This is a genomic window from Bacillus sp. JJ664 (genome assembly GCF_036962205.1).
In the GTDB taxonomy this organism is placed as follows: Bacteria; Bacillota; Bacilli; order Bacillales; family Bacillaceae_G; genus Gottfriedia.
The window spans coordinates 1-42,855 of record NZ_JBALMS010000002.1 but is presented as its reverse complement, the minus strand read 5'-3'; the positions used below and the strand labels follow the sequence as shown (position 1 = coordinate 42,855).

The following is a 42,855-nucleotide window of genomic DNA, read 5'->3' as shown; positions in this document are numbered from 1 at the left end:
AAATTTATTTTTATGGCAAAGTTTGAATCTCAAAATTGGAAATTAAAATGCTTTTGACGTCGTAACAACGATATATTCGACTCATCTGCAAATTGCCTACGTTTAAGTCACTCACAACTATGTGGAACCCCCCAACTCAATTGAACTGAGACATACTTCTTTACATTCTCATTTAAACTGCTTTTAGATTAGTTTATATAGAAGTTGAATGAATCTTAAGGTAGATTACTCCTATTGCATTTAAAGGGCAACTAAGCCCCAATAAAGCCCAAATGCGGCTGGAGTGATATTAACTTTTTTCTTTTATCAGAGTTATTTAGTTTGTTTTTATATCACCTTCCAAGAAGTTGAATGGAACCGACTCCTATGCGAGCTGAGGGAAGCTGAGACCCCAAAGGAGCGTTCAAACGTAGTCATGCTTAAACAATGACGTCCTGTCGTAACGCATGCATGACCAGCATCGTGTGGGCCCAGGAGGCTTAGCGCACGCCCATGGAAAGCGAGCACCTGAAGTGGAATTCAACATTTTTCTTACTCAGAGCCATATTTATTAGAGAACACAAAAGACACTTAACAATTGTTAAGTGTCTTTTCTTCATGATGCCTTCTTATCTTGATAATCGTAAATAGGTACCTTCGCTTCATCAAGCATCCATTCAATATGAACCCCATATCCACTAGTAGAATCGTTTACAAAGACATGTGTAACCGCTCCAATCACTTTACCATTCTGGATAATAGGTGAACCACTCATGCCCTGAACAATACCACCAGTTTCCTTCAACAAACGCTTATCTGTTACTTTTAAAATAATTCCCTTAGTAGAAGGAAACTTTTGTTGAATACTACTTACAATCTCTATGTCAAATTGCTCAACTTTATTGTCATGAATCACTGTAAGTATTTTAGCCGGTCCTTTTTTCACTTCATTTGATAAAGCAATTGGTAATGGCTCAGACATTACACCATTTTCTATCTTATCTTTCACCTTACCAAATATACCAAAAGGACTATTTGAAGTAATGTTTCCAATCGTTCCTCGGTCCATAGCGAAATGAGCAATTTTTTCACCTGGAGCTCCGTCAGAACCTTTTTCAATAGACGTTACAGTTGAATAAACGATATGACCGTCTTCAACTTCAATTGCTTTTCTTGTATCACTATCAGAGATTACATGACCTAAAGCACCATATTTCAATGAATTTGGTTCGATGAATGTCATTGTCCCAATTCCTGACGCAGAATCTCTAATATATAAGCCGATTCGATAATTATTTTGACCATTATCACGAATTGGCTTTAAAAGCTTTGTGTAATATTTCCCTTCACGTTTTACAACGATTTTAATCGGTTTACCATTTTTACCTGCTTTTTGAATAAAAGGTAAAACATCAGACATTTTTTCTATTTGTTTGCCATTCATTTTAATGATCATATCTCCAACTTTAATTCCTGCAATTTCTCCTGGAGATTTTTGTCCCTCACTTGTATTCACTAAGTGATGACCTACAACTAAAACACCAACTGAGTTAAGCTTTACTCCTATTGATTGGCCTCCTGGTATTACTCTTAAATTATTTAATACTTTCACATCTACTTTTTTAATTGGAATATCATTTATTCCAAGGGCAACATCAATTAGTTCATCATGTTGATTTTTACTTTTGATTGTAGATGAGAATACATTTTTTTGATTTATATTAAACGCGCCAATACCAACTATGAATAAAAGGAGAAGAATTTTAATTATTCGTTGAACATTTACATTTTTCACAATCGAATCACTCTCCTAGTGCCAGATTTTTTGTTTCTAATTCGTGGCTGTATAGTTAATGTTAGCTTTATAAAAGCAAATTATAATTGTAAAAATATGATATAAATCTTAAGGTATAATGTTGTATTAGTATGTTTCAATTCACATTATCCAATTACTAAATTATCAATATTTCCCACAAAAAAAGAGAATATTTAATGTATAGAAAAAAATGTTCTAACATTAAATATTCCCTTATTAAATTGACTGAGATTGGTACTTCGTAGAGGTTGCTTGCTCGATCAATTCTTTCGCATGTTGAATCGTTACGTCTGTGATTTCAACACCGGCAATCATCCTCGCGATTTCATTGATTTTCTGTTCATTTTGAAGAGGTGTCACTGAAGTTTTTGTACGATTTCCATCAATGAGCTTCGCAATAAACAAATGAGTATCAGCCATAGAAGCTACTTGTGGTAGATGGGTAATACATAGTACTTGTGAATTAACAGAAACCTTGTGAATTTTTTCAGCAATCGCTTGTGCCACCCTACCACTCACACCAGTATCTACTTCATCAAATATGATGGAAGTAATTCCTTGATGCTTTGTGAAAATACTCTTTAGTGCAAGGAACATTCTTGATAATTCCCCACCACTTGCCACTTTAGCTAATGGCTTTAAAGGTTCACCTGGATTCGTAGAAATATAAAATTCTACAGTATCAAAACCGTGTTTTGTAAATTTAACATGTTGATTATTAAAGTATGGATCTGTACTTGAGCCTTCTTCAAATGAAAATACAATTTCAAATGTCGTTTTCTCCATATAGAGCTCTTTTAATTCTTTATGTATATCAGAAGTTAATTGGTTAGCAAGTTCTTTACGTTTCTCAGAAAGCTTCAACCCAACGTCAATTAGACTTTGAGTAGCATTTTGTAGATCCTTTTCTAATTTTTCAATATGCAAATCTTTATGCTGGATTTTATCAAGTTCTTGTTCAATTCCTTCAGCATATTTCAAAATATCAGTAACAGTAGCGCCATATTTCTTTTTCAGCATTGATATTTCATTTAAACGGTTTTCTATCTCATTCAAGCGATTAGGATCGTATTCCATTTCTTCTATCGAATCTCTTAAACGATATGAAATATCCTCCAATAAATAATAGCTACTACTAATGCCTTCATGCATCTCTTTTATATTTTGATCAATCGAAGCAACTGACTCTAATGAATACATACTAGATCGAACAGAATCTAAACCAGAACCATCCTGAGATAAGCTTTGATATGCTTCTACTAATGATTTATATATACGTTCAAAATTGGCTATTTTAAGTCTTTCTTCTGTTAGCTGCTCATCTTCATTTTCTATTAGATTTGCATTTTGAATTTCAGTTAATTGAAATTGAATTAAATCTAATCGATGGGCCATTTGCTGTTCATTCTCAGTTAGTTGCTTTAATTGCTTCTTTAAAGAAGAATAGTGATTAAAAACTTCCTGATAAGTTTCAATCAACGGCATTAAACCTTTCCCATCGTACTGCTGTAGCATTGCAAGATGATGCTCTTGATTCATCAAGTCTTGACTTTCGTGTTGCCCGTGTATATCAACCAGTAATCCACCAATTTCTTTTAAAATTGTAGTTGTGACTAATTTTCCATTTATTCGGCAAATGCTCTTACCGGAGGCAGTAATATCCCTTTTTAAGATTAACATCTCATCTTCAATATCAAAGCCATGCTCTTTACATCTTATATAAATTGGATGGTTTTCATCTTCAATATGGAATAAACCTTCAATTTCGGCTTTTTCAGTATCGTATCTTACGAATTCAGCAGAACCCCTGCCGCCAAGTAATAAGCCGATTGCATCAATGATGATTGATTTCCCTGCACCAGTTTCTCCACTTAAAACAGTTAATCCTTTTTCAAATGAAATAGAAACTTCCTCAATGATTGCAAAGTTTTTAATAATCAGTTCTGATAACAATGAGTTTCTCTCCTCTTATAAAACCTTCACCTTTTAATGTCTAATTTTTAAGATTAATCTCTCTAGAGGCGTTAGACAAGTAACTAAAATCAGTTTTTAGCTTACATTATCTAATCCTCAGTAGAGTGATATGTGAAGCTTTATTGCAACATGTCAATAAATTTACCTTGTAAAATTTCTGCATCTTCAGGTGAACGACAAATGATTAATATTGTGTCGTCTCCACAAATTGTTCCCATAATATCTGGCCAATCAAGATGATCAATTAAAGCTCCAACTGCATTTGCGTTACCAGGTAAAGTTTTCATAACGATTAAATGACTTGAACTATCAATTTTAATAAACGAATCAATTAAAAGTCTTTTTAACTTTTGTAATGGGTTAAAACGCTGATCTGCTGGTAAACTATATTTATAACGACCATCAGATAAAGGAACTTTCACTAAATGTAATTCTTTTATATCACGAGAAATCGTAGCTTGCGTTACTTTGAAGCCCAAATCTCGTAATGCTTGTACTAGTTCATCTTGTGTTTCGACTTCATTTTTTGCGATGATTTCACGTATTTTAATATGACGTTGACCTTTATTCATAATACACCTCTTTGCAAATTACGACAAATATCTTACATATGTAAGATTATCTTAACTAATCTAATGTATATTGTATACAGTTTTTTAACCGTTTTCACAAAAACGATTTTTCTATAGTATTGAAAACAATATTGTTTCTTACTCATAAAAGGAAAAAGGAACCTTCTATGGTTCCTTACAGACTGACCCCAAACGCTCGTTTTCTTTGTCATTCGCCAACTTGCGGTGCTCATTACGGTCTACTCGTCAGGTTTCACGACTAGAAAGAAACTTTTTTCAGGCAGTCTGAATCTTCAAGTTTTAATACTTTGTCTACAAACTGAAAGGAACCTATTACGGTTCCTTTTTGTTATTTCACCTTTTTCAACTCAGAATGTGCTTCTTTCACAATTTCCTTTGTTGTATAAGTTAATTCATTTTCTCCAAGTTCCTTTGAACCTTCCCAATGAAGATGAATTAAAAATTCAATGTTTCCATCTCCACCTGTTATAGGTGAAAAAGTTAGAGCTTTCACATCATATCCTTGGCGTAACGAAAAATCAATCATCATATCGATTACGTCTTCGTGTACTTTAGGCTCTCTTACAATTCCTTTTTTACCAACTTGTTCTCTACCGGCCTCAAATTGTGGCTTTATTAGTGCAACTACATCACCCGAAGCGACTAATAATGTTTTTAAAACAGGTAAGATTAAGCGTAGAGATATAAACGAAACGTCAATAGACGCAAATTGCGGTAGGCCAGCAATTAGATCTTCCGGCTTCACATAACGGAAATTAGTTCGTTCCATTACAATTACACGTTCATCTTGTCTTAACTTCCAAGCAAGCTGGTTATAACCTACATCAAGTGCATATGATTTTTTTGCACCATTCTGGAGCGCGCAATCAGTAAAACCTCCAGTAGAGGATCCAATATCTATCATAATTTTATCTTCTACAGTGACATTAAACGTTTTTAATGCTTTTTCTAATTTATAACCACCTCGACTAACATATGGCATTACGTCACCTTTAATTTGAAGAGGTAACTCAATATCAATCTTCTCGCCCGGTTTATCCAGTCTTTGTTCATTCGTATAAACAAGACCTGCCATAATTGCACGTTTTGCTTTTTCACGTGTTTCAATCAATCCGCGTTCTACTAAAAGTACGTCAATACGTTCCTTTTTTGCCATGTTTATTACATCCTCTTATTTATTACATACCATTTCACGAATTTTCTTAACTGATTCTTCCATCGTTAAATGAATTTCATCTAACAATTTATCTACATCACCATGTTCAACATATAAATCAGGAATCCCAATTCGATCAACACGTACATTTTGATAGCTATGATCACTTGCGAATTCTAGAACAGCACTTCCGAAGCCACCTTGTAACATCGCTTCTTCTATTGTTAATATCGGTTTGCCGTTTTTGAATATATCATTTAACATCGCAGTATCCATTGGCTTAATAAATCTTGCATTTACAACTTTTACTGAGATATTTTCCTTCTCTAGTTTTTCAGCTGCATCTAATGCCATTTTAATTGTGGTACCAAATGTTAAAATGACTGCATCAGATCCTTCTCTTAACACTTCCCAAGAACCAATTGGAATTTCTTTTAACTGATCATCCATTGGTACACCAATACCATTTCCTCTTGGAAAACGAAGTGCAATAGGGCCATCATCATACTTAATTGCAGTATTAACCATATGTTGTCCTTCATTTTCATCCTTAGGCATCATTAATACTAAATTAGGAATATGACGTAAAAAGGCGATATCAAATACCCCTTGATGAGTCTCCCCATCCGCTCCTACTAGACCAGCACGATCTATACCAATAAAAACATTTAAATTTTGTCTACAAATATCATGTAGTACTTGGTCATATGCTCTTTGTAGGAAGGTTGAATAAATTGCAAGAAACGGCTTCATGCCTTGAGTTGCAAGTCCCGCTGCAACCGTTGCAGCATGTTGTTCGGCAATTCCCACATCAAATATACGGTCAGGTAACTGCGCCTGGAAATTCTCTAATTTTGAGCCGACTGGCATTGCTGGCGTTATAGCAACAATTCTTTCATCTTTTAAAGCTAATTTTAATACTGTGTCACTGACAAGCTTACTCCATGCAGGTGGCGCTTTATCAGGTTTGATGATTTTACCAGACTCAACTTTGTAAGGACCCGTTCCATGCCAAGTTCCAATATCATCACTCTCTGCTGGCTTATAACCTTTTCCTTTTTTCGTTAAAACATGAACTAATACTGGACCCTTCGTTTTCTTAGCATACTCAAGTGTCTCAAATAAGTCTTCGTAATTATGACCATCTACTGGTCCAAAGTAAGTAAAGCCCATTTCCTCGAAGAACATCCCTTGAGTTACTAAGTATTTAAGGCTATCTTTTAACTTTTTAGAAGTACTTGATAACTTATCACCTATACCAGGAATTTTTTTAATAACTCCTTCAAGTTCACCTTTTGCCCAACGATATTTCCCTGTCGTTCTAAGACGACCTAAAATACTATGTAAAGCACCCACATTCGGCGCAATAGACATTTCATTATCGTTTAGAATAACGATCACATCTTTTTGTTCATGTCCTATATGGTTCATTGCTTCTAAAGCCATACCACCAGTCAGGGCACCATCACCAATAATTGGAACAATATATTCCTTCGTCTTCTTTATATCTCTTGCAATCGCCATACCCATTGCTGCAGATAACGAAGTAGAACTATGGCCAGTTTCCCAAACGTCATGCTCACTCTCAATTCGCTTTGGAAATCCACAAAGTCCTTTAAATTGTCTTAAAGTAGAGAATTCATTCGCTCTACCTGTTAGAATTTTATGTACATAGGATTGATGTCCAACATCCCATAAGAACTTATCCTGTGGCGAATCAAACACTTTATGTAAGGCAATAGTCAACTCAACTACACCTAAATTTGGTGCAATATGCCCACCTGTTTCTGATAACTGCTGTATAAGAAATTTACGGATTTCTTCACTTAATAGTTCTAATTCCTCAATCGATTTATTTTTTAAAAAACTTGGATTTTCAATCGTCGTAAGATCCATCTTGGATCACTCACCTTCCTAGATGTTAAATCTATTCTAATAAAAATTAATGGTTATTTAATACTTTCTCTAAAATGATTTTACCATACTTGCAATTAAACGCTAAGTCTTGAGTACTAACTCTTAACAGCATGTATCATAATACCATTTAGTTTAAGCTCATAAATAACAATCGTAAATGATGAATTCATTTCTTTCAACTTCACAACGTATGGCTAATCTTATTACTTGTCCACGCTATACAATTAAATTGAAATAGATAAATGTTAATCTATAATGAAACTTCATACACTTTCATAAAAAGAAAACCGCTAGCACATTTGTGTTAACGGCTTACATTTCTGTATATTATATTAACAACATTGCGATTAAAGTAGTTACATTATACATAAATGTTTAAATCTATTCAATGATATCCAAAAGAACTTGTACAATTAGCAGTTTAAAAACTACGATTTTCTACAAAATCACAGATAGAAAGTAATAGATCTTCTTTTATTCCGCAAGCTTTAATATGTTGTTTTGCTTCAAATATGAATGTATGAAGTCGGTTTTTGGCACCTTCAACTGTATATAATTTCACATAAGTTGTCTTATCATTTTCGACGTCACTACCTACCGGCTTTCCTAAAACTTCTTCATCACCGATTACATCTAATATATCGTCTTGAATTTGAAATGCTATGCCTAATTTATATGCGAATTGAGTTAAATGTGATAATTGTTCAGCTGTTGAATTAGCTAAAATGGCACCAGCGATAACAGGATACATAAGCATTTTCCCAGTTTTTCTTTCGTGAATATATTGCAATTCCTCTCCAGTTAATTGCTTACTTTCACCAGCCATATCATCTACTTGCCCTGCAACCATCCCTTCAGGACCTGCTGCGATTGCTAATTCACTAATCAATCGAATTTTAACTTGATCTGATACATTAGGATCATTCATTTCCGTAATCAGTTGGAAAGCATAAGTAAGTAGACCGTCACCTGCTAATACAGCTAAATCCTCACCAAACACTTTATGATTTGTAGGTTTTCCTCTACGAAAATCATCATCATCCATGCAAGGTAGATCATCATGAATTAATGAATACGTATGTATCATTTCAAGAGCACATGCAGGTTTGATACCAATTTCCGCATTTTTACCAAATGCATCTAACGTTGCAAATAATAACAAAGGTCGAATTCGTTTACCACCAGCTTGAAGTGAATATGTCATCGATTCTTTTAATCTTTCTGGTGCTTTTAATTTCTGAACCGATTCAACCATTGATTCACTTACTAATTTACTGGAGTATTCCATAAATTCTTTAAAAGTACTCATGCTTATTCCTCCTCAACAGTAAAAGGAGCTTCTTCACCTTGATCATTTAAAATTGAAGTCATTTGTTTCTCAACTTTTGTAAGCTTTTCTTTACAAATTTGAGAAAGATTAATACCTTCTTGGAAGTATTCGATAGCTTTTTCTAGCGGTACGTCACCTTGTTCTAGCTTCTGAACAATTGTTTCAATCTCTTTTATTGCATCTTCAAAAGATAAATCTTTTTGTTCCATTTTTTATCACTGCTCCTTTACCTCAAGTACTTCACAGCTTAATTTTCCATCTGTCATTTGCAACTCGAACTGATCTCCGTTTTTCACTTGCTTTACAGATTTAACTAGTTCTTCATTTTCCTTGTATGCTAATGAATATCCTCTTGCCATAACTTTTAAAGGGCTAAGAGCATCTAATGTATGTATAACCTTTTCCATCATAAATTGCTTATGTGTAATCAGTCGATTAAATTCTTTTTGTAAGCTCGTATGTAATTGTTCGTGTTTTTGTTTTTCAAGCTTTACCCTATTGCTCGGATGATGGATTAAAAGTGAAGAAGTTAATTCTTTAAATTGAATCGATTTTCCTTTTACAATTTCATTCATCGACTGTTCTAGTTTTTCTAGTGTTCGATCAAACTGTTCTTGTTTTGGATTTAATAAAGAATTTGGATATCTAAATACATATGAATCCTGAATTGTAGTTAATTGCAATTTCTTTTTATCGAATATTGAATTCATCGCTTTATTTAATCTTGCTTCTCGGACTGCAAACTGTTCAAGGATTTCTCGTTGACTTAAAGATACTAACTCAGCTGCAGCTGTTGGTGTTGGCGCACGCAAATCGGCTACATAATCAGCTATTGTTGTATCTGTTTCATGACCAACTGCAGAAATAATCGGTACTTTCGATTGGAAGATTGCTCTTGCTACTTTTTCATTATTAAACGCCCAAAGTTCTTCTATTGAACCACCACCACGCCCAACAATTAAAACATCAATATTGTTTAATTTATTGGCAATTTCAATAGATTTTACAACAGACGCAGGAGCTCCATCACCTTGCACAAGTGTAGGAATAACAATTATTTTTCCAATAGGATATCTTCTTTGGATTGTCGTAATGATATCTCTTACTGCCGCTCCAGTCGGAGAAGTGGCAACCCCGATTACACTAGGAAAAGAAGGAATCTTTTTCTTAAATTTCTGATCAAAGAGTCCTTCTTCTAATAATTTTTTCTTTAGTTGTTCGAATGCAACAAAAAGTCCACCTACACCGTCCGGTTGCATGTCTCGAATATATATTTGATAACTACCAGACTGAGGGTATACAGTGATCTCTCCTTGGACAATAACCTGCATACCGTCAGTTGGTTGAAAAGCAATTGTTGAATTATAGGATTGGAACATGACTGCAGCAATTCTAGCTCCGTCATCTTTTAAAGTAAAATAAAAATGTCCACTCGAAGAATGACGTTTAAAGTTTGAAATTTCCCCACGAAGCATGATATTTTGTAAATTTCGGTCCGCTTGAAATTTAGCTTTTAAATATTTAGTTAATGCGGTAACTGTAACTGGCAACTTTTCCGTCATGCCGATCCCTCTTTCATTCTTGTGGAGCAATCTTTAAAGCTTTACACCTAAATTGCTTTTATTTTCAATTTGTGATGCTGCCTTTAAAGTATTGTGAAGTAGCATAGTAATCGTCATTGGCCCAACTCCACCTGGAACTGGCGTTATATGACCTGCGATACTTTTCACATTTTCAAAATCTACATCTCCACATAATTTTCCATTTTCGTCTCTGTTCATACCAACATCGATTACAATGGCACCTTCTTTTACATATTCAGCTGTGATTAATTTTGCAACCCCAATTGCAACGATTAGTATGTCAGCTTGTTTCGTAATTTGTTTTAATTCAGTTGTACGTGAATGTGTATAAGTAACAGTTGCATTTTCATTTAAGAATAATTGACCAACTGGTTTTCCAACTATATTACTACGTCCAATGACAACAACGTGTTTTCCACTAATTGGAATATTTGTATTTTCAATTAATTTTAATATACCAAAAGGAGTACATGGTAGTAATGAATCTTGATTTGTCATCATACGCCCGATATTGATCGGATGAAATCCATCAACATCTTTTAATGGTGAAATTGTTTCAATTACTTTCTTCTCAGAAATATGTGCAGGTAAAGGCAATTGAACTAGAATACCATGAATTTTATCATCGTCATTTAATTTTCTAACAACCGATAATAATTCATCTTCTGAAACAGTCTCTGCTAATTCGATTACTTCTGAATACATACCTAATTCATTACAAGCTTTATGCTTTGAATTAACGTAAGTTCTTGATGCTGAATTATCTCCAACTAACACAACAGCCAGTCCTGGAATTACTCCTTGGTTTTTTAGTTCTGTAACCCCAAGTTTTAATCCCTCACGAATTGATAATGAAATTTCTTTACCATTAATTAATGCTGCTACCATTTTCATTTCCCCCTATGCATGTAAACACTTTATCTATTTAGAATTTTGATAATACCGCATTGATAAATTTACTTGAGTCATCGTCTCCGTAAATTTTGGCAATTTCGATTGCTTCATTAATTGTTACACTTTTTGGAACATCTTCTAAAAAGTCAATCTCAACTAGTGCAATTCGAAGTATATTACGATCGACATTCCCTAAACGATCGATTGTCCAGCTTTCAATATTTGAAGATAATTTATTGTCAATCTCATCTTTGTGTTCTACAAAGTTTGAAACGATTGACGCTAAAAATACGTCTTCTTTTTCTTCAGCTTCTTCTAAAACATGCTGTAATGCATCTGAAGCATCCGCCTCACTTAAATCCATTGTAAATAATGTTTGTAATGCAAGTTCTCTTGCTTTTCTACGTTTCATCAAAATAATAAACTCCTTTAAGCTAAATTCACAATTCGTTGCATAGGTAATAACGAATTCTAATTTTTATATAGTAACACGTTATTTTACCATTTTTTTTAATAAGTTCCAACGATGTATATTAACTAATTTTTTATTATTATTAACGTATTTAAGCTAAGTCCATACTTTTTAAAGTATTTTCTACATTTTAACTTAAAATCGAAAAAAATAATAGTTTAATGTATGTGTTTTTTATTATTTTTTTAAGTTTTTTTACGTTGTATATAATTTTATCGACCAAAACACGAACATTGTATTTTGCATCGAATAAAAAAAGAGTTCCATACGAATATGGAACTCTTTTTAAACGGAATTTATTAAAGCTCGATTGGAGCTTCCTGCTCTAATTTTGTATCAAATTGAACACCAACTACATGTACATTCACTTCTGATAACTCTAATCCAGTCATTGTTAATAATGCTTGACGTATGTTATCTTGAACATTACCTGCAACTGTTGGTATTGACTTACCGAATTTCACTAAAATGTAAACATCAATTTTAATTCGTTCTTCTGATAAATCAACGCGAACACCTTTACCATGATATTTCTTACCAATAATTTCAGAAATACCAGATGCAAGATTACCACGCATGCTAGATACGCCTTCTACTTCTGCAGCTGCAATACCAGCAATTACCTCAATTACCTCAGGTGCTATTTCTACTCGACCAAGAGTCGCGCTACCCATTTCTAACATTTGATTTTCATTCATGTAGATCCCTCCACTTTATCCTTTCGTCACAAGCGCATGTTCCTCAAGGAATTTAGTATTATACTTCCCTTTTACGAAGATTTCATTTTGCAGTAATTTTAAATGGAAAGGAATTGTTGTATAAATTCCCTCTACTACAAATTCTTCCAGTGCTCTTATCATTATAGCAATTGCTTCGTCTCTTGTCTTGCCATGAACGATAACTTTTGCAATCATTGAGTCATAATATGGCGGAATTGTGTAACCGTTATATACTGCAGAATCAACGCGAACATTAGGACCACCTGGTGGTAAATACGAAATAATTTTACCTGGAGAAGGCATAAAGTTTTTATCAGGATTTTCAGCGTTAATACGACACTCGATCGACCAACCATTTAAATTAACGTCTGCTTGAGTCGTTTTTAATGGATGACCTTTTGCAATTAATAATTGTTGTTTAATCAAGTCTATTCCTGAAATAAATTCTGTTACAGGGTGTTCAACCTGAATACGAGTATTCATTTCCATGAAATAGAAGTTTTTAGTATGTGGCTCATAAATGAACTCAACAGTACCCGCACCCCAGTAATTAACTGCTTCAGCTGCACGAACAGCAGCTAGCCCCATTTTAGCACGAGTTTCCTCATCTAAAACAGGTGATGGAGCTTCTTCTACCAATTTTTGCAAACGACGTTGAATTGTACAATCGCGTTCACCTAAATGAATTGTATTGCCATGTTCATCTGCTAAAACTTGAATTTCAACATGTCTAAAGTCTTCGATATATTTTTCAAGGTACACTCCAGGATTACCAAAAGCTGTTTGAGCTTCTTGTTGAGTAATCTGAATACCTTTTTCTAAATCCTTCTCATCTCTAGCTACACGAATACCTTTACCGCCACCACCAGCTGTTGCTTTAATAATGACTGGGTATCCGATTTCTGAAGCGATTTTTTTACCGTCTTCAATACTAGCAATAATACCTTGTGAACCAGGTACAACTGGTACACCTGCTTCTTTCATCGTTTCACGAGCTACGTCTTTTGTTCCCATTTTAGAAATGGAATCAGCAGTAGGTCCGATAAACTTCACATTACACTCTGTACATAATTCTGCAAAACTAGCATTTTCCGATAAGAAACCATATCCTGGATGAATTCCTTCACAACCTGTTAATTTTGCAATGCTAATAATATTAGTCATATTTAAATAACTATCTTTTGATAATTTAGGTCCGACACAATAAGCTTCGTCAGCCATTTGAACATGCAATGCTTCTTTATCCCCTTCAGAATAAATTGCAACTGTTTCAATATTTAATTCCTTACATGCTCTTATAATACGAATCGCTATTTCCCCACGATTTGCAATTAAAACCTTCTTCATTTCTTCACCTTCTTAAGTAAAGTACTGTAACTCACTGAATGTCTATTAGTTTTTAACTAAAAATAATGGTTGGCCGTATTCAACTAATTGGCCATTTTTAGCCAATACTTCAACAATTTCCCCATCAATTTCAGCTTCGATTTCATTAAATAACTTCATTGCTTCTACGATACATACAATTGAATCACTTTTAATGCGATCGCCAACTGCTACATATTCTTTTGAATCTGGTGATGGTGATGCATAGAATGTACCAACCATTGGTGATGTAATTTTATGTAAATTACTTGTATCTTCTTTCACTACTTCTTGTGCAACAGCTTCAGCTGGTTTTTCTAAAGTTGCAACTGGAGCAGATACAACAGGCATTACTTCTTGTTGATATACTGGAGCAGCAGCTTGAGTAACAACAGTTGTTTGTCCACCTTTTTTAATTTTAACGATGGCACCATTATTTTCAAATTCAAACTCATTTATCGTTGTTTGGTCAATTAATTTAATTAATTCTCTAATTTCATGAATTTTCATTTTCATTCACCCCTTAAAAACATATAGTCTAATCTTATAACCTAATACTAAACTTTTCAACAAATTATTTTCCTTGAGCATGTCTCATTTTAATTTTAGCCATTTTCCCACCAAATTAATTATCTTATTCCTTACCATAAATAATCCGTTATAAACCCTAGATACTACATATCTATTTTAACGTACAAAAGCACTACCTACAACTTTGTAGACAGTGCTTTGAATGGTGTGATTTTTTGTTAACGAGTTTTTGTTTAATTTATTTTTCTAATATTTTACCCTGCTCTTTGCAGGCTATATGTCAAGTCCCCCTAAAGATAGAAGTTGAGTTTGGCTTCGCATGATGCTTGTCGGAGCTGAACAGTCGCCTCCACTTTTCTTTCTGTCTAGTTCCGGCTCCTAGCTCCTCGAGGTCATAAGTCAATCCCACGTAAAGGTTAAAAAGCAACCTTTACACGGGATTGCCTTATGCTTGTCGGAGCTGAACAGTCGCCTCCACTTTTCTTTCTGTCTAGTTCCAAGCGTTTGCCCCTCGAGTCATAAGCCAAACCCCATTAAAGGTAAAAAGCACCTTTATTGGTTTTTGTCTTATGCTTGTCGGGGCAGAGCGAACGCCTTCCACTTTTCTTTCTTACTTCGTTTGGAATGTTACGATTACTAGTTTTTCTCCTAGTACGCTTCTTGCCATTTGGATGATTTCGTTTGCTGCTGCTTTGCTATGTTTTTTTGTTGATTTTACTGATACATTTACTTCGTTGCTGTCAGCGCGTACAAGTGCATCTTTGTAACCTGATTCTTTGATCATTGTTTCAACGTCTGCTTCTAGTGCTGTTAATGTTTGAATTTCTTTTAAGCTTGTAAATGCTTGGCTTTTTTCTTCGGCAGATGCTGTAGCTGAGTCAATTGTTGTTTGAAGTTCTTCTTTTAATTGAGCTCTTTTATCTTCTTGTTCCATACGTTGTTTTAAGAATACTTCATTTGTAGCATCTTCTTTAGATGACGTTTCTTTTCCATCATCTTTTTTGTTTGTATCAGTTGATGGTGTAGAATCTAAAGAGTTATTACTAGTCATATTCATAATTCCTGCTGTTTTCATTTGATCAGGTGTTGTAACATAATATACAGATAATACCACTACTAAACTTAACATTGTTAATAACCAAATCGTTTGTCTTTTCATTTTCATTTTACCTTCTTCCTGTTATTTTTTGGGTAGTACAGCGACACGGTGGCTTGGTACATCGAGTAAACGTGTGACAGCTTCTCGTATCATATTTTTTACAGCAAGATTCTCAGCACCTTTAGCGATAATAAGAACCCCTTTTATATTTGGCATTTCTGTTTGCACAATAACTGGAATTTCTTTTTCACCATCATTTATGATGACGACTTGCGTATCATGGGATTCATCTATAATATTCCGTTTCCCACCTTGCTTGTCTATTTCTTCCGTTTGTTGTGTACGGTCATTTCTGTTAAATTGGTATACATTTTTTTCGCTGCCGTCTACATTCACTTCAACTGTTACTTTGCTAACGCCAGCCATTTGATTTAAAGTTTCTGTTAACTGTTGTTCATATTTATTTTCAAAATCATTTATACTTCCTGATGATTTTTCACCACCGAGTTTAAGAGTTTCAACAGCTTCATCGTTATTTTTGGGACTTCCACTTGTTTCAGTAGAAATTGGTGAAAGCATCGAATTGGTTTTACCAGTTGAATTTGCAAATAGACTACTTGCGATCATCCAACAAACTCCAAGTCCGAGTAGTGCTAGTACATATTTCCTCGTCAGTTTAAATGGACTATGCTCTTTGTCAGAAGAGGTATTTTCATCTTTGTTTCCTTTTAAAAAGTCTGCTAGTTTTATTGGTGGTATTTTCTTTTTCATTTGCCATTACTCTCCTCCTTCCATCTTAACTTCGATTTGCTTGTCCTCAAGTTGCCATCTATCTGCTAAAAAACTCTGTAGTTCTTGCTGTTTAATTTTTTCGCTGTCTGATTGGATCGGCTCAGTTGTATTAACACTTACTTCTTGAACAGGTTCTACATTGCTTGTCTCATCTTTTTTGGCGCTTACAAAAACTGTTACCTTTGATAAATCTTCGGCAGTTTTAATTGTTGTTACGCCTTCTTTTACTTCTAATTCAACATTTGTAATAACCTGTTCGAATTCCTGAGTAATGTTTTCTTCAACTTCTTTTTTCATTTGGACAGCCATTTGTTTTAATATATATGCACGTTCTGTTGCTTGTATTTCATTTTTCTTATTATTTATTTCATTTTTTATTTCACCACTTGCTTCATAAGTTGTTGACTGGTATCCCGCAAGCACTTCTTTAATATTCACTTTAAATAATTGGAAAATTGGTTGAAGCATCATGACAATTAATAATAAACTTGCCACAAAACGAACGTATTTTGCTAAACCAGTATTCGGAATTAACATCATGATAATGGTTGCAATTAAGATATAGACGATTATGTTTGATACCCATTGAATAAAGAAATCCATCTTCACACCTACCTAAACATAACGACAATATTTCCTGCCGCAATGATTAATGTCATACTTAAGAAAAACATTAATGATACAATCGCTAAACAAACAAACAAGTAGATGACACTCTTCCCAATCACATCAATCGTATTAATGATTGCTTTACTGCCTACTGGTTGAAGGATAGCAGCTGAAAATTTATAAATAAGTGCCAAGACTAATATTTTCAATGCCGGAAATACAATGATTGCAAGCATCGTGACTAATCCGACGATCCCAACAGTATTCTTTAATAAAAGTGAAGCACTGATAACAGTATCTGTTACATCTGCAAACACCTTTCCGACTACTGGAATAAAATTACTTGTCACAAATTTTGCAGTTTTGATCGCTACACCATCAGTTACTGCAGTTGTCATACCTTGTACACTTAGTACACCAAGGAAAATTGTTAAAAAAACACCAAGAACACCTACTGCTATATTTCTAATTAATGCTGCTAGTTTTGTAACTTGGAGTTCATCATTGATAATACTGACAATACTTAGAATCGTTGAAACGAGAATAAGAGGTAATACGAAATAGGTTACTAGCAATCCACTTGTATGCATTAAAAAGATAAGAATCGGATGAAAGAACCCTACGGAGATCACACCACCTGATGTGGCAATTAATGCTAATAAAATGGGAATTAATGCTCTTAAAAAGTTAATCATCATTGTGATTGCTTCTTGAGTTGCTTGTGTGGCAACATAAAAGCTATTTAATGCAAATACGACAAGAACTAAAAACACAACACTATCAGCGATTTTGCTAATCGAACTTTTTTCAAATGCATTTTGCAATGATTGTAGCAGTGAGCTAAAAATGACAAGCATGATCAGTATTCCAAGTATTTTCCCATTACTTAATAGCTCAAAAAATAAATATTTACCAAAGGCGATAAACCATTCTTGAATTGAAAACTTCTTTTCCCCTTTAATAAATTCAATAAAATCTCCTTTTTGACTTTCCGGAAGAAACCCACCATATTTTGTTACAACTTCATCCCAGTACTGCTGTACTTCATCAATACCGAGTTTTTTAATTTGTTCATTGACAATTTCAGCAGGTGGAGGAGCAGCTTGTACATTTTTTGGGATAAAAAAAAGGAGAAAAAGGAAAAGAAGAAAAAATTGAATCTTATACTTCATAAAGTCCTCCCTTCCTCTTAATTAAGAAATTTTAGGTAAAAAACTTAAGATTGTTTCGATTAAAGCTGTTAATATTGGAACTGCTAAAACTAAAATTAGAACCTTTCCACCGAGTTCAATTTTAGAAGCAATCGCACCTTGCCCAGCATCTTTTGTTATTTGAACGCCAAATTCGGCGATATACGCAATTCCAATGATTTTCAATAACGTCTCGACATAAACGTTTTTAATACTTGCTTGATTTGCTAATTTTTGAATTTCATCTAATAAAAATTGAACTTTATCTAATAAGAATAAAAATAATACGCAGCTGATAAAAACCGTAATAGCCAAATTAAATTTGTCCATTTTAAATTGATTTAAAAGAAGTATTAAAAATGTTGCACATAACCCGATGCCAACAATCTGGATGATTTCCATTACAAACTCACTCCTAATCTAATGAAATAGAAATACATCCCTGACTTTATTAAACAAATCTCCAGCTTTCGTAATGACTTGAAAGAAAACTATGATAAAGGCTGTAATAATTGTCCATGTTGCAAATTCTTCCTGACCTGCTTTTTTTAGGACTGCATGTATAATAGCAGCGATAACGCCTATCCCAGCAATTTGAAACATTAATGCATAATTTGTAATCATCGAATTCCCTCCTTTAAATTAATAAAATAACGATTAAGATCCCACTTAATATACCTAGCATTTTTGACATTCTTTCATAACTAGATTGAGAGTCTATTGCCTCTTGCTCTTCACGTTCTAAATGTTTTAAGGCTAAGATTATTTGCTTTTGTTGTGAAATTTTGTCATGCATTCCGATTGTCTCGCCAAATTGCAAAAGAACTTGGAGATCAGATTCTTTAATTGATACTTTTTTGGCATATTCTTGTAACGAATGCTTCCATGCTTCTTTTGCAGATAAGGCACTTGTTTCAAGTTGATTCGCAAAACCGATTAAAAACATTTGAATTTGTCCATTTAATTGTTTCGCAATACGCCTACTTGCTTCTTGCAGAGGTAATTGACTGTACATAACTTCCGCTTCAAGTGATTGAAGTGCTAATTTCCATGCACGTAATTCCTTCGTTCGCTCAGAAAGTCTTCCTGCAAAATAAAAACCAAGCCATGTTGTGGAAAAAATAATAAATAATGCGCCAATCCATTTCATTTAATACACCACCTTTTGTGAAAAAAGGCTTATATTTTTTCTATTTTTTATATCAGTTACATTACCCGGTCTAGGGTGATTGGAAATTTCAATAAAACGGTCGAATGTTCCATTTTGGAATAAAGGCTGCAATGACGGTCTTTTTCGAATTTCCTCAAGAGAATAACCATGGACAGTTACGATTAATTGAACACCTGCGAAAATCGCCTCTAAAATTGCATCTACATCTTCCTTTTTACCAATCTCATCAACTAGTATGATATGTGGACTCATCGATCTAACGAGCATCATCATTCCTTCTGCCTTTGGACAAGCATCTAATACATCAATGCGTTCTCCGAATGTATATTGAGGTACACCTTTAACCGAACCTGCAATTTCAGAGCGCTCATCAACGATACCTACTTTTTGAGGCTTAATTCCCCTAACATGGTCGCCTTGACTAACTACTCTTGCAAAGTCACGTAATAATGTTGTTTTGCCAGCTTGTGGTGGTCCGATCAACATTGTATTTTTCCATCTTCCATCATATAAATACTTTACAAATGGACTTGCTATGCCTACTTTTTCTTTTGCGATTCGAAAATTATATGAACTAATATCTCGAATCATCTTTACCGTTCCATTTTCAGTCACCACTCGTCCTGCTAGTCCTACTCTGTGGCCACCTTTAATGGTGATATATCCTTTTTTCAACTCTTCTTCAATTGTATAAATAGAAAACTGACTAAGTTTACCCAGAATCTGACTGCCATCTTCCTCTGTCACAATATACGGTAAAAATGTTGAATGATTATTTGCAATTACCTCTACAGGTCTAGAGACTCTTAATCGCAATTCTTCCACTTCGTTTAAATCTGAAAAAGAAAGGATTAATTTCTCTTTCAGCATTATAGGTAATACATTGAAAACCTCATCCATAGCAGTTCACATCCTATTAATCATTTAAAAACCGCTAGTAAAATTAAGAATACCCCACAAAAAACAAGCACAAGGCGGATTGGATCTAACTCTCTAGCTACACCAATAATCCCAATCGTCATCGTAGATATGAGGATGATTGGTCCAACAGTTGCTAGAATACTATTAAGTGCTAATGCTCTTTTTATGTCATTGAAATATAGAATTGTAAATGCTGCCATCAATTCTACGCTACCACCAACCACTCTCAACAAGCCCATGCTAAGTACAGCCTTATCCATTGAATCAATCCATTGCTTCATACATTACACACCTTTTTTCAGTCTTTTTATTACTAATATGCAGAACATGTCCATTTAAGAAGATATTTCATTATTTGATTTTTCATTTATCCTTAGAGAATGCTCTCTTACAAGCCTTTTATGGAAAATGAGTTCTGAGGAAAGAAAATCCGGTAATTAAAGCGTGGCAGGTTTCTATAATGAATGGATTGATTAGTGGCTTACCGCTCGCCTCAATAATTAGGTGCATACTAGTGAGGAAATACCAGGTCGGTATAAAGTTTACGAAGACAACCTAAAGAAAATAAGACAAAAAAAAGAGAAGCATAGCGCTTCTCTTACATAATGACAAATATAAAAAATAAGATTACCATGATGATTTGTAAGATCGCTTTGGCAAGCGAGCTACTCAGAAATGATATAACAGTTGCCCATGAAGATTTCAAAGCTTCCTGAGTCGTTTTACCTTGAACTTTTTCTGTTACAAACACTGAAATAAACGGAACAATGATTAAACCAAATGGTGGAAAAATAAAGGAGCCAACAATCACAGCTAAGCAACCTACTCTTTCACCAGTCTTAGTACTTCCGTATTTTTTAAGAAAGTATTTATTGGCAATAAAATCTACTATAAATATGAAAGCAGTAAAAATTGCCATGATAATCCAAAAGAATAGACCTAGTTCCTCTCTATTAATACCGAAGTGATAAATTAAAAATCCTACCCATAGTACAGGTACTCCCGGAATAATCGGTTTGATTAACGCTATAAAAGCCAAAGCGAAACAAATAATAATCAATGTCCAAAGTAAAATTGATGTTAACATATCAACCCTCCATCAAATGTAGATGATATTTCATAATAAAAAGAGACACTTTTTTACAAGTGCCTCTACTTTTAATTCTATTTCACTAAATGTTAAATTAGTTTTTTGCACGAGAAACATAGCTTGATTCAGTCGTATTAATAATTAATACTTCACCTTCATTAATGAAGATTGGTACTTGAACAACTAAGCCAGTTTCCATTGTAGCAGGTTTTGTAACGTTTGAAGCAGTATCACCTTTGATTCCTGGTTCAGTTTCAACTACTTTTAGATCAACTGTATTAGGTAATTCAACACCTAAAATTTCACTTTCATAAGTCATGATATAAACTTCCATATTTTCTTTTAAGAACTTTAATTCACGCTCTATGTTTTGTTCTGGTAATTCAATTTGTTCATAAGATTCATTATCCATGAATACGTGTTGGTTACCACTTGCATATAAATATTGCATTTTACGATTTTGGATATGTGCTTTCGCAACTTTCTCACCAGCACGGAAAGTTTTTTCTTGTACAGATCCTGAACGTAGGTTACGAAGTTTAGAACGTACGAACGCAGCACCTTTACCTGGTTTAACGTGTTGGAAGTCAATTACTTGCCAAATGCTACCGTCAGTTTCAATTGTTAAACCTGTACGGAAATCGTTTACTGAAATCATTAAAAATCCTCCTAAAAAATGAAATGGTTCTAATTTACTTATGTACCTGAATTTGAACCATATCGCTTACCTTGAATTAATGTCTAGATTAAGCGCCATGAAACCTTAGTTCATGGGCCTCCACATTTCTATATGATAATGTATATTCTTACGTTTGTGTAGTTCTTTTTCGATTATCGTGAAAACTTATAGAATGATTAAGTTTTTAGGTGATGACATTAAGTTTTCGTTTCCACCATTTTTAACAATTAAATCATCTTCTATACGAACTCCACCAAGATTTGGAATGTAAATTCCTGGCTCACAGGTTACAATCATATTTGGCTCAAGTACTAAATCAGAACGGAATGATAATCCAGGACCTTCATGTACTTCAAGACCAATACCATGACCAGTTGAGTGTCCATAATATTCGCCATAACCTTTTTCAGTAATATAATCACGTGTTAACGCATCCGCTTCTTTACCAGTGATTCCAGCTTTAATTCCATTTACTCCACGTAATTGAGCTTCTAACACGATGTCATAGATTTTCTTTAATTCTGCATCTGGCTCGCCTACTGAAACTGTTCTTGTCATATCAGAAACATATCCTTTGTAGTATGCACCAAAATCAAGTGTTACAAAATCACCTGTTTCAATAACTTTGCTTGAAGCAACACCATGTGGTAATGCAGAGCGTGCACCTGAAGCAACAATAATATCGAATGATGATGATGTCGCTCCTAATTTACGCATATAAAATTCAAGCTCATTTGATACTTCTAATTCTGTTACACCTGGACGGATATAACCTAAAATATGATCAAATGCAGATTCAGCAATTTTAGTTGCTTCTTTAATAATTGAAATTTCAGCATCCGTTTTGATTAAACGTAAATTTTCAATAATTCCATTTACAGGTACAAGTTCTGCTCCTACTACTACTTTACGGTATGTACCATATTCAGAAAACGTCATATGATCTTGTTCAAATCCAATTTTAGCTACACCATTTTTTTCAACTTGTGATGCAACTTCGCTTGAAATTAATCCTTCGTGTTTAACGATTTCAAAGCCTTCACATTGGCTAGTTGCCTGCTCAACATAACGGAAATCCGTAATAAATAATGCCTTATCTTTTGTAATAAGTGCGACACCTGATGATCCTGTAAAATTTGTTAAATAACGACGGTTATATGTACTAGTAACTAAAAGTGCGTCCAACCCTTTTTCTACAAGAGCTTCTCTTAATTTTTTAATTTTTTCCATTTACTTTCTCTCCCCTACTAATTTGTTGTAATGCAAGTAAAGCTAAGTCATAACCGTACACACCTAATCCAACAATTTGTCCGACCGTTACAGCAGCTAATACTGATGTATGACGAAACTCTTCTCTTTTATGTATATTTGATATGTGCACTTCAATGGTTGGTACTGTAATACTTGCAATCGCATCGCGAATTGCATAACTATAGTGCGTAAATGCACCTGGATTAAAAATAATGCCATCATAAACATTGTTTGCTGCATGTAGACGATCAATAATTTGACCTTCGTGATTAGATTGGAAACAATCAATTATGTCATTACACTCACTAGCCCGACCAGATAAATGGTTTTCTATATCCTTCAGTGTTGTAGAACCATAGATTGAAACCTCTCTCTGGCCGAGCATATTTAAATTAGGTCCATTTAATAATAAAAACTTAGCCAATTTTCTTGTCTCCACCTATCATTTCAGCATATTTGCTCCAATTTAACATAATATGGAACACTCATCCTTATTTTATCATAGGCCAGACTATTTTGAATAGCCACGCAAAGAGGGTTCTTCTTCTTGAGATGCAAAAGAAACCGAATATGCAATAAAGGTTCCGTATAGAATGAATATACAAATGCTTGTTACCATCGTATCAGATGAATACTCTTTAATTGGTTTTAAATCAAAAGCGATTCTTCCAAATACAAGGAAAATAATTACCCACCATAATAATCCATAGAACACTCCAGGCAATACACCTGTAAATTTTTTACCTATAAAGAAAAAGATGAATGCAATAACGATTGATATAATACCAATACAAAAAATAGATAATAAGACCTCAATGTAAAAATTAGCCCATTTACCAAGAGGAATTTTTTCTAATACAAACGTTGGACCGATTTGTGTGAAATCAAAAAAACTTAGTACGAATGATACTGTTGACCAAAATATTCCACCGAAAAATCCAATACTTGCAATCTTATTAAAATTCATTGCACCTTTTGCAATATCCGGACTTTGCCCTTGATCTGTTACACCATTTTGGTTTTTGTCTTGATCTTGTTGTTTTTCTTCATCTTTTTCACTTTGAGCTTGAATATTTTCTTTATCCATGTATCATGACCCTTTCCATACATTGCTAATTATCTTATTGTAGTATGTCCAAGTGATATTCTTTCATGTGAATAGGATATTTGTAAGAATATTAAAAATATTAGAACTTCATTTTCGTAATTCATACTACTTATACTTGCACCAATATTGTTATTCCATTTACAATAGATTCAAATAGAAATATTTAATTAGTAAAAAATGAATTTAGGTTGGTGCAACATGAAAGAGAAAGAAAGAGCAATTTATGGGGGGCAGGCAATCGTAGAGGGTGTCATGTTTGGTGGTAAAAAACACACCGTTTCGGCAATTCGAAGAAATGATCACTCTATTCAGTATTTCGAAGAACCAATTCAAACGAATCCTACGATGCAAAAACTAAAGAAAGTTCCATTCGTACGAGGAGTTGTTGCCATTATACAAGCAAGTATTAATGGATCAAAGCATTTAAACTTTTCAACAGAACGATATGGAATTGATCCAAATGATGATGAACAAGTTGCTTTAGAACGTGAGAACCAAAAAAGTACGGTTGCTACATATATAGGAATTTCTATATTAGCAGTTTTATCTTTCTTAGTAGGGAAAGTTATTTTTACATTAGTTCCAGTTCTGTTAGCAGCTACACTTAGACCGTTTTTCGAAACTGATGTTCAGCAGGTAATTGTAGAAAGTATTATAAAATTACTTTTTTTATTAACGTATATTTATATAGTTTCCTTAACTCCTTTTATAAAAAGAGTTTTCCAATATCATGGTGCTGAGCACAAAGTGATTAATGCTTTTGAAAATAATGTATCATTAACAATCGAAGGTGTCAGATCACAGTCAAGATTACATTACCGTTGTGGTAGCAGTTTCATTTTATTTACGGTTATTGTTGGGATGTTTATTTATTTCCTAGTTCCAACGAGTCCACTTTGGTTAAGAATAGTAGACAGACTTTTATTAATACCGGTAGTCTTAGGTATTTCGTTTGAAGTTTTACAATTAACGAATAAAGTTCGTCATATTCCTGTATTAAAATGGGTTGGCTATCCAGGATTATGGCTACAATTATTAACAACTAAAGAGCCTTCAGAAGACCAAATCGAAGTTTCAATCGCTTCATTTAATCGTCTTTTGGAGATAGAAAAAAATACCAAAATATAATTGACAGAATTTTATAAAAAATATCAACTTATTGAATAAAATGTAATAAACTATAAGTAACCTATTTTTTTACAAAACGATTTAAAAATAATTCTTAACATAGGAGGTGCTTAAGTGAATCAAAAAGTGTACACATCAATATTTTACGGAATGATAGCATTAGCACTTTTTGGCTTAATTGCTGAATTGATTAATGATCCAGCAAAATTATTACAAAGAATTTTATTTATTGGATTAATTCTCCTTGTTCTTTATTTTATTTATAGAGTATTTACATCATCTAACAGTCAAAGAAGCCAACAAGACTCCTATAGAAAAGCTGCTAAACAGACTGTAAAAAAATATAATACGCAAAAAACTAGTTCAGTAAAAAAATCGTTAAATAAATCAAAGCCCACTTCAAGGAAAAGTACCTCCAGTCCTTTGCTAAGAAAACGAACAAAAGATTCTAGTCACCTGACCGTAATAGAAGGTGAAAAGGGTAAAAAGAAAGACCGTGCTTCCTATTAGGCACGGTCTTTTAGTCATTATTAGATTGTTCTTCATTCGATTTTTGGATGACCTTTAATGTTTCAATCCTACTCTTATCTTCCTCGAAGTATTGAACTAAATCACCAATTCGATCAATTGCTTCCCAGCTCATATGATGTTCCATTCCTTCGACATCTTGATAAATTAAATTTTCGTCAAGGCCGATAATTCGTAAAAATTGCTCTAGTAAAACATGGCGATAAACAAGCCTTTTCCCCATTTTCTTACCTTTTTGAGTTAAAATAAGTCCTCTATACTTTTCATAAATTAAATATTCGTCTTTATCAAGCTTTTGTACCATTTTCGTAACTGACGATGGATGTACTGATAAAGCATCAGCAATATCAGACACGCGTGCATACCCTTTATCTTCAATTAAAAGGTAAATTTGTTCAATATAATCTTCCATACTAGGTGTGGGCATGTTTTTCCTCCAGTTAAGTATTACAATTAAATAATCCGTTACAAATAAACATCAAATAAAATGATACAACACAAAATACAAAAGTGCAATTAACTCGACTTTCTCAATCTTTATATATATATATCATACTGTCATAAAAAAGAAGTGTACCAAATTAGTACACTTTTTTGCTTATGTAAAATACTGTATCTCTCCATTTGGAAAGTGATATTTAATATAAGCAGAGATCGTTTCTTCGATGGAAGCTGCTTGATCCGTTTGATACACATATTTCCCTATTCCATATTTGCCCCATTTGTATTTCCTTTTCTCTTCGTCCATCTCTAATTTTGTATTCGGATATCGTTCAAGAATGACTTTTTTTGCTGGCTTTGTGAAACGATGCTGAATCAGCTCAAATGTCATCTTTTGATTCGCTAACTCACCAAGCGCATCTTTTAACCTAATAAATAACTCCTCATAGCCCTCTTCCCAATCTTCATGCATATAAATTGGCGCGACAATAAATCCAAAAGGATATCCTGCATTTGCTACTTTTTTTGCAGCTTCAATCCTCTCATCAAATGAACCAGTGCCTGGCTCAAAATTTTTAATCACATATCTTGAATTAATACTAAATCTAAACGTTGTTTTCCCGTTATGTTTAGCATCCAATAAATGATCCACATGTGGAAATTTTGTTACGAAACGTAAGCGGCCATATTCAGTTTCTCCAATAAATTCGATTGTTTTTTTTAAAGAATGAGTCAGGTAATCAATGCCCACTATATCAGAAGTACATGCAGCCTCGAATCTTGTGATCTCCGGCTTTCTTTCATTCATATATTTTTCTGCTTGCTCAAAAATTTCTTCTAAATTTACATACACCCTAATATATGGTTTGGATCCTAATGTGGTTTGTAAATAACAATAATGACAATGTCCCATACATCCCGTTGCTAAAGGTATTGCATATTCAGCAGAAGGCTTTGACGTTTCAAATTTCAATGTTTTACGTAAACCAACTACTAAAGTCGATTTTGCAATCCGATATTTCTCTGCATCTGTATCCCCAGGTAAATTTCGGATTTGATTATGTGACGTTGTTTCCCTAATTTCTAAACCCATTTTCTCAAACTTCTCTTTTAATTCTTTCCCTAAATGATATTCCAACGCTTGTGGCTCAAAATAAACGAGCCTTGGTATAAATGGTTTCATATCTGCTATTTCCTTTCTACATCTATCTATAGATAGTATGAACCTTACCCAAAAAACAAACGGTCCAAGTATTGGGAATACAGGTAAAGAAAGGAGACATGCTTAAAAAAGAAGGATTTTTGCAATTACTCTTAAGATTTTTTACTATGGATTGATGTAATTTACCCCACGGAAAGGGAGCGTCCTGGATTTGTAATCAACTTACGCATTCTAAAATAGCAACAATATATACGAACAACTAAAATAAAAAAGAAAGCTTGACCAGCTTTCTTTAAAAAACATTCTTTATTTACGAAGATTCCATTCTTCAGTACTATATTTTGACTCAACTAATGCTTGTACTTCTTTTTCTTGGTCCTCCGTTAATTCATAAGGAACTAGTTCAATATCCAAACCAATTTCAAAGCCTTCTTTAAAAGCAATATATAATTCATCCATTGATTTTGGTGTATCACTTTCTGCATTAATCCATGTAGCGCGTTCTAAGAATCTTTTTTTCATTCTGTTTCTTACTTCTTCTGATGAAAAAATGTAAAGGTCATACAGCATAGTAACATCAATATTTAATGGGATTGAACCGTGTTGTAAAATAGAACCTTTTTGTCTTGTTTGTGCACTTCCAGCAATTTTTTTATCATTCACAACAACTTCATACCAAGATGGAGCGTCAAAGCACACTGCACTAGACGGTTTTTTTAATTCATCTTTTTCTGCCGCCGTTTTTGGCACAGCGAATGAAGCGTCTAAACCTAATAATTTAAAACCTTCTAATATCCCCATTGAAATGACTTTATAAGCTTCTGTTACTGTAACCGGCATATTTGGATAGTTTTCAGGAACAATTACACTATATGTTAATTCTTCATGGTGAAGTACACTTCTTCCACCCGTTTGTCTTCTGACAAAATCACCATTATATTTTTTTAATTGTTCTAAACTGATTTCTTGATTCTTTTGGAAGTAACCAATTGTTACAGTTGGATGTTCCCACTCATAAAAACGTAAAGTAGGCAAAAATCCTTCTTCGCTTTGCCATTTAATAAGACATTCGTCTAAAGCCATATTATAACTTCCTGATTTTTTTCCACTATTAATAAAATACCACTTTGTCTTTGACATGTTGTAATCTCCTCATACAATACTGAAATTTTTTCTTTTTTTATTAAAGAATCTTGCACAATCTTATTAGAGAATTATAATAAGATAAGTAGGTAATTGAAAGGTGTTGAATAAAATGACTAATTGGTTATTGTTAATTTGGGTTGTCCTAGGTATCATTGTATACACAACAATCATGTATTTCTACCAAAAACGCTTAATTAAAACATTAAACGAGGAAGAATTCCGCTCAGGTATTCGTAAAGCTCAATTAATTGACTTACGAGATCAAGAGGATTTTAAAAACGGACATATTTTAGGTGCACGAAATATCCCTTTTGCTCAATTAAAAATGCGTTCAAAAGAAATTCGTAAAGATCAACCAGTTTATCTGTATGATCAAATGGGTGTTCGTCCTGGACAAGCTGCCCGAATTTTACGTAAACAAGGTGTAACAAACCTATTCCAATTAAAAGGTGGATTTAAGGTTTGGTCTGGTAAAGTAAAAAAAGGTTTATAATTTTCTTATGTAAAATATAAAGAACTACTACTATTTAAGTAGTAGTTTTTTTATATTAAACTGTTTTACGAAGTTTAGAAAAAACCCCTCAAAACAACACCGAGGGATTCCATTATAACATTCAATTTACTCTTTATTCGTTTTAGGCTTTGGATATTTTACACCCATTGTATCAACTTTAATAGATTCGATGATGATTGGCGTTTTTGGTTGCTCTTCAGGTGTCGTTTCAGCAGCTTCAACCTTCTTTACGATATCCATTCCTGTTGTTACTTTACCAAATGAAGCATACGCACCATCCAGTTGTGATGAATCATTTGTCATAATAAAAAATTGGCTACCAGCACTATTCGGATCATCCGTACGCGCCATTGATAAAACCCCTGCAGTATGCAATAAGTTATTTTCAAATCCATTTGAAGTAAACTCTCCATTAATTGTATATCCTGGTCCACCTGCTCCAGTACCCTCTGGGTCTCCACCTTGAATAACAAAGCCCTTCACAATTCTATGTATTTTAAGTCCGTCATAAAATCCTTTATTTGAAAGTGAAATAAAATTATAAACAGTATTTGGTGCGATATGCGGATACAGCTCCGCTTCAATCACCCCATAATCCTTAATTGTAATTGTTGCGACTGGTAATTTCTCAGGTTTCTTTGGTTTTGCAACTTGTGAAGATTTTGGATTATCATTTCCACAAGCAGTTAAAATAGTGAACAGTAACATAAAGCAGCATATCAAAACTGCTTTCATTGATTTTTTAAACATTTCGTGTCTCCCTTCAATTTTGCTAGTATCATTTTACCAAATCATTAAGCTCTTTTACTAATCAATCCATCATTTTCATATCATTTTATTTTACACTAACAATCACGCAAATAAAAAACTGCTAAACCTGTTCATTGTTTAGCAGTTTAACGATTGTATTTATCCTACTTTCTCTTTCGGTTCTTCAACTTTATTTTTCGCAAATGGGAACCACCAATTCCACTTACCAAACAATTGCATTAAACTCGGTACGAGTACTAATCGAACGATTGTAGCGTCTAAGAATATTGCAATCGCGATCCCAATCCCCATTTGTTTAACTGGAACCATATCTGTAAATGCAAATGCACCTGTAATAACAATCATGATCGAAGCTGCTGATGTGATTATTCGACTTGTTGAAACTAAACCTTCTCGTGTCGAATAAGTATTATCTCCCGTTTCTTCATATAACTCTTGCATCCTTGACATTAAGAACACTTCATAGTCCATACTCAGGCCAAATACTAAACCAAAGACGAATACCGGTAAAATCAGCATAATATCAGATTGCGGTAATCCAAAATTCCCACCTTGGAACAACCATGTAATAATGCCAAATGTTGCACTTAAGGAAAGGACGTTCATGATAATCGCTTTGATCGGAATAATAATCGATCTAAATGCAATCATTAAAATGATAAATGTACTCACCATAATCACAATTAATCCATATCGAATATTATCAGTAATTTCATCAAATAACTCTTGTTCAAATTTAACCTGCCCACCATTCGTCATTTGGAATCCTTCAATTTTACCTTTGTATTTCTTTTCGATATCCCTTACCCATTGCTTTCCTTTTTCAGATTTCGGATCAGAGTTTAGAAATACTTGCATGAAGGTTTTATCCTTTTGAATATACGCATTAACAGCTGGCTGAAGCTTTGTTGCATTAGGTGATTTTAGAGCAGGTAAAAGTTGAGAAGCATCCATGTTAACAGCATTGAACACACTTCTTACTTTTAAAACGTCTGCATCATTTTCAAATTCCTGTTGAACTTTTTCTAATGAATTTAAATTTTCATTCGTTAGTATATCTTTATCAGAATCTAATACAACTACAATTGACCCATGATTTAATGCATCAGGAAGAAATTCCTTTTGATACTTTTCGTAATTGATTCTAGAGGATTCATGTTTTGGCAGTGCATCAATAGTAGGAATGTTTAAATGAACGTCTCGAATTGGAATGACAAATATCCCTAATATAATTAATGAAGTAAGTGCCATGATGATTGGCCTCTTCATTACAAACTGCGCAAATTTTCTCCAAATTGCTTGTTGTTGCTCTTGACTGCGGTTTGCAATCCACTTTAATGTACCTTTATTAATATTTCTTCCTAAAGCAGAAAGTACTGCAGGTAATAATGTTAACGATAAAAATAAACTAACTAAAACGACTACAGCACCACTAATTGCAACACTTCTAAATAAATCGATATGAATGAAATACAGTGCAGAAAGACCAATAAACACGCAAATACCTGAAAAGATAATCGCTCTCCCTGCAGTTGCAAAAGTGATACTGATTGCTTCTTTTACAGTAGCTTTTTGTTCGGAAAGCTCACTTTTGTATCGACTGACAAATAACAAAGCAAAATCGATCGATAAAGCCAAGCCAATCATCGGTGCTACATTTAAGACAAAGATAGATAAATCAACATATTTTCCGATATATGCTAGAATACCAAAAGTTGTAAAAATACTAATTAACCCTATTAATATAGGGATTGCAGAAGCAACAAGACTACCAAAGGCAAAGAATAAAACAATAAATGCTATTGGAACCCCAATCATTTCGGCTTTTTTCAAATCTTCTTGGCTTGTTTTATTCATTACATCACTAATAATCGTAAAGCCAGTTGTACCAACTTTCACTGATTCATCAGTGTAAGATTCAATTTTTTTAGCGAAATGATTGTTCCGATCAACTAATTTATCATAATCTTTTTCATTAAACAGAACAGAAAAATAAGCAATATTTTCTTTTTTCATCGTTGGATCAACCATTGGATTTATAAACTGCTTAATATTTTTTTCTTTCCCAATCACTTTTACAATTCTCTCAATATCGTCTTGAAACTCATTAGCTGTAGCACCCTTTTTTCTTTCAAGTAGAATAATTAGTGAGTCAGGAGATTGTTCAAAGTCTTGTTCTAAAATATTTTTAGCTTTCTCATAATCACCCGGTGTTCGAAATCCATCACCCTCTAAGATCCCGGGTAGTTGCTTTGCATAAATACTTAGGAAGATTGATATAACAGCGATTAAGCTAATTAATACATATCGAAAATGATAAATCCCTCGTCCGACTTTCTTCCAAGCACTATGTTCATTTACAATACTTTTCATTTTTTCACTCCTTACATACAAATCCTAACAATATCTTATCAAACTTATTTAAATATCTCCTATTTTTACATTTAGTTATTTATATTATGAAAATGCGCTCAAGAATAAATCTTTTGATTTATACTTGAGCGCAAGTTAGATTAGGTGACAATGATTGCAACTATGATTCCAATGATCGCCCCTACTACTACTTCGTATGAAGTATGCCCGACCAATTCGTTTAAAGCTTTATAATTTTTTATTCTGCCGTGAAAAAAGTCATTCAGTATTTTTGCGTGCTTACTAACTGCAAGTCGAACGCCTGAAGCATCATACATAATAATCGTAGCAAAAATTGCTGCCATCGCGAAATCAACGCTTTCAAACCCCATCGTTAATCCCACACTTAGAGCTAAACCAGTAACCGTTGAAGAATGAGAACTTGGCATACCACCTGAAGCAAAGAACTTAGATAAATCAAAATCCTTATTTTTCACTAAATGAATAATGACTTTTGAAAACTGAGCAATAAACCATGCTATTACAGCAGAAATCAATGGCTCGTTATGAAGGATAGTCAAGACGAACCCCCTTAAATTTTATTAAATTACCTTCTAATTATTATCTTCTTTCAACAATTGTATATTCATAACGTTTGTGAAAGAACGAAATAAATGTTCATTTTCTTCTATGAATATCTACTATGGTATCTTTCCTACTTTAATTACTATAAATATTTCGTGGCATATTATTAAAAGATAACTGATCGATATGAATTTCGGAGTATTCATTCCATTTTTTTATTCAAGTACTTCTTCTTTAATATGAATAAAAACAATGAAACGCTTTCAATTTAGCTATACTCATCTGTTTATTTGAAATTTTAAAATTTATATAAAAAAATGGAATTTTTGAAATTGACAATTCATACAATTCTGATAAACTTAGTTGTAATTAATTTCAGAGGATGATGCTCATGAGCCAAACCAACGACTTAAAACCGTTAATCGAGGTCGTGGAATCGTTACTAAATGGTTTAAAATTTGGAACGATCACTTTAGTCGTTCAAGATGGAAAAATTATTCAAGTGGAAAAACAAGAGAAAATACGATTAAAGTAAATGAGAGTCCTGCTGACTAGAAAAACTAGAGGCAGCTTAAATCTATGTAATCTTTACATCATAGATTTAAGCTGCCTTTTTCTATTTAAAGAGAAATGTTTCTAAACATTTTCATATAGAAAGAATGTATATCGTTCATTTCATAAAAAGATGACAGTGTTTTTTGCTCTCTTTTTTATTTTCTTTAATTCATTGGAGGAAGACAAATGAGATTTGAAAATTGGAATGAGGAACAACTACCAAGGTTTTCGATTGACAATGATACAAAGGGAGCCCTCGAAGTCCTGCAATGGGCATATTCTACCTATGGAGATGAATTGATCTATGCCTGTAGCTTTGGTGTAGAGGGAATATTATTAATTGACTTAATCTCCAAAGTTAAACCCGACGCAAAGATTGTTTTTTTGGAGACAGGTTTACATTTTAAAGAAACTTACGAATGTATCGACCGGGTCCAAGCAAAGTACCCGTTATTACAGATTGAAAAAAAACTTCCTAGCCTTACATTAGATGAACAAGCAGAGATACATGGTCATGAATTATGGAAACGGGAACCAAATCAATGCTGTCAAATTCGTAAAATCATCCCATTACAAGAAGCGTTAAAGGATGCTCCTGCTTGGATCTCGGGTCTCCGTAGAGAGCAATCTGCATCTCGTCAAAAAACGAATTTTCTCAATCTTGACAATAAGTTTCAGTCTATTAAGGTTTGTCCATTAATTCATTGGACTTGGAAGGAAGTTTGGAGATATGTGTATTATCAAAACCTTCCATATAATCCGCTTCACGATGTAGGTTATCCAAGTATTGGATGTGAGGTTTGTACTTTACCGGCTTCTAATTCGTCTGATAGTCGTTCAGGACGTTGGTCAGGTTCTACTAAAACTGAATGTGGCTTACACGACTAAACTTCTCTTTTATCTCAATTTGTATTGTAAATTTTTACATGAATATATGAAACTATCACACTAGAAAAGTTTAAGGAGTGTCTAAAATATGAGTTTACCTGCACATGGCGGAACATTAATTAATCGATATGATTCTACAGTACTTACAAATGAAATTTCACACGAGATCTCTTTAGATCTCATTGGGATAAGTGATTTAGAGTTAATTGGAAATGGCGCATATAGTCCATTAACTGGTTTTCTAGGAAAAGATGATTATGAACAAGTTGTTAGTTCAATGAGATTAAAAAACGGCTTTGTATGGAGTATCCCGATTACGCTTCCTATTTCGAAATCTTCTGCAAAAAATCTAAAAATTGGAGATGTAGGAAAGCTTATTTGGGAAGATGAAGTATATGGAATTATTAAAATTGAAGATATTTATACCCCTAATAAATTAGTTGAAGCACAATTCGTTTATGGAACGACAGATCATGAACATCCAGGAGTTGCTAAATTGTATTCCCGCGGTGATGTTTATATCGGAGGCGAAATTACAGTTACTAAACAGTTGAACAGAAATGATTTTTCCGAACATTATTTATCCCCTATTGAAACTCGGGAAAAATTCGCATCATTAAATTGGAAAAAGATTGTTGGTTTCCAAACTCGGAATCCTGTTCATAGAGCACATGAATATATCCAAAAGAGCGCATTAGAAATCGTTGATGGTCTCTTTTTGAATCCATTAGTTGGAGAAACAAAATCAGATGACATTCCTGCAGATGTGAGAATGAAAAGTTATAAGGTTTTACTAGAAAACTATTATCCAGCTAATCGTGTATTCTTAGCTGTTTTCCCTGCAGCTATGCGATACGCAGGACCACGCGAGGCAATATTCCATGCAATTGTAAGAAAAAATTATGGTTGCACGCATTTTATTGTTGGCCGTGATCATGCTGGTGTTGGAAATTATTATGGAACGTATGATGCTCAAAAAATCTTTCAACATTTTACAGCTGATGATTTAGGAATCAATCTCCTATTTTTTGAAAATAGTTTTTACTGCTCAAAATGTGAAAATATGGGTTCAACAAAAACTTGCCCTCATAGTAGCGATCATCATATTACCCTTTCTGGAACGAAAGTACGGGAAATGCTGAAAAACGGTGAAATTCCCCCTACTGCCTTTAGCCGCAAAGAAGTAGTTGAAGTATTAATTGAAGGAATACGTGAAGCAGCATCGATTTCAGTTGAATAGGAGAATAACAACATGTCTAAAAATATTGTTTGGCATCAAGCTAGTATAACGAAACAAGATCGACGTCAAAAAAACCAGCATCATAGCTGTATCCTTTGGTTTACCGGTTTATCGGCATCTGGAAAATCAACGATTGCTAATGAAATAGCAAAAGCACTGTTTCTCCAAAACGTGCAACAATATGTTTTAGATGGTGATAATATTCGCCACGGTTTAAATAATGATCTTGGATTTACAGATCGTGATCGAACCGAAAATATTCGTCGCATTGGAGAAGTTGCTAAGTTATTTGTCGATGACGGGCAAATTGTACTTACTGCCTTTATCTCCCCATTTCAAGCTGATCGTGATCTTGTTCGATCAATTGTTGAAAAAGATGAATTTATTGAAATTTATGTTGAGTGCTCAGTTGAAACTTGTGAAAACAGAGATCCAAAGGGACTGTATAAAAAAGCAAAAAGTGGTGAAATTCAACATTTCACTGGAATAAGCTCCCCTTATGAAGCACCAGATTGTCCGGAAATCACATTAAATACAGACACACTTTCGATTGAACAATGTGTTGAAACAGTACTTCAATATNNAAGGAGATGTGTTAATGAGTACTGAAAAAATATGGAAAGACAACCCAAAGTTAAATGAAACTGAAAAAAAGAAGCTAGTAAAAGATGGATTAAAAATATATAACGACATCCCTTATTACGCTAAGAACGGTTTCGAATCGATTCCAAAAGATCAATGGGATTTATTTAAGTGGGCAGGCTGTTATCTACAAAAACCAAAAGAAGCTGGTTACTTTATGATGCGTGTAAATGTTCCATCTGGTATTTTAACGCATGATCAACTAGTCGTATTAGCTGAAATTGCCCGTGATTATGGTCGTGATGTTTATGATATTACAACCCGTCAAGCGATTCAGTTTCATTGGTTAACCATTGAACAGATTCCAGATATTTTATCCCGACTTGAAAAGGTTCATCTTTCAAGTGCAGGTGCTTGTGGAGATATAACACGTAATATCGTTGGTAATCCATTGGCTGGTATTGATCCGAATGAATTATTCGATACGACATCAATCGTAAAAGAAATATATGAATTCTTTCAATTCAATGAAGATTTTTCGAATCTTCCAAGAAAATATAAAATGTCAATTAGTACAAATACAAGTAATGCTTCCAATGCTGAGATTAACTGTATTTCATTTGTTCCGGCTATTAAAGAAATTGATGGTGTCAAAACATCTGGTTTTCATTTGAAAGTTGGCGGTGGATTATCTGCTGCACCGCATTTAGCCCGAACACTTGATGTATTTGTTTTACCACATCAAGTAAAAGAAGTAGCAATTGCAGTTACAACTATTTTTAGAGATTTTGGTTACCGTGAAAAACGTCATCACTCTCGTCTAAAGTTTTTAGTAGCAGATTGGGGAGTAGAAAAGTTTAAAGATGTACTACAAGAATATACAGGGCAACTATTAACAAAAGGCACTGGATTTGATGAGTCCTGGAATGCAGGTTACTTTTACGGTGTACATCCGCAAAAACAAAATGGTTTAAACTATGTCGGTTTAAGTATTCCAGTTGGACGATTACATTCTGAGGAAGTTTTCGAGTTAGCTAGAATTGTTAAGAAATACGGAAATGGAGAAATCAGAAACTGTAATTCGCAAAATTTAATTTTACCTAATATCCCAACTGCAAATATCAATGAATTACTTGAAGAACCTTTACTAAAAAAATTCACTCCAATACCGCCAAAGTTCATTGGTTACTCTGTGGCTTGTACAGGGAATGAATATTGCAACCTAGCATTAGTTGAAACAAAAGCTCGTATGAAAGATACAGCTTCATACTTAGATGAAAAAGTTTCACTTGATGTTCCAGTTCGAATTCATATGGTCGGTTGCCCAAACTCATGTGGTCAAAGAGCAATCGCTGATATCGGCCTACAAGGTATCAAAGCTCGAAATGATAAAAAAGAATTAGTAGAAGCTTTTGAGATCTATGTAGGTGGAACTTTAGCAAATGGTGGAAAATTAAACGAAAAATTAAAAGGAAAAGTGGAATCCCCTTCCCTTCATCTTGTTTTAGAAAAATTCTTACAGCACTTTCAAGAAAATAAATTACCTTCTGAACCATATTTAGATTATGTAGCTAGAGTTGGTATTGAGGAATTACAAAATCATTTAACGTCCATTATTGAAACAGTTAAAGCATCTTAAAGAAAGTCGGTGGGCTATGTTTTTATATCGTTTTGAGGCGCAAATAGAAAATCGAACTGTACCGGTAGTCATTCTAGCAAATGATGATGAAAAAGCATTTAAGCTCGTTGATACCGAGCTCGAGAAATTCTATGTAAAAAAACCAGACGTTAAAGATTTACTAATGTATGAAAAAAAGAGAGTTAGTCAAAGTGGTGGTTTCGTTTTAGATATTGAGGTTTTAAGTAAACGATGATGACGAGGTGTATGGAATGATTGGAAAAGTTTATTTAGTTGGCGCTGGACCAGGTGATGCTGATCTAATTACTGTAAAAGGTCTAAAATGTATTCAAAATGCTGATGTCATTTTATATGACCGTTTAGTGAATAAAGAACTGCTAGAAAATGCAAAAGAATCAGTAGAATTAATCTACGCAGGTAAACTACCAAACTACCATGCATTAAAGCAAGAAACAATTAATGCTTTCCTAGTTAAATATGCAAAAAAAGGTAAAAATGTTGTCCGTTTAAAAGGTGGCGATCCTTTTATTTTTGGGCGAGGTGGTGAAGAAGCCGCTTATCTTGTTGAACGCGGAGTTCCATTCGAAATCGTTCCAGGGATCACATCTGGTATAGCAGCACCGGCTTATGCAGGAATCCCAGTAACACATCGTGATTATAGTAGCTCCTTTGCATTTGTAACTGGGCATTGTAAGGAAGATGACACTATTAAATGGGAAGCACTAGCCAAAGGGATTGACACGCTTGCCATCTATATGGGCGTAAGCAATTTACCATATATTCGTCATCAGCTTATATCAAATGGAAAACATCAGGATACGCCTGTTGCTCTCATCCACTTTGGTACAACAGAACAACAAAAAACTGTGATATGTACGTTAAAAGACGTACTATCAGTGGCTGAAAAAGAAAAAATAAGTAACCCAAGTATGATTGTCGTTGGTGAAGTAGTAAATTTACATCATCAACTAAAATGGTTCGAAACTAAACAAGATTCAATTTCACAATTAAATCAAAAAAGTTACTCTAGTATTTAATAATTACATGTAAGGGGTGATTGAATGGATGCCATTTTATATATTTGTCACGGAAGTCGCGTTCAATCTGCAGTCCATTCTGCCATAAACTTTGTTAAAAAAGTACAAAAACAAATCGAATGTCAAATTCAAGAAATTAGTTTTATCGAATTAGCAGAACCCTCTATATACGAGGGCCTACATAATTGTATTCAACAAGGAGCAACTTCAATCACGGTCCTCCCTGTTCTATTATTATCAGCCAATCATGCAAAAATTGATATTCCAAATGAAATAGCAGCTTTTCAAAAACGATTTCCACAAGTTTCAATCACAATTGGCAAGCCAATTGGTGTACATCAAAGTATGATTGAATTAGTGAAGAAACGCATTCAGGAAAAAACGATAAATGTGCAACCTGATGCTAAAATTTTATTAGTAGGACGTGGCAGTAGTGACCAACTTACGCAAAATGACTTTTTAAGAATTGCTACATTACTTGAAACCAAATTAAATAGAACTGTTATTCCTGCTTATATGGCCGTGTCGGAGCCTTCTTTTCATGAAGCTTGTACGCTTCTACTTTCTGAAAAAAATTGTCCGATCATCGTCGTCCCGTATTTATTCTTTTCGGGTACATTAATGAAAGAAATGGCAGAGAAAATTAGCAGTCTACCAGCTTCACTTCAACAGAATTGGATTCTATGTGAGACGCTAGGATTTGATCATTTGATTGCTTCTATTTTTCAAGAAAAATTAATAGAAACAAAGTCAGATCATTCTTTCATTCATGTATGAAAAAAGCTCTTGTTTATTCCATATGGAATACAAGAGCTTTTTATTATCAGACTATTTACTTTCAATTTTCGTTAAATTTACTGGTTGAAACGTCGGGACAGTTTGTAAAAAACGCCCTATTCTTTTTGTTGCTTCAATTAACTGTTCAAGCGAAGTAGCATACGAACATCGGATAAATCCTTCTCCACAATCTCCAAAAACATTTCCCGGGACGACCGCAACTCTTTCTTTTAACAATAATTGCTCTGCAAATTCTTCAGATGTTAGTCCTGTATTTTGGATTGATGGGAAAACATAAAATGCTCCTCCAGGTAAATGACAAGATAAACCGTGTTCTTGAAGTGCTGAAACAAGATAATTTCTTCGTTGCATATAACTTCTTCTCATTGCTTCAACATCATGTTCACCATTTCGAAGTGCTTCAACCGCTGCATGTTGTGACATTGTTGGTGCACACATAATTGCATACTGATGAACCTTTAACATATGAGAAATGATGTCTGAAGGTGCTGCAACAATCCCTAGGCGCCAGCCAGTCATTGCAAACGTTTTAGAAAAACCAGATATTAAAATTGTATGATCTCTCATACCATCTATCTTTGCAAAACTAGTATATTCCCCATCGTAAACAAGCTCTGCATAAATTTCATCAGAAATGACAATTAAATTATGTTTTTTAACAAATACAGCTAAATCCTCAAGTAATTCCTTTTCAAGTAATGTACCAGTAGGATTATTAGGGTTACAAAGTAAAATAGCTTTTGTCTTTGGTGTAATTTTTTTCTTTAATGCTTGAAGATTAATTTTAAATTCTTCTTCACCAGTTGTTGCCAAATGAACAGGTACGCCGCCTGCTAATGAAACTAATGGTGCATACGATACGAAACAAGGATCAATAACGATCACTTCATCACCAGGATTTAAAATCGTTCGTAACGCTATATCAATCCCTTGGCTTGCACCAACTGTGATGATTAGCTCCTCGTTTGGATCATAGTGGACATCAAATTTCCTAGAGAAATAGCGACTGACTTCATCTCGTAATTCAAATAAACCAGCATTTGAAGTATATGCTGTATGTCCTGTTTCTAACGAATAAATACTTGCCTCACGTACATTCCAAGGCGTAACAAAATCAGGTTCACCTACACCTAGTGAAATGACATTATCCATGCTAGCAGCTAAATCAAAAAATTTACGAATCCCTGAAGGTTGAAGTGTTGTGACTGTATTAGATAATGTAAATTTACTCATGGCGTGATCACCATGCGCTTATCATTTTGTTTTTGTCCATATACAATGCTGTCATGTTTATATCTTTTTAGGATAAAGTGCGTTGTAGTGGATAAAATTGATTCTAAGGTTGATAGTTTTTGAGATACAAATGAAGCAATTGAAGTCATTGTTTTACCTTCAACAACAACGGACAAGTCATATGTACCCGACATTAAATAAACCGATTTTACTTCAGGATATAAATATATTTTTTCAGCAATTTCATCAAAGCCTACTCCTCTTTTTGGAGCTACCTTTACATCAATCATTGCCGTAATACTTTCTTGAACAGGAACTTTACCCCAATCAATCAGTGTTATATATTGTAGAATTACACGGTCGTTTTCAAACTTCTTTAAGATCTCAACGACTTCTTCTTCTGATACTTGAATCATTTTTGCTAATACGTCATTACTTAATCGACCATTTTGTTCAATACACTGAAGTAATTGAATTTCTTTATCTGTCATTTTCATAAGCTCCTTATGCATTCCATTTAAACATGGAATTTCTGCTGATGTTGTACACTTCATCTATATTTAAATATTTTACTTAGATGACACTTTTGGAAAGAATTCTTCATAAATTACTTGTACTGCTTTTTTCTCGTCACTTGCTTTAACACCAAACATCATACTAACCTCAGATGAACCTTGATTAATCATTTCGATATTAATGCTTGCATTTGCAAGGGCTTTACTGGCGCGTGCCGTAGTCCCTACATTATGACGCATCCCTTCACCAACTAACATGATTAAAGCAAGATCTCTTTCAATAACCACATGATCAACATGAAGTTCATCTTGTATACGGTTGATAATTTGATTTTCAATCGAAGAGGTTAATTGATTTTGCCTAATAATAATTGAAATATCATCTATTCCACTTGGTTGGTGTTCATAAGAAATATGGAAGTCTTCTAAGATTTGTAAAATTTTACGTCCAAATCCAACTTCTCTATTCATTAAATACTTACTTATATATATACTACAAAATCCATTATCACTAGCTACACCAACTAAAGGACCATTTGTTAACTTTCTTTCTTTTACAATAACAGTCCCGGGTGCTGATGGATTATTTGTATTTTTAATATTAACCGGTATACCCGCTTGAAAAGCAGGAATCAATGCTTCGTCATGGAATACATTGAAACCAGCGTAAGATAACTCCCTCATTTCACGATACGTTAATTCTTTAATTTCTTTCGGCTCTTGAATGATAGAAGGATTAACTGAATAAACTGCATCCACATCAGTGAAATTTTCATATAAGCTAGCTTTAACTCCATTCGCAATAACAGAACCAGTAATATCAGAGCCACTTCTTGAAAAAGTCACAATATCTCCATTTTCTGAATACCCGAAGAAACCTGGAAAAATGACGACACCTTTTTTATTGCGAAGTTCATGTAACAAAAAATAACTTTTTGGTAAGACTTGTGCATGACCAGGTTCATTAGTGACGAATAAACCAGCATCTTTTGGATTGATATATTCTGCGTCAATTTCTTTTGTTTGAAAATAATTCGCTACTAACCTAGCACAATTATCTTCACCACAAGCCATTACAGCATCCATATATTTTGCATGATTTTCCTTTGAACTAGTTAGTGCACCTTCTATATTTAATGAAATCTCATCAATTATGTCAGATGTTAAACTCAAGCCATTTGCAATTTCAGAATATCTTTCAATGATTTGACTGTATTCCATCGAATAATTTTCACCATTGATTGATTTTCTTCCACAAGTAATTAAGAGATCAGTTATTTTAATATCCTCTGGATACCTTTTTCCAGGTGCTGAAACCACAATAATTTTACGTTCATTATCTGAAACCACAATCTGAAAAACTTTTTCAATTTGTTCCCAAGTGGCTAATGATGAACCACCAAATTTTGCGATTTTCATTCTTAACGTCTCCCAATTATGTTAATTTTCTGTTAAATAATGCTACAATTATCCCTCTAAAAACAGAAAAAATCAACTGATTT

The 42,855-nt window shown here is 33.8% G+C and carries 46 protein-coding genes and 1 pseudogene; 11 read left to right on the top strand and 36 right to left on the bottom strand.

What is annotated here, in order from left to right; genetic code table 11:
* Window positions 1-595: 595 nt before the first annotated feature.
* From spoIVB to V7056_RS00340, 27 genes and pseudogenes are all read right to left on the bottom strand, one after another.
* A pseudogene (gene spoIVB, locus V7056_RS00470) lies at window positions 596-1,723 on the bottom strand (SpoIVB peptidase); the annotation flags it as partial.
* A 288-nt stretch (window positions 1,724-2,011) separates the two neighbouring features.
* On the bottom strand, window positions 2,012-3,748 hold the full coding sequence (gene recN / locus V7056_RS00465; RefSeq protein ID WP_499698410.1) for a DNA repair protein RecN: 1,737 nt from the start codon (window positions 3,746-3,748) through the stop codon (window positions 2,012-2,014).
* Window positions 3,749-3,888: 140 nt separating this feature from the next.
* Window positions 3,889-4,341, bottom strand: a complete 453-nt coding sequence (gene ahrC, locus V7056_RS00460) for a transcriptional regulator AhrC/ArgR (RefSeq protein WP_087998988.1) — start codon at window positions 4,339-4,341, stop codon at window positions 3,889-3,891.
* A gap of 349 nt (window positions 4,342-4,690) precedes the next feature.
* On the bottom strand, window positions 4,691-5,518 hold the full coding sequence (locus V7056_RS00455) for a TlyA family RNA methyltransferase (RefSeq protein WP_499698409.1): 828 nt from the start codon (window positions 5,516-5,518) through the stop codon (window positions 4,691-4,693).
* Window positions 5,519-5,533: 15 nt separating this feature from the next.
* The gene (gene dxs / locus V7056_RS00450; RefSeq protein WP_499698408.1) at window positions 5,534-7,414 is read right to left on the bottom strand and encodes a 1-deoxy-D-xylulose-5-phosphate synthase; all 1,881 of its coding nucleotides are present in this window, start codon (window positions 7,412-7,414) and stop codon (window positions 5,534-5,536) included.
* A gap of 442 nt (window positions 7,415-7,856) precedes the next feature.
* Window positions 7,857-8,744 carry a polyprenyl synthetase family protein gene (locus V7056_RS00445; protein ID WP_499698407.1) on the bottom strand — a complete coding sequence of 296 codons (888 nt, stop codon included), beginning with the start codon at window positions 8,742-8,744 and terminating at the stop codon, window positions 7,857-7,859.
* A gap of 2 nt (window positions 8,745-8,746) precedes the next feature.
* Window positions 8,747-8,974 carry an exodeoxyribonuclease VII small subunit gene (locus V7056_RS00440; protein ID WP_499698406.1) on the bottom strand — a complete coding sequence of 76 codons (228 nt, stop codon included), beginning with the start codon at window positions 8,972-8,974 and terminating at the stop codon, window positions 8,747-8,749.
* A 6-nt stretch (window positions 8,975-8,980) separates the two neighbouring features.
* Window positions 8,981-10,327: an exodeoxyribonuclease VII large subunit gene (xseA, locus tag V7056_RS00435; protein WP_499698405.1), complete on the bottom strand. Its 1,347-nt coding sequence runs from the start codon at window positions 10,325-10,327 to the stop codon at window positions 8,981-8,983.
* A 33-nt stretch (window positions 10,328-10,360) separates the two neighbouring features.
* Window positions 10,361-11,236, bottom strand: a complete 876-nt coding sequence (gene folD, locus V7056_RS00430; protein WP_499698404.1) for a bifunctional methylenetetrahydrofolate dehydrogenase/methenyltetrahydrofolate cyclohydrolase FolD — start codon at window positions 11,234-11,236, stop codon at window positions 10,361-10,363.
* A 37-nt stretch (window positions 11,237-11,273) separates the two neighbouring features.
* Window positions 11,274-11,654 (bottom strand): transcription antitermination factor NusB, encoded by a 381-nt coding sequence (gene nusB / locus V7056_RS00425; protein WP_499698403.1) that lies wholly within the window; start codon window positions 11,652-11,654, stop codon window positions 11,274-11,276.
* 359 nt (window positions 11,655-12,013) lie between these two features.
* A complete protein-coding gene (locus tag V7056_RS00420) occupies window positions 12,014-12,412 on the bottom strand; it encodes an Asp23/Gls24 family envelope stress response protein (RefSeq protein ID WP_499698402.1) in 399 nt (132 codons plus the stop codon).
* A 15-nt stretch (window positions 12,413-12,427) separates the two neighbouring features.
* Window positions 12,428-13,780, bottom strand: a complete 1,353-nt coding sequence (accC, locus tag V7056_RS00415) for an acetyl-CoA carboxylase biotin carboxylase subunit (protein WP_499698401.1) — start codon at window positions 13,778-13,780, stop codon at window positions 12,428-12,430.
* A gap of 45 nt (window positions 13,781-13,825) precedes the next feature.
* Window positions 13,826-14,308: an acetyl-CoA carboxylase biotin carboxyl carrier protein gene (gene accB, locus V7056_RS00410; protein ID WP_499698400.1), complete on the bottom strand. Its 483-nt coding sequence runs from the start codon at window positions 14,306-14,308 to the stop codon at window positions 13,826-13,828.
* Window positions 14,309-14,939: 631 nt separating this feature from the next.
* On the bottom strand, window positions 14,940-15,494 hold the full coding sequence (locus tag V7056_RS00405) for a SpoIIIAH-like family protein (RefSeq protein WP_499698399.1): 555 nt from the start codon (window positions 15,492-15,494) through the stop codon (window positions 14,940-14,942).
* A gap of 15 nt (window positions 15,495-15,509) precedes the next feature.
* Entirely contained in the window at window positions 15,510-16,199 is a 690-nt protein-coding gene (spoIIIAG, locus tag V7056_RS00400) for a stage III sporulation protein AG (RefSeq protein WP_499698398.1), read from the bottom strand.
* A 6-nt stretch (window positions 16,200-16,205) separates the two neighbouring features.
* The gene (gene spoIIIAF / locus V7056_RS00395) at window positions 16,206-16,823 is read right to left on the bottom strand and encodes a stage III sporulation protein AF (protein WP_499698397.1); all 618 of its coding nucleotides are present in this window, start codon (window positions 16,821-16,823) and stop codon (window positions 16,206-16,208) included.
* 8 nt (window positions 16,824-16,831) lie between these two features.
* A complete protein-coding gene (gene spoIIIAE / locus V7056_RS00390; protein ID WP_499698396.1) occupies window positions 16,832-18,001 on the bottom strand; it encodes a stage III sporulation protein AE in 1,170 nt (389 codons plus the stop codon).
* Between the two features lie 21 nt (window positions 18,002-18,022).
* On the bottom strand, window positions 18,023-18,421 hold the full coding sequence (gene spoIIIAD / locus V7056_RS00385; protein WP_174567275.1) for a stage III sporulation protein AD: 399 nt from the start codon (window positions 18,419-18,421) through the stop codon (window positions 18,023-18,025).
* 18 nt (window positions 18,422-18,439) lie between these two features.
* A complete protein-coding gene (gene spoIIIAC / locus V7056_RS00380; protein ID WP_107901975.1) occupies window positions 18,440-18,643 on the bottom strand; it encodes a stage III sporulation protein AC in 204 nt (67 codons plus the stop codon).
* 13 nt (window positions 18,644-18,656) lie between these two features.
* Window positions 18,657-19,169 (bottom strand): stage III sporulation protein SpoIIIAB, encoded by a 513-nt coding sequence (gene spoIIIAB, locus V7056_RS00375; RefSeq protein ID WP_499698395.1) that lies wholly within the window; start codon window positions 19,167-19,169, stop codon window positions 18,657-18,659.
* Window positions 19,170-20,090 carry a stage III sporulation protein AA gene (spoIIIAA, locus tag V7056_RS00370; RefSeq protein WP_499698394.1) on the bottom strand — a complete coding sequence of 307 codons (921 nt, stop codon included), beginning with the start codon at window positions 20,088-20,090 and terminating at the stop codon, window positions 19,170-19,172.
* A 20-nt stretch (window positions 20,091-20,110) separates the two neighbouring features.
* Window positions 20,111-20,392, bottom strand: a complete 282-nt coding sequence (locus V7056_RS00365; RefSeq protein ID WP_499698393.1) for a YqhV family protein — start codon at window positions 20,390-20,392, stop codon at window positions 20,111-20,113.
* 317 nt (window positions 20,393-20,709) lie between these two features.
* Window positions 20,710-21,198 carry a DUF456 domain-containing protein gene (locus V7056_RS00360; protein WP_499698392.1) on the bottom strand — a complete coding sequence of 163 codons (489 nt, stop codon included), beginning with the start codon at window positions 21,196-21,198 and terminating at the stop codon, window positions 20,710-20,712.
* A 97-nt stretch (window positions 21,199-21,295) separates the two neighbouring features.
* Complete coding sequence (gene efp / locus V7056_RS00355; RefSeq protein ID WP_499698391.1) at window positions 21,296-21,859, bottom strand: elongation factor P; 564 nt, start codon at window positions 21,857-21,859, stop codon at window positions 21,296-21,298.
* A 186-nt stretch (window positions 21,860-22,045) separates the two neighbouring features.
* The gene (locus V7056_RS00350; RefSeq protein WP_499698390.1) at window positions 22,046-23,110 is read right to left on the bottom strand and encodes a M24 family metallopeptidase; all 1,065 of its coding nucleotides are present in this window, start codon (window positions 23,108-23,110) and stop codon (window positions 22,046-22,048) included.
* Window positions 23,097-23,555 carry a type II 3-dehydroquinate dehydratase gene (aroQ, locus tag V7056_RS00345; protein WP_499698389.1) on the bottom strand — a complete coding sequence of 153 codons (459 nt, stop codon included), beginning with the start codon at window positions 23,553-23,555 and terminating at the stop codon, window positions 23,097-23,099. Before aroQ ends, V7056_RS00350 begins: the two co-directional genes overlap by 14 nt.
* 87 nt (window positions 23,556-23,642) lie before the next feature.
* Window positions 23,643-24,218, bottom strand: coding sequence for a YqhR family membrane protein (locus V7056_RS00340; RefSeq protein ID WP_499698388.1), 576 nt, complete (start codon window positions 24,216-24,218; stop codon window positions 23,643-23,645).
* 219 nt (window positions 24,219-24,437) lie between these two features.
* Here V7056_RS00340 and V7056_RS00335 point away from each other — a divergent pair, with 219 nt between their 5' ends.
* Together V7056_RS00335 and V7056_RS00330 are read left to right on the top strand one after the other, a co-directional pair.
* A complete protein-coding gene (locus V7056_RS00335) occupies window positions 24,438-25,367 on the top strand; it encodes a DUF1385 domain-containing protein (protein ID WP_499698387.1) in 930 nt (309 codons plus the stop codon).
* A gap of 114 nt (window positions 25,368-25,481) precedes the next feature.
* Window positions 25,482-25,877, top strand: coding sequence for an SA1362 family protein (locus tag V7056_RS00330; RefSeq protein ID WP_499698386.1), 396 nt, complete (start codon window positions 25,482-25,484; stop codon window positions 25,875-25,877).
* Window positions 25,878-25,887: 10 nt separating this feature from the next.
* On the opposite strand, the gene mntR is transcribed toward V7056_RS00330, so the two are convergent.
* The 3 genes from mntR to V7056_RS00315 all read right to left on the bottom strand — a co-directional run bounded on the left by mntR (window position 25,888) and on the right by V7056_RS00315 (window position 28,638).
* Complete coding sequence (gene mntR, locus V7056_RS00325) at window positions 25,888-26,322, bottom strand: transcriptional regulator MntR (protein WP_499698385.1); 435 nt, start codon at window positions 26,320-26,322, stop codon at window positions 25,888-25,890.
* A gap of 171 nt (window positions 26,323-26,493) precedes the next feature.
* Window positions 26,494-27,519: a spore photoproduct lyase gene (gene splB, locus V7056_RS00320; RefSeq protein ID WP_499698384.1), complete on the bottom strand. Its 1,026-nt coding sequence runs from the start codon at window positions 27,517-27,519 to the stop codon at window positions 26,494-26,496.
* A 285-nt stretch (window positions 27,520-27,804) separates the two neighbouring features.
* Window positions 27,805-28,638: a lipoate--protein ligase family protein gene (locus V7056_RS00315; protein WP_499698383.1), complete on the bottom strand. Its 834-nt coding sequence runs from the start codon at window positions 28,636-28,638 to the stop codon at window positions 27,805-27,807.
* A gap of 115 nt (window positions 28,639-28,753) precedes the next feature.
* On the opposite strand from V7056_RS00315, the gene V7056_RS00310 reads away from it, so the two are divergent.
* The gene (locus V7056_RS00310; protein WP_087998961.1) at window positions 28,754-29,137 is read left to right on the top strand and encodes a rhodanese-like domain-containing protein; all 384 of its coding nucleotides are present in this window, start codon (window positions 28,754-28,756) and stop codon (window positions 29,135-29,137) included.
* 126 nt (window positions 29,138-29,263) lie between these two features.
* Here the strand turns inward: V7056_RS00310 and V7056_RS00305 are convergent, their stop codons facing one another.
* The 3 genes from V7056_RS00305 to V7056_RS00295 form a co-directional block, all read right to left on the bottom strand.
* On the bottom strand, window positions 29,264-29,908 hold the full coding sequence (locus V7056_RS00305) for a peptidylprolyl isomerase (protein ID WP_499698382.1): 645 nt from the start codon (window positions 29,906-29,908) through the stop codon (window positions 29,264-29,266).
* 159 nt (window positions 29,909-30,067) lie between these two features.
* Window positions 30,068-32,302, bottom strand: coding sequence for an MMPL family transporter (locus V7056_RS00300; protein WP_499698381.1), 2,235 nt, complete (start codon window positions 32,300-32,302; stop codon window positions 30,068-30,070).
* A 140-nt stretch (window positions 32,303-32,442) separates the two neighbouring features.
* Window positions 32,443-32,862, bottom strand: coding sequence for a divergent PAP2 family protein (locus V7056_RS00295; RefSeq protein ID WP_499698380.1), 420 nt, complete (start codon window positions 32,860-32,862; stop codon window positions 32,443-32,445).
* A gap of 395 nt (window positions 32,863-33,257) precedes the next feature.
* Here V7056_RS00295 and V7056_RS00290 point away from each other — a divergent pair, with 395 nt between their 5' ends.
* The 8 genes from V7056_RS00290 (at window position 33,258) to V7056_RS00255 (ending at window position 39,584) form a co-directional block, all read left to right on the top strand.
* Window positions 33,258-33,401, top strand: a complete 144-nt coding sequence (locus V7056_RS00290; RefSeq protein WP_235821382.1) for a YezD family protein — start codon at window positions 33,258-33,260, stop codon at window positions 33,399-33,401.
* Between the two features lie 206 nt (window positions 33,402-33,607).
* Window positions 33,608-34,309: a phosphoadenylyl-sulfate reductase gene (locus V7056_RS00285; RefSeq protein WP_499698379.1), complete on the top strand. Its 702-nt coding sequence runs from the start codon at window positions 33,608-33,610 to the stop codon at window positions 34,307-34,309.
* A gap of 88 nt (window positions 34,310-34,397) precedes the next feature.
* Window positions 34,398-35,549 carry a sulfate adenylyltransferase gene (sat, locus tag V7056_RS00280; RefSeq protein WP_499698378.1) on the top strand — a complete coding sequence of 384 codons (1,152 nt, stop codon included), beginning with the start codon at window positions 34,398-34,400 and terminating at the stop codon, window positions 35,547-35,549.
* Window positions 35,550-35,561: 12 nt separating this feature from the next.
* A complete protein-coding gene (gene cysC, locus V7056_RS00275; RefSeq protein ID WP_499698377.1) occupies window positions 35,562-36,158 on the top strand; it encodes an adenylyl-sulfate kinase in 597 nt (198 codons plus the stop codon).
* On the top strand, window positions 36,148-37,770 hold the full coding sequence (locus V7056_RS00270) for a nitrite/sulfite reductase (protein WP_499698376.1): 1,623 nt from the start codon (window positions 36,148-36,150) through the stop codon (window positions 37,768-37,770). The genes cysC and V7056_RS00270 overlap by 11 nt, the downstream gene beginning before the upstream one ends.
* A gap of 16 nt (window positions 37,771-37,786) precedes the next feature.
* Window positions 37,787-38,005 carry a DUF3906 family protein gene (locus V7056_RS00265; RefSeq protein WP_499698375.1) on the top strand — a complete coding sequence of 73 codons (219 nt, stop codon included), beginning with the start codon at window positions 37,787-37,789 and terminating at the stop codon, window positions 38,003-38,005.
* 16 nt (window positions 38,006-38,021) lie between these two features.
* Entirely contained in the window at window positions 38,022-38,807 is a 786-nt protein-coding gene (gene cobA, locus V7056_RS00260; RefSeq protein WP_499698374.1) for a uroporphyrinogen-III C-methyltransferase, read from the top strand.
* A gap of 24 nt (window positions 38,808-38,831) precedes the next feature.
* On the top strand, window positions 38,832-39,584 hold the full coding sequence (locus tag V7056_RS00255) for a sirohydrochlorin chelatase (RefSeq protein ID WP_499698373.1): 753 nt from the start codon (window positions 38,832-38,834) through the stop codon (window positions 39,582-39,584).
* Between the two features lie 51 nt (window positions 39,585-39,635).
* Here V7056_RS00255 and V7056_RS00250 read toward each other — a convergent pair whose 3' ends face one another.
* From V7056_RS00250 to V7056_RS00240, 3 genes are all read right to left on the bottom strand, one after another.
* Window positions 39,636-40,838, bottom strand: a complete 1,203-nt coding sequence (locus tag V7056_RS00250; RefSeq protein WP_499698372.1) for an aminotransferase — start codon at window positions 40,836-40,838, stop codon at window positions 39,636-39,638.
* A complete protein-coding gene (locus tag V7056_RS00245) occupies window positions 40,835-41,335 on the bottom strand; it encodes an Lrp/AsnC family transcriptional regulator (RefSeq protein ID WP_192602561.1) in 501 nt (166 codons plus the stop codon). Before V7056_RS00245 ends, V7056_RS00250 begins: the two co-directional genes overlap by 4 nt.
* Window positions 41,336-41,407: 72 nt before the next feature.
* Entirely contained in the window at window positions 41,408-42,772 is a 1,365-nt protein-coding gene (locus V7056_RS00240; RefSeq protein WP_499698371.1) for an aspartate kinase, read from the bottom strand.
* Window positions 42,773-42,855: the final 83 nt, after the last annotated feature.

Bases quoted from the DNA above. Each gene is read 5' to 3' on its own strand.
- sat (WP_499698378.1), top strand. From the start codon at position 34,398: ATGAGTTTACCTGCACATGGCGGAACATTAATTAATCGATATGATTCT.
- V7056_RS00305 (WP_499698382.1), bottom strand. From the start codon at position 29,908: ATGTTTAAAAAATCAATGAAAGCAGTTTTGATATGCTGCTTTATGTTA.
- ahrC (WP_087998988.1), bottom strand. From the start codon at position 4,341: ATGAATAAAGGTCAACGTCATATTAAAATACGTGAAATCATCGCAAAA.
- V7056_RS00440 (WP_499698406.1), bottom strand. From the start codon at position 8,974: ATGGAACAAAAAGATTTATCTTTTGAAGATGCAATAAAAGAGATTGAA.
- folD (WP_499698404.1), bottom strand. From the start codon at position 11,236: ATGGTAGCAGCATTAATTAATGGTAAAGAAATTTCATTATCAATTCGT.
- V7056_RS00245 (WP_192602561.1), bottom strand. From the start codon at position 41,335: ATGAAAATGACAGATAAAGAAATTCAATTACTTCAGTGTATTGAACAA.
- splB (WP_499698384.1), bottom strand. From the start codon at position 27,519: ATGAAACCATTTATACCAAGGCTCGTTTATTTTGAGCCACAAGCGTTG.
- V7056_RS00420 (WP_499698402.1), bottom strand. From the start codon at position 12,412: ATGAATGAAAATCAAATGTTAGAAATGGGTAGCGCGACTCTTGGTCGA.
- V7056_RS00255 (WP_499698373.1), top strand. From the start codon at position 38,832: ATGGATGCCATTTTATATATTTGTCACGGAAGTCGCGTTCAATCTGCA.
- V7056_RS00445 (WP_499698407.1), bottom strand. From the start codon at position 8,744: ATGAGTACTTTTAAAGAATTTATGGAATACTCCAGTAAATTAGTAAGT.
- V7056_RS00265 (WP_499698375.1), top strand. From the start codon at position 37,787: ATGTTTTTATATCGTTTTGAGGCGCAAATAGAAAATCGAACTGTACCG.
- V7056_RS00315 (WP_499698383.1), bottom strand. From the start codon at position 28,638: ATGTCAAAGACAAAGTGGTATTTTATTAATAGTGGAAAAAAATCAGGA.
- spoIIIAF (WP_499698397.1), bottom strand. From the start codon at position 16,823: ATGGATTTCTTTATTCAATGGGTATCAAACATAATCGTCTATATCTTA.
- V7056_RS00270 (WP_499698376.1), top strand. From the start codon at position 36,148: ATGAGTACTGAAAAAATATGGAAAGACAACCCAAAGTTAAATGAAACT.
- efp (WP_499698391.1), bottom strand. From the start codon at position 21,859: ATGATTTCAGTAAACGATTTCCGTACAGGTTTAACAATTGAAACTGAC.
- xseA (WP_499698405.1), bottom strand. From the start codon at position 10,327: ATGACGGAAAAGTTGCCAGTTACAGTTACCGCATTAACTAAATATTTA.
- V7056_RS00250 (WP_499698372.1), bottom strand. From the start codon at position 40,838: ATGAGTAAATTTACATTATCTAATACAGTCACAACACTTCAACCTTCA.
- accC (WP_499698401.1), bottom strand. From the start codon at position 13,780: ATGAAGAAGGTTTTAATTGCAAATCGTGGGGAAATAGCGATTCGTATT.
- V7056_RS00455 (WP_499698409.1), bottom strand. From the start codon at position 5,518: ATGGCAAAAAAGGAACGTATTGACGTACTTTTAGTAGAACGCGGATTG.
- V7056_RS00240 (WP_499698371.1), bottom strand. From the start codon at position 42,772: ATGAAAATCGCAAAATTTGGTGGTTCATCATTAGCCACTTGGGAACAA.
- spoIIIAE (WP_499698396.1), bottom strand. From the start codon at position 18,001: ATGAAGTATAAGATTCAATTTTTTCTTCTTTTCCTTTTTCTCCTTTTT.
- V7056_RS00365 (WP_499698393.1), bottom strand. From the start codon at position 20,392: ATGAAGCAATGGATTGATTCAATGGATAAGGCTGTACTTAGCATGGGC.
- V7056_RS00335 (WP_499698387.1), top strand. From the start codon at position 24,438: ATGAAAGAGAAAGAAAGAGCAATTTATGGGGGGCAGGCAATCGTAGAG.
- V7056_RS00340 (WP_499698388.1), bottom strand. From the start codon at position 24,218: ATGGATAAAGAAAATATTCAAGCTCAAAGTGAAAAAGATGAAGAAAAA.
- accB (WP_499698400.1), bottom strand. From the start codon at position 14,308: ATGAAAATTCATGAAATTAGAGAATTAATTAAATTAATTGACCAAACA.
- spoIIIAD (WP_174567275.1), bottom strand. From the start codon at position 18,421: ATGGAAATCATCCAGATTGTTGGCATCGGGTTATGTGCAACATTTTTA.
- V7056_RS00300 (WP_499698381.1), bottom strand. From the start codon at position 32,302: ATGAAAAGTATTGTAAATGAACATAGTGCTTGGAAGAAAGTCGGACGA.
- spoIIIAB (WP_499698395.1), bottom strand. From the start codon at position 19,169: ATGAAATGGATTGGCGCATTATTTATTATTTTTTCCACAACATGGCTT.
- V7056_RS00285 (WP_499698379.1), top strand. From the start codon at position 33,608: ATGAGATTTGAAAATTGGAATGAGGAACAACTACCAAGGTTTTCGATT.
- dxs (WP_499698408.1), bottom strand. From the start codon at position 7,414: ATGGATCTTACGACGATTGAAAATCCAAGTTTTTTAAAAAATAAATCG.
- mntR (WP_499698385.1), bottom strand. From the start codon at position 26,322: ATGCCCACACCTAGTATGGAAGATTATATTGAACAAATTTACCTTTTA.
- spoIIIAC (WP_107901975.1), bottom strand. From the start codon at position 18,643: ATGATTACAAATTATGCATTAATGTTTCAAATTGCTGGGATAGGCGTT.
- V7056_RS00360 (WP_499698392.1), bottom strand. From the start codon at position 21,198: ATGTTAACATCAATTTTACTTTGGACATTGATTATTATTTGTTTCGCT.
- V7056_RS00405 (WP_499698399.1), bottom strand. From the start codon at position 15,494: ATGAAAATGAAAAGACAAACGATTTGGTTATTAACAATGTTAAGTTTA.
- spoIIIAA (WP_499698394.1), bottom strand. From the start codon at position 20,090: ATGGATGAGGTTTTCAATGTATTACCTATAATGCTGAAAGAGAAATTA.
- spoIIIAG (WP_499698398.1), bottom strand. From the start codon at position 16,199: ATGAAAAAGAAAATACCACCAATAAAACTAGCAGACTTTTTAAAAGGA.
- V7056_RS00290 (WP_235821382.1), top strand. From the start codon at position 33,258: ATGAGCCAAACCAACGACTTAAAACCGTTAATCGAGGTCGTGGAATCG.
- V7056_RS00350 (WP_499698390.1), bottom strand. From the start codon at position 23,110: ATGGAAAAAATTAAAAAATTAAGAGAAGCTCTTGTAGAAAAAGGGTTG.
- cobA (WP_499698374.1), top strand. From the start codon at position 38,022: ATGATTGGAAAAGTTTATTTAGTTGGCGCTGGACCAGGTGATGCTGAT.
- V7056_RS00310 (WP_087998961.1), top strand. From the start codon at position 28,754: ATGACTAATTGGTTATTGTTAATTTGGGTTGTCCTAGGTATCATTGTA.
- nusB (WP_499698403.1), bottom strand. From the start codon at position 11,654: ATGAAACGTAGAAAAGCAAGAGAACTTGCATTACAAACATTATTTACA.